Genomic DNA, 57,671 nt, shown 5'->3' on the forward strand with positions numbered 1-57,671 from the left:
GCGATCGTCCTCATCAGTATTATTTTTAACGTAGTAGGCGATTCATTTGCGAGCCTATTATTAATCGTCGGTGCGATTTTAGTCTACGTCGGTATTAGAGGGCGTAAAGTTCCAGCAGCCGATCCACAAGTTTTGCCTTCTTTAACGAGAGAACGAGAAGCCCATTACTTGAAAAGCGGAATGACTGCTCGTGAGATCGAATTGTTCCGTGAAACGATGAATCAGACGAAACACCAAATCGATAAATACCAAAAAAATATCACTAGCAATAACAAGTTAAAAGCCATTGACTTGCGTCACGATGCCTTGCGTGCCTCAAAAGCTCTTTTCAAAGAACTCGTGAAAGAACCGACCAAACTGCCTTTGGCAAGTCATTTCCTTTATACACACTTGCCCAACATGGTCGATTTGACCGATAAGTTCATTGAAATCAATAGCCATGAGATCAAAAGTCGTGAGACCTATGATAAAATCGAGGAAAGCACCCAAATCATCGAGCAAATGGCTTCCTTGATCGCCAAAGACTACTCCCAATTTGTAGCAGACGATCTTGATGACATGGATGTTGAGTTATCCATTGCCAAACAAAGCATAAAACGAGATAATGAATAGGGATAGATTCTGATTGGCAACAAGAAAAGAATCTAAAAAAAATCTAGCCCAGGCTAGATTTTTTTCGAAAGCAGACAATTATTAGGAGGAGTTATTATGAGTGAAACACCAAATCAAGTAAAACCCGTAACGGATACGCTTGACGATTTATTGAACAACCCATTTTCAACCCCTGTCGACACTTTGACCACCACTCAACAAGCGGAAATCAGTCAGCTGAAAGAACAGCAAACGGCACCGCGTTTGATTGATAAATTACCGCCAGAGCGTCAAGCACAGGCCCAAGAATTAGCCAGCAAGATCGATGCGACCGACCAGCAAGCGGTCATCACCTATGGTGCAGCTGCCCAAACCAAACTTGGAGAGTTTTCCCAATCCATGTTGAACCATGTCCAAGCAGCTGATATCGGCCCTGTGGGCGACTCATTAACGGAGTTGATGTATCGCTTGCAAGAAGCCAATCCAGACGAACTGCGTGCAGGGGAAGGCAACTTATTCAAGCGAATGTTTGGTAAAGTAAAACAATCCATTTTTGAAATCACCGCTAAATACCAAAAAATCGGTGCCCAAATCGACAAGATCGCCGTCAAATTGGATAAAGAAAAAGACGGTTTGCTAAAAGACAACATGATGTTGGAACAGTTGTATCAAAAGAACAAAGATTACTTTGATGCATTGAACATCTACATTGCCGCTGGCGAGTTGAAGATGCAAGAATTGCAAACCAAAATCATTCCTGAAGCCATGAAAAAAGCAGAAGAAACGAATGATCAAATGGACGTACAGATCGCCAACGATTACACGCAATTTCTTGATCGTTTAGACAAACGGACTCATGACTTGCGCTTGGCACGTCAAATCACGATCCAACAGGCACCGCAAATTCGCCTGATCCAAAACACGAACCAAGCGTTAGCAGAAAAAATCCAAGCTTCTGTCAATACAGCGATCCCACTATGGAAAAACCAAGTGGTCATTGCCTTGACTTTATTGCGTCAAAAAGATGCAGTTACGGCACAACGCCAAGTTTCTGAGACCACCAATGATCTATTGAAGAAAAACTCAGAAATGTTGAAAGTTTCTGCTATTGAAACAGCGAAAGAAAACGAGCGCGGCATCGTCGATATCGAAACCTTGCAAAAAACACAAAACGACCTTGTGGAAACGATCCAAGAAACATTACGGATCCAAAAAGAAGGAAAAGAAAAACGTCGTGCTGCCGAAGTGGAATTGGGTCATCTAGAAGAAGACTTGAAAGACCGCTTATTGGATTTAACCAGCAACAAGTAAACGAAACGCCACACATGAAAGAAAGCCCCTCTTTGGTGACCTGAATGGTCAGCCAAAGAGGGGCTTTCGATGTTGAAAGTAGGAACTGCATTGAGCGTCTACCTATTTTTTCACCAACTCTAATGGTGAATCGATTTGTTCAGCGACTGTTTTTCCTTGGAAATGGTCAAACGCTGCCTGCAATGCAAGGCGGCCCATTTCTTCTGGTTTTTGAGCGATCGTTGCCGTCATTCTACCTTCTTCGATGGCTTTGAGTCCGTCTTCAGTACCGTCAAACCCGACAATCACTACGCCTTCTCGGTTTCCCATCGCTTCGGCTGCCCCTAAAGCCATTTCATCGTTTTGAGCAAAGACGCCTTGAATGTCATTGTTGGCTTGGAGGATATTTTCCATAACCGTTAATCCTTCTGCTCGATTGAAGTTTGCGGATTGCTTTTCAACAACATCTAGTTTGTCTTTGGCATAATCATCAAAGCCTTTTCCTCGCTCTCTGGTTGCAGAAGCGCCAGGGACGCCTTCAAGTTCTACCACTTTTGCGTTTTCCCCTAATTGTTCGAGAATAAATTCTGCTGCCATTTTTCCACCTTCTTCGTTATTGGAGGCAACCGTCGTCAAAAGCGTTCCTCCATCGCTACTACGGTCGATGGCAATAACTGGGATGTTGGCATTATTAGCGGCTTCAACAGCTGGGACGATAGCAGCAGAATCAACGGGATTGATCAAAAGCACATCCACGCCTTGTTGGATCAAATCATCAATATCATTGCTTTGCTTGGCAGTATCATCTTGGGCATCAACAAAGCGTACATCGGTGTCATTTTCCTCAGCCAATTGATTGATCCCCTCTTGCATGGAAACAAAAAATGGGTTATTGAGGGTGGAGATCGATACACCAACTGTCAATTCTGAAGCTGCTTTTTCCTCACTTTGTGTCTCACTACTGCCGCCGTTGTCCAATGTTGCCGCTCCACATCCAGAAAGTACCAATAAGCCTGCTGCCAATAAAAACATTTTTTTCATAATAGATCCTCCTATTTTTTATTTCCTTTTCCGATCCAGTAACACTGCAATTACGATCACGATCCCTTTAACGATTTGTTGATAAAAACTTGAGACACCCAATAGATTTAGACCATTGTTCAACGTACCAATGATCAATGCCCCGATCAACGTGCCAAAAATTCTGCCTCTTCCACCAGATAAGCTCGTACCACCTAAAACGACTGCTGCAATCGCATCCATCTCATAGGCTTGCCCTGCTGTTGGTTGCGCAGAATTCAGCCTAGAAGTGATGATCATGCCACTGATTGAAGCCATCAATCCAGAGATCGAATAAATGATCAGTTTTATCTTATCGATTTTCACCCCAGCAATAAAAGCGGCCTTTTCATTGCCACCGATGGCATAGGTTTTTCGTCCGAAGGCGGTGCGATGAAGCAACAAGAACAAAAGAAAGAACACGAGAAACATCAATACGACTGGAAAAGGAATCCCGAAAAGATACCCACGACCAATAAAGCTGAATAGAAAGCTGTCACCTAGTCCAGTGATTGGATTTCCATTGGTGTACACTAAGGTAGCGCCCCGATAGATCGTCATCGTTGCTAAGGTTGCGATAAACGGCGCCATTTTTCCTTTTGAAATCAGTAGTCCATTCAACGCACCAAGGATCGCTCCACTTAGTAACCCAATCAAAATAGCGACTAAAGGTGACACCCCATTGGCCATCATTCCTGCTGTCAAGGCACTGGAAAGTGCCAAGGTGGACCCTACAGACAAATCAATGCCCCCAGTCAAAATGACAAAGGTCATTCCAAATGCAATAAAGCCATTCGCTGCGACTTGCCGCAAAAGATTCAACAAATTACTGGGTGATAAAAAGCTTGGATTTAAGGCAGTGACAGCAGCCACTAGAGCAATCAAAGCGAGTAAAGGTCCCAATTTACTAATTGATTCCGAGAGTTGTTTTGTTTTCATACCACTTTTTTCCATATTAGTTTCCTCCTGTCGCATACGTCATGATCTTCTCTTGTGTGGCTTCTTGCCGAGAGAGTTCCCCTGATATTTTTCCTTCGTGTAAAACAATGATGCGATCGCTGACACCTAGCACTTCTGGTAGATCACTAGAAACCATCAAAATCGCAATACCACGTTCCGCTAACTCATTCATCAGCTGATAAATCTCTCGTTTGGCACCTACGTCTACTCCGCGTGTCGGTTCATCTAAAATCAATACTTTTGGTCCGACACCGATCCACTTCGCCAAAACCACTTTTTGCTGATTTCCACCAGAAAGCTCGCTGGCTAAATTCTGGGCACTCATCGTTTTGATGCGTAAGCGCTCGATCATTAACGCAACGAAACTGGCTTCAGTCTTGCTATCGACCATGCCTGTTTTGACAAAATTATCAATGCTGGGCAAACTGATATTATCGGTCAGGGAAAAGTCTAAGACCAAGCCTTCCGTTTTCCGATTTTCTGTTAGAAAGCCAAAGCCATTGGCGATTGCCTTTGAAGGCGAAGAGTTTTTCACTTCTTGCCCTTCGACGATTAAGGTACCGCTTTCAATTTCATCTAAACCAAATATTCCTCGCATGACTTCTGTGCGTCCAGCACCCATTAAACCTGAGAACCCAAGGATCTCACCTGCTCTGACTTGAAAATTGATGCCTTGGTAAACTTTAGAAGCTGCTGTTAAATTTTTTACTTCAAAAACGACTTCACCGATCTGCGCTTGTTTTTCTGGATAATAATCAGCTAACTCTCTACCGACCATTTTCTTCACGACCTCTTCCATCGTCGTATCCTCCGTCTTTTTCGTATCGATCGATAGACCATCCCGCATCACAGTGATCTTGTCACTTATTTTGAAAATCTCCTCCATTCGGTGAGAGATATAAACGATCGCTACGCCGTTTTCTTTCAAGCGACGAATGATTTGAAACAAATTATTAATTTCCTTATCCGACAAGGCAGCAGTCGGTTCATCCATGATCAACACCTTGGCATCAGTCATCAGCGCTTTCGTGATCTCGATCATTTGCTGTTGCCCGACTGAAAGTTCATCCACTTCTTTTTGAAGGGGGATCTGAATCCCTAACTGTTCAAAGACTGCCTGCGCTTTGCTTGCCATTTTCTTCGTATCTAGTAGCCCAAAGGTGGTTTTCAATTCCCGATTCAAGAACAAGTTATCCAACACAGTCATCTGTTCCCAGTTATTCATTTCTTGATGGATAAAGCTCACACCGGCTTGTTCGGCTTCCTTCGGATCGGCGTAGTTCGTTTCTTTGCCATCGATCAAAATCGTCCCTGCATCTTTGGCATGTAACCCAGTTAAAATGTTCATCAACGTTGACTTGCCTGCCCCATTTTCTCCCATTAGGGCATGGATTTCTCCAGGGTACAATGTTAGTGAGACATCTCTTAACACTTGATTCTTCCCAAAGGATTTCTCAATATTGCTCATCTCGACTTGCACATGATTTCCTCCTGTCTCTTTAGAAGATAACGGCTGCTTGTAAAATAATGTTTGAATAGGGTGTCGCTTCCCCTGTTCGAATAATGGCTTTGCTTTCCTTTGTTTCTTCTTTGAATGCCTCATGTGGAACAAAACGAATCGGAACATTCGGGAACGTTTTTTGAATCAATTGCCACTGCTCCGCATTCTCCGTTTTTATTTCCTCTGCTAAAACGATCGCCTCGACTGCCATCTCTTGTTGCATTACTAATAACACCTCTTCAAAACTCGGACTACCTAGTTTTAATGCCAGATCGATTTTTTTCACCCCTGTGGGTACTGGCAACCCCAAGTCCCCGATCGTAAGCTGATCGGTGTGGCCTAAATCCGCCAATAATTTGTCGATCTCACTATTTAATGCCCCATGCTTCTTCATACAATGGACTCTCCTTCATTTCCTTTAATGTAGGCATTCCGCCTTGAGCACCATATCCTTTGACGGAGATTGCTGCTGCTAAGTTGGCAAAGGCAATGGCGTTTTCTAAGGGAACACCTGCTAAAATCCCTACTGCTAATGCACCATTGAAGGTATCACCAGCTCCCGTAGTATCGACCGCAGCAACTGGAAAGGCAGGAACTAAGACCTCGGACTTCCCATTATGGAAAATCGCTCCTTTGGCACCTAGGGTAACGATCAATCGATTAGGGTAGGCTGCTAAAACGTCAGCAAGCTTTTGATTGGGGAAAAGTAACTTAAACTCATGTTCATTAGGGGTCAGATACCCCACCTTAGATAACATACGCGGATTGAGCTTTCTCGCAGGTGCTGGATTATATAAAACAGGGATTTTTGCTTCCCAACACCAGTCGATGATGGCTTCATTGGCTTCTTGGGGAATCTCGTTTTGCAAAATCACTAAATCAGCCTCTGTGATGTTTCCTTTTATTTCGGAAAAGCGAGCTAAATCAAGCGCATTATTGGCGCCAGGTATGACAATGATGCTATTGTCATTTTCATGCAAAATGATATGCGCGGCACCAGATGGAAAATGTGTAACGGGTTCCACATTCTCCGTAGAAACGCCGTTCACGTTTAAGTTTTCGACGATTTCATTTCCGAAGCGATCGGTTCCTACATGGCCTAGCATTGCTACTTCTGCGCCTAAACGGCTAGCGGCGATGGCTTGGTTTGCTCCTTTGCCGCCAAAATTCGTGTCAAATTTTTCCCCAAAAACCGTTTCTCCTTGATTGGGTTTCACCTTCGTAGTGACTACAAAATCTGTTGCCATACTACCAATGACGATGATCTTATTCAATTGGCGTTCCTCCATTTCTTACTGTCTCTCTTTCTTCTAAATGAACAGGAAGGATGATTTTTTTCTGTTCAATAAATTGATCGTTGATCAATGCAAAGAGCATTTCTGCTCCTTTGTAACCTACTTGATAAGCAGGCTGATGGATCGTCGTCAAGCGTGGCACCACCAATTTACTGATGGGAATATCGTCATAGCCGATCACTTGAAGTTGTTCTGGGATCTTTACGCCATGATGATAAGCCTCTTGCATGATGGCAATCGCATGGGTATCACTTGGGGCAATCACACTATCGACAGTGGGATGTTCTAAAAAAACTTGTTTCGCTGTCAAGGTCGCATCCTCTAAGAGAAAGGATGTGGATTTCACTAGTGCATAAGGAACTTGTGCTTTTTTCAATGTGTATTCAACACTCAATAAACGATCCCGAGCACGGGTGACAGATTCAGGCCCAGCAATCACGACTACCTTTTTGGGGTCACCTTTTAAGATCGCTTCAGCAGCAAGTTCGCCGCCTTGAAGGTCATCCGAATAAACCCCATATTCGACATCTTGATCGATCCGATCCAAGACGACCGTCGGAATATTGCTTTGGGTACGATTTTTATTTTCGACAGCGGAAAGAATCCCCGCCACATTGTTTTGCTCAAACGCACGTAAATATTCATTGGCTTTCTCATTGTCTTCTTGAATGTTGCCAAGGATGACTTGATAGCCTTTTTTTTGTAGAAAGTCTTCGACGCCTTTGGCTACTAGCGGAAAAAACGGGTTGGATATATCAGGAAGTAGCAAACCAATCAATTTTGACTTTTTCTGATACAGCGAACGTGCGACTTCATTGGGGGAATAATTCAATTCATTGATCGCCTGATGGATTTTCTCACGGGCTTTTTCGCTCACATAGCCAGTCCCATTCATGGCTCTTGAAACTGTCGCCACGGAAAGTCCAGCTAAATTGGCGACATCTTTAATTGTTGGCATGTTGCTCCCCTCCTGTGTAACCGATTACACACCTATCATAGCCGAACTTTGTGAAAATTGCAAGGAGAAATAAAAAAACTTTTTCCCCTTGGTGTCCCCTTCTCCTAAAAAATGCGTTTTGCTGCATAAATAGCCGCATTTCGAGAAAGCGAGACTTTCTCGAAATGCGGCAAAAGATTTGATGAGCGCAGCGACATATCTTTTATTTCCTAACGGTAAAGCTCATTTTTCAATGAAATGAAACTTCAAAGTGATTGACGCCGTCTTGATCCACCGTCAAACTGATTTGCGCCTGCAGCATTTCTGTGATGGCTTTGGCGATGGCTAAACCTAACCCATAGCCACCGTCTTGATGGTTGCGAGAAGGATCCCCGCGGTAAAAGCGATCAAAGACATAGGGAATTTTTTCTTCAGGGATCGGGCAACCACTGTTAGAGACTTGCAGCACCGTTTTTCGTTGGCGTTCAACGAGTGCCACTGTGACGGTTTCTCCAGTAGGTGTATATTTCAAGGCATTGTCTACCAATATCATGGTCAATTGCCGCAAGGCTTGCTCATTGCTTTCAAGACTCACCTGTTTAGCGATCTGTTCCTGATAGTGGATCCCTTTTTCCAGTGCAATGGCCTCCATGCTTTGATAAACACTTTGCACGACTTGACTGGCATCGATCACCGAACGCACGACTTCTTGCTCGGCACTTTCGAATTTGGTCAGCATCAATAAGCTATTTACTAGCTCATCCATCCGTTCGGAACCTAACTGGATGTTTTCCAGCCATTTCATTTGGCTTTCCAAGGTTTCTTCTGGACTGCCAGCTAATACCTCAGCATTGACTTGAATGATCGCCAGTGGTGTTTTCAACTCATGGGAAGCGTTAGAAACAAACTCTTTTTGTTTGCGCCAAGCCAGCTCAACTGGTCGTAAGGCTCGATTGGCGACATAAAAGCTAGCGATATAAATACTGGCTAAGGCTAAGACCCCGATGAGCAAAAGCGTGGTTCTTAAGTTGCTTAGACTGGTTTTGTAGTCGGTGACATCAAAGAACAGCACTTGATAAAATGGCTCGTAATTATTGATACTGGTGGAATATTCCCCCGTCGAATCATGATTGATCGAATAATGACTAAAGGAAGTCACCAAAAAGAGCGCATACCGCCAGTCTCGGTCATTTACCTTCACTTCATTGGGAATCTCCTCTTGTTTCGTTGCGGCATCGACCAAGGCTTCATAAAGATCACTCTCATCGACACCCTCATCAATACTTTGAATCACGACATCCATTTGATCCACGTCGACTAGAGCGATCTCTCTGAACTCACTGGTACTATTCGTGATGGTCAATATCATTGGATACTCTGGGTCTGTCAGTGACTGTCGGGTCTCCTCCTCATCCAACGGTACCGCAGCTAAGGTGTTGGCTTCTTGCGAGATCAATGATTGGATCTCGTTTTCAATTTGGGTGGCATTCAAAATATAGATAAAGGTAAAGGCACCTAAGACAATGATTGAGATCAACGCCATATTAAACCACAGCATTTTGTTCCGTAATTTTTTTAACATGGCGGCTCCTTGCTCTGCAAAATATACCCCGCATTGCGGATCGTGCGAATGCCGATATCCGCTTCAAGCAGCGTCAGTTTTTTCCGCAGTAAAGACACATAGATCTCAACGCGGTTTTCTTCCACATCGGGATCAAAGCCCCAAATCTTATTGATGATGGTTTCTTTTGATAAAATCACTTTAGGTCTGGATAAAAATAGCTCCATCAGTTTCATTTCTTTGGGTGACAGCACCACTTGATTGGTCGTCGTAGCCAACTGCAGCTCATTACGCGCCAAGACCACGTTGCCAAATGCTAACTGGTCTTCTTGATAATCCAAGTCTTTTCTTCTACTTAATGAACGAATCCGTGCCAGCAGCTCTTTCATTTGAAAGGGTTTCGTCAAGTAATCATCTGCCCCTGCATCCAAGCCGAGCACTTTGTCATCAACTTCGCTTTTGGCCGTCAACATAATGATCGGCGTGCGAATATTTTGCTTGCGTAACGTCTTTAGCAATGTGATCCCATCTATTTTTGGCAGCATGATATCCAAAACGAGAAGGTCATACACCCCACTTGCTGCGTAGTCCAACCCAGTCTCGCCATCATACGCCAAATCAACGGAATAATGCTGTTTTTTCAATAAGCTGGCAACCGCTTCTGCGATCGATGGCTCATCTTCTACGAATAAGATCCGCATCGGTCAGTCCCCCTTTTACACTCATCATTTCTTTTTTTCAATCACTTTTCGGTCAGCACAATCATTCCTGTAGGATCATTCCAATTGTTCTCCAATAAACCGTTCTGTTGAAACGATCCGCACGTGTTCGCTGGATTGATGAATCCACATGTGTAGCAACAATGCTACCATACCGCTTAACAAAAAGACAAACAGCTTTTTCCTAAGGTCTTGAAAATTCTCTTGATGACGCATGGGTTTCCTCCTTTTTGCAGGTCATCGATAAATCCGCTCGGCTATTCTGGATCAGTAGCCGCTGGGGCTGTCTGATTGCCTAAGCTGATATCGAAGGTGATCGTATCTTCTAACGGTAAAAACTGATTGAACTTGCTCATCCCCACGATTGTCCCGTAGGGTTCTGCTGAATTGACATAACGGACTTGATAGCTGATGTTCGCCCCTTTTGAACGGAATTCATCAAAGAAGAGTTTTTGCAGATCCCCTTCAAGGAGCTCGCTTCGACGGTAATCTTTGATATACGGTTGACCTGCCGAATAGACAACTTCAATGCCTTGGTCATCTTTGCTGGTTAAGACGGTCCCGGCGGTCTCACTTTGCGAGATCAATTGTCCGTAGGGCAGACTCTGAGTAAACTGCATCCGCATCCGCACAGTGACCCCCTCAACAGCGGCCTGGGCATCATCTGGTAAAATCGTTGAAAAGTCAGGGACGGTGACCCCTTTCCCTAGGGAAATCGTTACTTGAAACGCATCCCGTTTCGCGATTTTTTCTTTTGGTGCCACGCTTTGTTCAATGACTTTGCCTTCTTCCACAGTATCCGAAGCCTGTTCTTTGATTTCAAGCTCCAGCTCATGGGCTTTCCCCCATGTTTCTACCTCTGCACGGGTTTTATCACGAAAGTCTGGTACTTCAATATCTTTTTCAAAGGTTTCTTCGCCTTTGGAATAAAAGACTCGTCCGACATCTCGACGATGATAGTTTTCTTGCGAGACTTCTTTATTGGTAAATTCTACTCGAATCGGTGCTTTTTCCTCGATCTCATCGTGGTATTCATCGACGATCGTCAAATTGCTGGCTTGATTTTTTTCGATCCACTCTGCTGCCTCGTCCCTCGTCATTTCCATAAAGTCTGGCAATGCCAATTTCTCTTCTGGATCTGGGCCTTGGCTCACCGTTAGATGCAGGGTGCTTCTTTTTCTGACTCGACTTCTGGCGGCTTCTTCTTGGGCGATCACTTGATTGGCTGGGGCTTCATCATAGGCAGGCGTCACATCGATCGCAAGATCATGTTCCGCCGCCCATTCCCTGACTTCTGAGATCTCTTTGTCCACAAAGTTATCCAGTCGGACGTACGCCAATTGGAAAAATAAAAAGCCGCTGAGTAGAAGTAGCCCGAGTAACGCACCAAGCCCCAGCAGTCGTTTTTTCCGCCGTTTCTTTTTGAAGGAGGGATCGTGTTCGATCCCCTCTTCTAAGGAAGCTGAACCTTTTTCTTTGCGGGAAGCACGGGAAGAAGGTGCTTTAGCTGTAGCTGATTCCTTGTCTGGCTCTTTCGGTTCTTCTTCAAACTTCGATAAAAAATCACTCATAGGCCGTCAACGCACCTTTTTTCAAATAAAATGTCTGATCCGACTGCTTGGCAATTTCAGTCGAATGCGTCACTACGATGATGCACTTGTTGTGTAAAGTAGCTAAATCTTTAAAAATATCCACGATTTCTTGCTCCATGCCTTCATCCAAATTTCCCGTCGGCTCATCGGCTAAAATGATATCAACATTGGTCGCTAAGGCGCGAGCGATAGCGACCCGCTGTTGCTCCCCACCGGAGAGCTGATTGACGAAACGATCGGCTTTCGTGGAGGTGATTCCGATATAATCCAGCAAGCGATACGCAATTTGATCGTGTTGATCGGGAAGCTTGTTGTCTGAGATCGCCATCGAAACAAGGACATTTTCTAATGCCGTCAAATAAGGGATCAAGTTGTAACTTTGAAAAATCAAACTGATCTTGTTGCGGCGATACTCTTCATAGCCGATCGTTTTGATATTTTTTCCTTCAAAAAATACTTCCCCATCAGTTGGTTGATCCAATGCGCTGATCAAGGAAAGAAAGGTGGTCTTTCCTGAGCCTGATTTCCCTAAAATCGTGTAAAATTTACCCTTTTCAAAGGAGATATTGGTTTTATCTAAAATCTTCCGACGATTCTCACCATCTTGGTAGTAATACGTCATCTCTTTGGTTTCTAAAATTGCCATGTTCTTCGCTCCTTACAGCATGATTTTTTTCGGATTCAAACGTAATATATATAACAGCGGCACCACTGCCGAAAGCAAGATCGTCACGATCCCGGTCGCTAAAAAGACAATGATATAAGACAGGGTGTATTGAACGCGAAACGCATCATTGATCGTTGCTTGATCGATTTTCGGTACGCCCACAAAGAATTGCTCCACCCCTGCTTGATTTGCTTCTAGCATACTGCTGGATAACAAAGATTCAGAAACCATCTTGCCCAGCATATTCCCTGTGACCAAGGAGATCAGCATTGCACTGACACCAATCAACAGGAGTTCGAGCACGATTTGTGCAAACACGTATTTCCGTCGTTCCCCTAACGAAAGGTAGATGCCTAACTCATATTTACGATCTCGGGTAAACAAGACAATGACCAAGGAGATAATAATCAAGGAAGCAATCACCGCAATCACTACGACATATGAGGAAATCTGTGATAAGCGATTCATGCTGGTTCCCACGCGGTCATACTCATCCGTAGATGCATTGACCTTATAGCCATTTGGCAAGAGCGGTGTCACCTCTTGTTTGAATTGCTCTGCATCTTCTGGTTGATTCAAAATAAATTGCGGGGTGAAGTAATCTTCACCCGAACCGAAATCTGTCGCTGGAAACGCCGCTTGCTGTCCCGCACGTTCCTCTTCAACAATCGTTTTCACGGCATCATTCGGCATATAGATACGATTGAAGGGCCGGTCATCAAATGCAAACGAGCTGGCCATACCATCTTGTCCTTGATTATTTGCTTTTTCTAAGCTGGTATTTTTAAAGATCCCGACGATTTCGATTGGGTAATCATTGCCTTTTTGCTTTTCAGGGTCCATCCCTGACGAATAATCGACAAACTGTCCATCTAAGACCATAGTGTCCCCAACGGTCAAGCCGTTTTCCTGAGCCATCTCTTCCGATATCAAGCCCACACGTTTTCCGGTGCGCTGTTCCTCTTCAGTAAAAAAGCGTCCCTGTGTTAAATCCACCGTATCTTCTTCAAAATCCAACGGCTTTAAGAGATTGGTTCCTGTTAAATAAACCCAAGGAGATATTCCTCCGAAAATCATGACATTGTCGTCGTCCTCTTCAGGACTAAAACGATAAGGTTTGAAGTTTTCAACAGCAATCGTTGCTTCTCGCAAATAATCGTACTGCTTGACCTCGGAGCGCTCACCGATCTGTTTGATCAGCTCCTCTGGCAACGGCTGAATCTCCTCCATACTTGCACTGCCATCACTATTTGCCATCATCGCTTCATGATCGACTTCAATCGTTGCCAGCGAGCCTAATTGATTTTTGATCTGCTTTTCGACATTTTGAGTCGATTGATTGACCGCAATTGCGCCAGCGATCACATTTCCTAATATCAGAATAACAGCAAACAATATCGCAGATTTCCCTCGCTTTCTCGTCACACTCAACCATGCTCGTTTCATATAATTCAATTGCCAACATCCTCTCTTTTTTTCTCTAACAAAAGCATACTGGATGAACCTTTAGTGAATCTGTCATTTGCAATTTTTTTCAAAAAAAGCAGAATCGTAGGGAACGTTTGATAAAAAAGACTGTCGTTTCAATGATCGACTCAAGCATTCATCAGAATGTGAATGACAAAAGAACATACCTCCCAAAAGATTTCTTTGGGAGGCTATGCTATAGTTAACAAAAAAAGACAAAGACCACATCTGGGTCTTTGTCTTTTCGCTATCTTATTCGTCGATTTTCTCATTTAATTCGCTGTTACGATAGCCATATACAAAATAGATTGCGATTCCGATCACTAAAGAGATCCCAAAAACGATCCAGGTCGCCGTTTGCAGACGGGTCATCAAGAAGAGACAGCTGGCAACGGACAACAAAGGCAATAACGGTACTAGGGGTACTTTAAATTCACCTTTAGCAGGTGGCCCCATCATCTTCCGCAGCTTGATGATCCCTAAGGACATTAAGATCATATACGACAATGCCGCAATGTTGGTCAATTCTGCCAAGATATTCAACGGGAAAGCTGCCGCAAAGAAGAAAGCAAAAACACCAGCGATGTAGGTCGCTTTCTTTGGTGTTTTATGCTTAGGATCGATGGCTTGCATGGCTTTTGGCAATAACCCATCTTTACTGATGGCATATAACAGACGCGCCAAAGAGTACATCATAGCGATCGTCACTGTTAATAAGGTCAAGATCGCCCCTACGGAAATGATTGATCCGACCACTCCATGACCGACATAACGCATCGCAAAAGCCACCGGATCATTGACTCCTAATTCAGCAAACGGCACGATTCCCGTCATGATCAGTGTGACAATGATATAAAGGACTGTTGCGATCGCAATGGACCCAATGATCCCCCGAGGGACATTTTTCTTTGCATCTTCAACTTCTTCCGCCGCCATTGCGACGGCATCAAAGCCAAGAAAAGCAAAGAAGACTAACGCTGCACCATTAAAGACGCCTGAAAAACCAAAGGGCATAAAGGGCTGCCAGTTGTCTGGTTCCACGAAAAAGGCACCAAAGACGATAAACAAGAGGATCACGCCGAATTTCACCCATACCATGGCATTATTCAAACGCAACGCTTTTTTCGCTTCTTGGCTGACCCACAAGGTTACGAAAATAATGACTAAACCAGCAATCAGATCAATGTAGGTCCCCTTGCTTGGATCATAACCGCCCGTCAAAGCGGTTGGTAAATGGATATCCGCACTGGCCAAGAAGCCTTGCACATAGCCTGACCAGCCAGATGCCACCGAAGAAACGGCCAATAAGAACTCGCAAATCAAAAACCAGCCTGCCAGCCACGCGGTAAATTCACCAAAAACGACATACAGATACGAATAGGCGCCCCCTAAAACAGGGATCCGAGAAGCAAATTCCGCAAAAGAAAGCCCTGATAACACAACAACGATACCAGCTACAACAAAGGAAAGAATCAATGCCGGTCCGGCATACTCAGCAGAAGCAGTCCCTGTAACAACAAAGATACCTGTGCCGATAATGGCGCCGATCCCCAACATAATCAAATCTTTTAACTTCAACTCTTTTTTTAAATTCGTCACACTTTCCCGTTGTATGACTTTTTTTCGAAATAAATCCATAACTCCTCCTCAAAAATATAAGTTTATGTTGCTTTCATATACCCCAGCAAAACACCACCGATAATCACCAGCAGACAACCAATCACCACATAACGCAGTTCTTTCTTGGTTTTCTTTTCGCCGAGAATAAAAATCCCGCCTAGCGTTGAAATGATGATCCCCATCTGCGACAATGAGAAGCCCACCGCGAGTCCGACTTGCTGAACCGTGATCAGCATGCAGACATTTCCGATGCCCCATAACAACCCTGACAAAGTATTTTTCCCTACAAAACGGTCGACCTTCGTCTTTCTTAAAGCAAATAGGCTGGCACCGATCAGCATGCCGACACTTTGTGGCAAAATAATCGCCAAGGGGTCCAATCCTGCCCAAGTAATCAAAATCGTATAGGCGCCGTAACCGATCGTTGATGAAATCAATGCCCGAAATCCTTTAGGAAAATCAAGCATCTTGCTGCCAGCTTCTACCGGACTTTCGCCATCTTGACGAGCGGTCAGATACGCCCCGATCACCAACAAGATCAATGCGCTAACACCTAGTGCATAATCGCGGGTCTGTGTCCATTCTGCAAAAAACAATGCACCAGCGACTGTATTTAAAATCAGCTGCATGCCGGTTGAAAGCGGCAGTCCAACAGACACACCTAAATATTTCATGCCATGGAATTGACCATTTTGACCGACGGACCAAAAAAGACCAGACAAAAGACCGATCAAAATCACCTTTCCATCAATCACTGGCATCGTCACAAAAAATACGACCAGAGAAAAGAAAAAGGCACCAATCGTCATTCCAAGCGTTTGCTGGTTCGCATCCCCGCCAAGTTTGGCACTTACTAAACCAATGCTGCCCCACGCAAACATTGGTACTAATGCAACGAGTATCTCCATTTCATTCATCCTTACCATTCAATTTTAAACACAGGCTTTAGTGTATCAGTGAAAACGTTCTAGGGACAAGTGATTTTTGTCAAAAAACACAAAAAGATACTCGAAAAAAAGCAGATTAGCGTTTTTCCTCATAATAACTCAACAATGGAAAGAACAGCGTCATGGTGGTTCCTTTTCCAACTGTCGACGAAGCCGTTAGCTCGATGCCTAATTCCTTCGCCAAACTTTTCGCTAAAAAGAGCCCCAATCCCGTCGAGTGGGTGTCCGTTTGGCGCCCATTTTCGCCCGTAAAGCCTTTATCAAAGATGCGCCGCATGTCTTCTTTAGGAATGCCAATCCCACTATCTTGCAAGTGGAGATAGGTCCCTTGGGCATCTTTTTCGATCCGAATCGTCAGCTGCCCATTTTGTGGTGTGTACTTCACGGCATTGCTGACCAGCTGTCGAAAGATAAAGCCGAGCCATTTTTCATCGGTCAACACTTGCTGATCCTCGCCTTCAACGGCATAGTGCAGGTTCTTTTGGATAAAATAATTGGCCTGACTGCGTAAAACTGGCTGGATGACGGCTTTCAATGAAATTTCTTGCACCAGATAATCTTTTGAAAAGCTGTCCAAGCGGGCGACGTATAAGACTTGCTCGACGTATTCGTTCATGCGGTTCAATTCATTTTCTAGTAAGATGAATTTTTCATCGGGAATATCAAATTCGATCGAATGCAAAAGCAATCGTGATGCAGCTAAAGGGACTTTGATCTCATGGACCCACGAATCGATGTATTCCTTTTGTTCTTCTTGATTGCTGACGACTTGCTGCATCAATTCTTGGTGCTCTCGGATCAACTGATTGATGTAGGATTCGATCCGTTCTTCTTCCGCCGAGCGTGCTCCTTGCAAGTAGTTTTGCAGCAAGCTGTCTCCAGGCTTTGGGGTGATTTTTTGCCAAAAACGCCGCTTAGATAAGTAGCTGACTGCTAAAAAGAACACCATCAAGACACTTTGCATCAAAAAGAGATAGCCGACTGTGCCCCAATCCATCGGGGAATGAGGAGTCAGCCAAAAAACTAAGACCGTCAACACGAAAAAGACTAGCCAACCGATAAACAGCAGCCAACGATCTTTCAAAAAACTGCGCAAAACTCGCCACTTTGTCATGGTACGATATACCCTTGACCAACCTTGGTCTCAATGTAGCCGTTCATCCCCGCTTGTTCGATTTTTCGTCGCAAACGATTGATATTGACCGTCAAGGTATTGTCGTCTACAAATCGCTCGTCATCCCATAAGGCCCGCAAGAGTTTTTCCCGACTTAAAATCTTGCCGTGATTTTTCATTAAAATATACAGCAGGCGGTATTCGTTTTTGCTAAGATCGATGCTTTCGCCATTGATATACATGCTGCTGTTGTCGATATTGAGGGTCAAACCGTTATGCACTAACGTTTCACTGCTGCTTTCTACATAGTTGTAGGAACGGCGCAGCAGCGCATTGATTTTTGCAATCAGAACGTCGATCTCAAAAGGTTTTGTCACAAAATCGTCCGCTCCCATATTCATGGCCATGATCATATCCATATTGGTATTGCGGCTAGAAATAAAAATGATTGGTACTTTGGAAGCTTCGCGGATTTTTTGACACCAATAGTAGCCATCAAAAACCGGCAAGTTGATATCCAGTAAAATCAGTTGGGGCTCTTGTTCTTCAAAGTCAGTCAACACTTGATGGAAATCCGTCGTGCCAAAGGTCTCAAACTGCCATTTTTCTAGTTCTTCGATAATCAGTTGGCGAATCACCGCTTCATCTTCTACTACCATTATTTTTGCCATATCCGTGAATTCCCTCACTTTGTGTAATTTTCTCCTCTTTACTTTATCAAATATCAAAAACGAATGCGAACATTAATCGCCGTTTTTAGCAAACCCTAAAAAACCTCGCCACTGACGGTAGAAGCCAGTGGCGAGGCAAAGCAAAAATGTCTATTGGGTTATTCGATGATCTCTACCGTCTCGATCAGTAATTTACCGATAAACAATAAGATTCCATCGAAAAAAAGCACACTCATGTTGACACCTAATAACATCGATAACCGTTCAACGACATCGATTTTTGGTCGTTTGTTCAAGTAACGAAACAAGAAAAAATTCACACCATACGTCACTGCCATGATCAGCAGCATCAAGATCACCATTTTAGTTCCCTGCTTTTCTTCAAATTTTTGGTTGCTGTGCTAAAAACTGTGTCAGTTTGCTTTGATCGATGGCTTCATACTGCGATAGGAAGCGACCGATCGCTTGAACGACTGCCGGTAGATGACCCGCTTCATCATTTTCGATCTGCAGCACCAGCAGTGGTTCGTGCAGACTCATTCGCAGCAAGAACCAGCCTTGGCCATAGGGCGCTGTCAAGTTGATGCGAATGCCTTCCTCATTTTCTGGATCGATCTGCCAGCCTGGAACCAAATGATCGGCTAAATCCGCGATCACTTGGCGACCATAGTCTTGATAGTCGGCTTGTTGGATCGCAAAGCGCAATTCTTGGGTCTCGTCGGGTTGTTGCAACGCCGCGATCAGCTCATCCAGTGTCGTGCCTTGCTGTTGCAATTGTGGCAGCATCATCAAGAGCTTGGCGATCACGTACGCCCCGTCATCTAAAAAGAAATTTTCTTTAAACGCGGCATGCCCGCTGGTTTCGATGGCTAACTGTGTGTCCAGTCCTGCTTCATTCAATTCGATCGCTTTGTTGATCACATTGCGGTAGCCAGAAATATAGCGTACTTGCTGCCCTCCCAGTGCTTCGATAAAGGTTTTTAAATGATTAGAGGTTGGCGAATTGGTGACGATACGCGTGCCAGGGTGTTCCGCTAAGATGATCTTGCTTAATACAGCGATCATATTGTTGCGGTTCAAGGGCTCACCGCTTTTGGTCACGACGGCCGAGCGGTCGACATCGGTATCGAAAATAATGCCTAAATCAGCTTGTTCCCGCAAGACGGCTTCGCGAATACTTGCCATTGCCTCTTTATTGTCTGGATTCGGGATATGATTGGGAAAATGCCCATCCGGTTCTAAAAATTGCGAGCCATTCGTATCTGCTCCCAGCGTCAGCAATACTTTTTCAGCAAAAAAGCCGCCGGCACCATTGCCTGCATCAACAATGATCTTTAATCCAGCCAAAGGTTTTTCCTCATTGGTTCCCATCCCTTGGCGAATTTTTTGCAGTAGATCTTGGGCATAAGGCGTCAGCAAGTCTTTTTGCTGATAGCTTCCTTTTTCCGCTGCCTCATGAACGGTAGTGTGGGTCAAAATATAGTGGATATCCGTTTTTTCGGCACCGCCTTGGCGGCTGAAAATTTTTATTCCATTAAAGTAATAAGGCAAATGACTCGCTGTCAGCATCACACCAGCATCACAGTCGAAATCCGCAAACTGTGTACTCATAAACATGGCAGGTGTCGTTGCCAAGCCGCAATCGATCACTGCCACGCCTTCTTGCTGCAGCTGTGCCATCAACACTTCTTGCAGTGCTTCGCCACTCAAGCGACTGTCACGACCGACTGCCACGCGAAAAGGACCGCTGCCCTTTGTTGCCAACCAGTTGCGCAAGCCCGAAGCAACTTGCCGAACCGCTTGCTCTGTCAGTGTCACCTGCTCTTTTTCTGTTGCGATCGCAATTCCTCGAATATCAGAACCATTTTGCAAATCAACGATGTTCATTTCCTCCACCCCTTCTTGTAACCGGAATCAATTTTATTATACCAGAGAAAAAAGGAAATGATATTGCTTTTTAGTATTTTTTACTATAAATAGTTTGCTTCCCTTACTCTTTAAACGGAATCCCTTCCAGTTGCAGTAGTCGGCGTTTGGTTGCTAACCCGCCCCTGTACCCAGTCAAGCGACCGTTTTTTCCTAACACACGATGACAAGGAACCACGATCATCATCGGGTTACGCCCCACTGCATTTGCGACAGCGCGGACAGCAGTCGGTCGTTGAATGCGCAGCGCCAAGTCACTATACGTAGTGGTTTGTCCATAAGGAATTTGGGTCAGTGCATGCCAAACGGTTTGTTGAAACGGTGTCCCGACAAAATCAAACGCAAAAGTAAATGTCACTGGTTCCCCTGCAAAATAAGCTTGCAGCTGCGCTTCAATTACTGGATCAAGGTCAGCTGTACTACTGATTTCAGCCAATGGAAAGAACTTGAGTAATTCATGATGATCCTGCTGCCGACCAAAATAAACTAGCCCTTTTTCCGATTGGACCACTTCATACCACTCATCATCTAAAACGATCTTTGCCAATGCTAGTTTCATGTTTTCACCTCATGGAATCCATTTTTCGCAGCACAACTGCTGACGTGCTGCCGCCGTTGTGCGGCTGTCTCAGTGACAGTATACCATTTTTTCGAGCTGCGCAAAAAAAACCGACTGGCTTACTGCCAATCGGACGTTGCAAACAAGGGAAAAATAGGTAGATCGCCAGTCGCTGCAGCTTCAAGCCGTAGCCATGGCAGGATCAATCCAATTCGATTTTTCCAGTATAGAGCTGATAATAGGTGCCTTTTTCCGCCAATAGCGTTTCATGAGTCCCCCGCTCAATGATACGGCCATGATCCATCACCATGATGGCATCGGAGTTTTGGATCGTAGACAATCGATGGGCAATCACAAACACGGTCCGTCCAGACATCAAACGGTCCATCCCTGATTGGACGATCCGCTCTGTACGGGTATCGATGCTTGAGGTGGCTTCGTCTAAGATCATCACTGGCGGATCAGCGATCGCTGCCCGCGCAATTGCCAACAGCTGACGTTGCCCTTGGGAAAGCCCTTCGCCATCGCCCGTGATCACGGTGTCGTATTTTTCTGGCAAGTGGTTGATAAACATGTCGGCATTGGCTAATTTCGCAGCTGCCAGCACTTCTTCATCACTAGCATCCAGTTTTCCGAAGCGAATATTCTCGCGAATCGTTCCAGTAAACAAATGGGTGTCTTGCAACACGATCCCTAAGGAGCGGCGCAAGGATTCAAGATGGATTTTTTCAATATTGATGCCATCATAACGAATCTTCCCGTCTTGGATGTTGTAGAACCGATTGATCAAATTGGTGATCGTTGTCTTACCAGCACCTGTGGCACCGACAAAAGCAACTTTTTGCCCAGGCTCTGCATACAGATTGATATCATGTAAGACCAGTTGATTGTCGACATAGCCGAAATCAACATCTTCAAATCGCACGTCTCCCGTCACTTCCGTATAAGTAATGGTTCCATCCTCGTGGGGATGTTTCCACGCCCACGTGCCTGTTCGTTCTTTGGTTTCAACTAGCTGACCTTGCGACCATTTGGCATTGACCAGTGTGACGTAGCCATGATCGATTTCTGGCGTTTCATCTAATAGATGGAAGATCCGCTCGGCACCAGCTAACGCCATGATCACAAAGTTGATTTGTTGTGACACCTGGCTGATAGGACCATTTAATGAACGGCTCAGCTGCAAGAAAGAAGCGATCATCCCGACCGTTAGGCCAGAAACACCATTGATGGCAAACAGGCCCCCAATGATGGCGATCAAGACATATTGGACATTCAGTAAGTTCATCATGATCGGCATCAAGGTATTGGCATTGACATTGGCTTTAGTGGCACTTTCTTGTAGTTGGTCATTTAAGGCATCAAATTCTTCCATGACGATTTTTTCATGATTGAAGATCTTGACGACTTTTTGCCCGTGCATCATTTCTTCGATATACCCGTTGACAGCGCCTAAATCTCGTTGCTGTGCGCCAAAGAAGCGGCCGCTGCGGCGAGAAATGATGCGGATCACATTCAGCATCAAAATAATCGACAGCATCACGAACAAAGTCAATGGGACACTGATGGAGAACATGGCGATAAAGACAGAACAAAAGGTTACCGCCGCCATCATCAAGTTGGGAATACTTTGGGAGATCATTTGGCGCAACGTATCCGTATCGTTGGTAAAGTGACTCATGATGTCGCCATCTGAGCGGGCATCAAAGTAACCGACGGGTAGAGACTGCATATGCGTAAACATTTGGTCACGGATTTTTTTCTGCGTTCCTTCACTGATCTTGACCATCATAAAGTTATAGATCAGTGCGGCCAAGATCCCAATCAGGTAGATGATCGCCATTTGAACGATCGCCCGAAACAAGCCGCCAAAATCAGGATTGGCTTGCCCTAAAAGCGGTGTGATATGATCGTCGATCACGACTTGTAAAAACAACGAACCGCGAACGTTGGCAAAGGCACTTAATAAGATCATAACAACGACGAATAGGAGTTGTCCTTTGTAGTCGCCAAACATCGTCCGCAATAAGCGTTTCAATGTGCGCTTGGGATTTGCTGCTTGTCTATTCTTCACCTTCACCAAATCCTTTCTGCTGCGAATGGTACACTTCTTGATAGATGGCATTGTTTGCCAATAATTCTTCATGGGTACCGATGCCGTTGATTTTGCCATCATCCATTACGATGATCCGATCTGCATCTTCGATCGAATTGATCCGTTGGGAAATAATGATCGTCGTCGTTCCCGGGATTTCTCGTTTCAAGCCTTCACGAATACTGCGGTCGGTTTTGGTATCGACGGCACTGGTAGAATCATCGAGAATCAAGATTTTCGGTTTCTTCAACAAGGCACGAGCAATCGTCAACCGTTGTTTTTGTCCACCAGAAACATTGTTTCCTCCTTGTGAGATCTGCGTTTCATATTTATCAGGAAATTCTTGAATGAAGGGATCGGCTTGTGCGATCGTTGCCACGCGCTGGATCTCTTCATCCGACGCCTCTTCATTGCCCCAACGTAAATTGTCGTTGATGGTGCCGCTGAAAAGGACATTGTTTTGCAAGACCATACTTACTTGGTCCCGCAATGCTTCTAAATCATAGTCGCGAACATCATGACCGCCGACGATGACACGCCCTTCGATCACATCATATAAGCGCGGGATCAGCTGGACGAGGGTGGATTTTCCGCTCCCGGTCCCGCCAATGACTCCAATGACTTCCCCGGATTCGATACGCAGATTTGCATCCGTCAGCGCCAGCTTGTTTTTGTCATTGGCGTAACTAAAGCCGACATTCTCAAAAACGATGGAGCCGTCTTTGATCTCTTTGACAGGATCGGCGGGATTTTTCAAGTCACTTTCTTCATCTAATACTTCTACGACCCGTTCTGCCGACGTTCGTGCGATCAAAATCTGCACGAAAGCCATCGACATCATCATCAAGCTCATCAAAATCTGCATCGTGTAGTTGAACATGCTGACTAACTCCCCAGTGGTCAGGCTGCTTTGTTCCACGATCAGCTGAGCACCAAACCATGACAGGAGCAGCATACACGTATAGACAGAAAATTGCATCAATGGCATGTTGAAAGAGACGATTCGTTGCGCAAGCGTGAAATTCCGATAAACATCGGTGGACACTTCGCCAAACAGTTCTTCTTGCTGTTCTTCCCGGACATACGATTTCACGACGCGAACCCCTTGTAAATTTTCTTGCACCACATTATTCAGGCGGTCATAAATGCGGAATACTTTTAGAAACAGCGGGTGGGCAAAACGTATAACTAAAGCCAGGCCAATCGCTAAGATCGGTAAAACAACCAGATAGATCGTCATAAGTTCTGGACTGATGGTGCTAACCATTGCAAGTGAAAAAATCAGAACTAACGGACTACGGACCAGAATACGAATAATCATTTGGTAAGCATTTTGGACATTGGTCACGTCAGTGGTCAAGCGGGTGATCAAACTGGAGGAAGAAAAGCGGTCAATGTTTGAAAAGGAAAAATCTTGGATTCGGCGAAACAGATTGTGCCGCAGGTTGCGGGCAAAACCAGCCGAAGCGATCGCTGCCGTTCGTCCGCCAAGCGTTCCTAAAAGTAATGCGATCAAGGAACATAAAAAAAGCAAGCCGCCATCTCTTAGAATCACACCGGCGTCTCCTTTTTCGATCCCTTGGTCGATCATCATGGCCATGATCAGGGGCATAATGACATCTAAGGCAACCTCTCCTGCTACATACACAGGGGTCAGCAAGCTGTCCTTCTTATAGCTGCCAACATTCGCGAGTAATTTTTTTATCATTTGTTTCGTCCCTTCTATAGATGGCACTGCGGAGCCATTTTTTATCGTTACCATCAAGTTTACTTTATCGACCCAGCGATTTCAAGCGGCTCGCTTGTGTTTTTTTTACAATTAGTAAGTAAAAAGCACCCTTCCAAAAAGAAGGGTGCTTGCTTTTTTGATGCGGTTTGAAAAAGCACTTAGTAAGGATTATTCGGTAGCGTTTGAACCAGCGGTACTGATCGGTTCATCGACATCGTCACCGCCATCATCTGCCGGCGGTGTTTGGGTACTGCCTTGCAGATTGCCGCGGCTGATCCCGATGGTGATCCACGTTTCTAGGGGAATAAACTCGCCGTAGCGGCTCATTTCAACAACGGTTCCTTTTGGTTCCGCCGAATCGACATAGTAGATTTCATAATAGACATTGGCGCCTTTTGATTTGTATTCATCAAAGAGTAGTTTTGGCAAGTCGCCTTCCGTTGCTTGGAAACGGATGTCTTTTAAATATGGTCGGCCTAATGAGTAGACGACTTTGACGGTTGGCAAAGTATCGCTTTCGCTGTATTCTTTGCCTGCTTCTTCCGACTGGCTCAAGAAACTACCATACGCCACTTGATCGGAATAGACTGTGCTGACTTGCAGCGGGATTTTCGATTCTAGTCCTTGGGCTTCTTCGATCGTGTATTGTGAAAAATCTGGAACGGTCAATGCTTGGCCTTTTGAGACCTTCACCACAAATTCATCTTTTTTCGCGAGTTTGCTGCCTTTGACTGGTTCTTGTGAAACCACCAGATCCAGGGCGACACTGTCAGAAAAGACGGTTTCTTCTTTGTATTTCAAGTCATTCTTTTTCGCCCATTCAGAAGCTTCACTCTTGGCTTTGCCCGTAAAATCAGGTACTTCAATATTTTTTTCAAAGACTTCTTTCCCTTTTGAATAATAGACACTCAAACGGTCTTTGCGTTTGTATTCCGCCAAATCAAGCTCTTTGTTGGCCGCCTCTTGTTTAATAAAGGCTTCTGCTGCTACGCTGTCGTCAAATTGTTCGATCAAAGAGAGGTTCTCGGCTTTATTGCTGGCGATCCATTCTTTTGCTTCGGTCACTTGCATCGCTGAAAAATCTGGCAGCTCTAAGCGTTCTTCAGGATCAGGCCCGAGACTCGCCGTCAGCGTCAATGTGGCACCCTTCTTGATCTTTTTGTCAGGATCAACACTTTGGTCAATCACTTGGTTGACGTCTTTGTCAAAATCATATTCTTGCTCTACTTTGATAGCGACGCCTTCTTCCATGCCCCACGTCCGCGCTTCTGACAGATCTTGGGCAGTGAAATCTGGCACCTTCACATGGGTCATTTGATAGTAGACGATCCCAATCACGGCAACCGCCAAGGCGGTCAGTAGGGCAATCAGCAAGATTTTTTTCTGCTTACGCTTTTTGTAGGTCGGATCAAATTCCGTTTCTTCTTTCCCAAACCGGCTGACTGGTTCCTTTGATGCTACCTTCTCCGTCGAAGAACTCGCCGCTTTTGCTTCAGTCGTCTGTGTTTGTTGACGGGCTGCCGAACGACTCAGTGGCTCACTAGCGGTCGACTCTTCTGATTGGTGAACCGTCGTCGGCTCTGCTGGTTTGCCCGCTTGCTCCGCGCTACTTGCGTTTTGATCTCCGACAGGTTCGCTGGGTTTTTTCTCGTGATCGGGCGTGGGTTTCTTTTTGCCATCATAGTTGTCCGGGCTAAAATTTGATAAAAAATCACTCATGTTTGCTCAACACACCTTTACGTAAATACAATACTTCATCCGCTTGTTGAGCGATCTCGTTGGCGTGGGTCACGACGATCACACATTTGTTGTGGACGTGTGCCAGCTCTTTAAAGATATCGATGATTTCTTGTTCCATTTCTTCATCCAAATTCCCGGTTGGTTCGTCTGCTAAAATGATATCGACATTGGTGGCTAACGCCCGGGCGATCGCTACCCGTTGTTGTTCCCCACCAGATAATTGATTGACGAGACGATCGGCTTTTTCTTTAGTGATGCCTATATAATCCAGCAAATTGTACGCCACTTCTCGTTGATTGTCTGGCAGCTGATTTTTCGTAATCGCCATCGGCACTAAGACATTTTCGACTGCACTCAAATAGGGAATCAGATTATAGCTTTGGAAAATGATACTGATGTCGTCGCGGCGATAATTCTCATGCCCGATTTTTTCGATATCGGTGCCTTCATAAAGTACTTGACCGCTTTTCGGACTATCCAACGCACTGATCAAGGATAAAAACGTCGTTTTTCCCGAACCAGATTGTCCTAAGATGGCATAGAAAGTCCCTTTTTCAAAAGAAACAGAGGTCTCTTTCAGTATATAGCGGCGCTGATCGCCGTCTTGGTAATAGTAATCGACTGCTTTCGTTTCTAATAAAGTCATCGTTGGTTCCTCCTACATCATGATTTTCTTTGGATTCAAGCGTAAAATATACAATAGCGGTAAAATCGCTGAGAGTAAGACAGTTCCTAGACCTAACAGCAGATACGTGATGATGTAGCCGGCTGAGAAGGATACTTGATAAGCATTTTTGATATCCATGTAATCAATATTAGCTGCCATCATACTGCCATAATAAACACCGCCCATCTCATTTTGATTGCTCATCCAATCGTTTTGCATCAAGGTATTTGAAACGGCACCACCTAATAAGTTCCCGGTCACTAAGGACAATAGCAGTGCGGCTAAACTAACCAGCAAGACTTCAATCACGATCTGACCAATGACTTTCCCACGACTTTCCCCCAAGGAAAGATAGATGCCTAATTCTTGTTTCCGATCTCGTAAGAAAAGCAAGACCACTAAGGAAATGATAAAGATGGTAGCGATCGATGCAATGATCACGATGTAATTTGCGATCACTCCTAAACGAGTAAAACCACCGGCGATCTGCTCGTATTGATCCGTATTGGCAACGACGCGGTAGTATTGGGGCAATAACGCACCAGCTTCTTGTTTAAAGGCTTCGACGTCATCCGTTGAATTTAGGACAAAGACCGGTTGATAAAAGTTATCTGCATCTTCATCGATTGTTTCACCCCAAACCTTCTCTGCTTGAATCTTAGTGTAATCGAGGACTAGATTATTACTAGCATAAAACGTATTGATTTGATCCATCACTTGCCATATCGTATCGGAGTTTTGACTACCACTTTGATCCGATGAATCATTTTGATTGCTCTGATCTTTTTTAACTACCGAAAAAATTCCAGCGATCGTCACAGGATAATCAAAGCTGGCACTGTTGCTGTCATCACTAGTTTCTTCTGTGCCATCGTTTTCTTCGTCATCCACGATCTCGCTTCCACCGCCCATCATGATATCTGTCCGGATATCCCAAACCAACTGATCACCAACGCTCAAGTTATTCAGTTCAGCAACTTCTTTACTGATCAATACCGCATTCGTCAGTTCATTTAAATCTTTTTCCGTTAGGCCTTCGCCTTCATCGAGACGAATCAACCCTTCTTGCATATCTATTGGCTGTGTCAAATTGCCGCCTTTCAATGTGAAATATTGACCGCCCATCTGTATTGAACCATCTTCTGGTACATACGCTTTCAGTTCTTTCGTTTCTAAACTGCCCATCATTTGATAGTCATATTGTTTGACATAGCTTAACTGACCGATTTGCTTATAAACATCCAGCGCTGGTGGTTTGGGATAAAAATCCTCTTGCGACCGTTCTTCCTCCGAAACATCCGCATGGTCTTTATCAAAACCTTCCCAATCCATTTCCACCGTAGCTACGTTCCCCATTTTGCGTTTCGTCTCTCGCTCCACGTTGGCAGTGGATTGTTGAATTGCTACAGCACCAGCGATCACATTGCCTAGAATAAATAGAACTAAAAATAAAATAAATGATTTCCCTTTTCTTCTGGTGATACTTTTTAATGCACGCTGCCAAAAGTTCATTGTTTTTTCCTCCAGTGACATTATTTTTTAACAATTATTCCATACTTCTCCCTCAAGAACAATCGCAATAAAGGGGCGTTTTTCGAATTTTAAATATTAAAAAACGAGTACAAACGATATTTCCATTTAAAAACCCTTATAAAAGAACAAGAAAAAGATGTTAAATAACAAATAAAAGAATGGGATTTTTGCTAACAGTTTTGTAAGATTTCCCGATTTCAACTTAAATTTTACTTGGATTCCATCAAAAATGCTTGGCGCTTTCGAGAGTATAAAAAAACGAAGGAATTCTCTCACTCTTTCCCAGCGAGAAAATCCTTCGTTTTGTATCACTTATTTTTCTTTCGTATCGATCACAATCGTCACCGGGCCATCATTGACCAAGGCGACTTGCATATCTGCACCAAATTTTCCAGTAGCAACAGTGATCCCTTCTGCTTTTAAGCCTTCATTAAAAGCTTCATAAAGCGGGATCGCAATACTTGGCGGTGCCGCTTGAATGAAGCTGGGGCGATTGCCTTTCTTGGTCTCCCCATAGAGGGTGAACTGTGAAATACTCAAGACGGCGCCATTTATACTTTCCAGTGACCGATTCATTTTACCTTCTTCGTCTTCAAAAACCCGCAGATTTTTGATTTTTCTTACGAGATAAGCCACATCGTCGCCTGTATCCTCATGGGTGATCCCCAATAAAACCATAAACCCTTGTTGGATCGCACCGACGATAGTCTCCTCAATCGACACACTTGCTTGACTGACTCGCTGAATCACTGCCCGCATTCTTTCTCATCCCTTCGTACGTCTGACGCTGTAAACATCTGGAATCTGCTTGATCTTATCAACGATCGATTTCAAATGAGTCAAATTCTGAATCGCCACCGTGATGCGGATCGTTGCCATTTTGTCTTTGTTGGTTTTGGCTTCGACACTCACTAAGCGCTTCGTGACAGTGTTGACTGTCTGTAAGACATCATTGAGCAACCCAGAACGATCATAGCCGTAGATCTCAAGATCGGCATCGTATTCTTTGTTGATGTCGGTGGCATCTTCCCACTCAACATCGATCAAACGGTTCGCGGCGTCTTTGTTTTGAACATTGGGACAATCGCTACGGTGGATCGAGATTCCTCGGCCTTTGGTAATGTAGCCGACGATCGAATCTCCAGGGACCGGATTGCAGCAGCGGGAGATACGGATCAACAAGTTATCGACCCCTTCAATGACAATGCCGCCTTCGTGACGAACCTTCATTTTTTCTGGTTCTTTTTTCGTCGGTTGATTGATCATCTCTTGGACTTGCTGCTTTTGCTTCTCGATTTGTTTCTCGCGCCGTTCTTCTTCGGTCAAGCGGTTGGCTAGCGTTGTGGGACTAACTTCCCCATAGCCGACAGAGGCAAATAGATCATCTTCTGTTTGGTAGTTGAACCGTTCGCAAGCTTCCGCCATTTTGCTTTTCGTCAAAAATTCTTTTGGCACAAAGCCCATATCTTGTAAGGTACGAACCACTGCCTCATGCCCTTTGATGATGTTTTCATCACGATCTTGGGCTTTAAAAAATCGTTTGATTTTGTTCTTCGCTTTGCTGGTAGCCACTAGTTTGACCCAGTCGCGGCTTGGACCAAAGGAATTTGGTGAGGTCAAGATCTCGATAATGTCCCCATTTTTTAGCTTGTAGTCCAATTGGACCATCTTGCCGTTGACCTTGGCGCCGGTGGTTTTGTTACCGATGTCGGTATGGATGCTATAGGCAAAATCCAGGGGACTGGAGCCTTGAGGCAACTCCGTCACATCACCTTTTGGCGTAAATACATAGACTTTGTCGCTGAAAATATCGCCTTTGACACCTTCCATAAATTCAGAAGCATCATAGCTTTCATCTTGTAGTTCCAAGATTTCTCGGAACCAGCCAACTTGTTGGGTCATCTTGTCGGCTCTGACTTTTTCGGTCTTGCCTTCTTTATAGGCCCAGTGCGCAGCAACCCCAAATTCAGCGATCTCATGCATTTCATGGGTCCGAATTTGGATCTCGACAGGATTGCCTTTGGGACCAATGACCGTCGTATGCAGCGATTGGTACATGTTGGCTTTTGGCATCGCGATATAATCCTTGAACCGCCCAGGCATTGGTTTCCATTTTGTATGGATCGTTCCCAAAACCGCATAACAATCTTTGATGGAGTCAACGATCACTCGGATCGCCAACAAATCATAGATTTCATTGAACTGTTTCTTTTGGTCTTTCATCTTGCGATAGATTGAGTAAATATGCTTTGGTCGGCCATAGATCTCAGCATAGATATCTAGTTCCTCGGTGGCGATTCGAATCTCTTCTACGGTTTCAGAAACGTAGGATTCCCGTTCTTCTCGCTTTGTCTGCATCAAATGCACGATTCGGTAATATTGCTGTGGATTCAAATAACGCAAAGAAATATCTTCTAATTCCCATTTGATGCGGCTGATCCCTAAACGATGAGCCAATGGGGCATAGATTTCCATCGTTTCTTGGGCGATGCGGCGCTGTTTGTCTTCCCGCAGATGTTTCAACGTACGCATATTATGTAAACGGTCAGCCAGTTTGACCATGATGACCCGTAAATCTTGCGCCATGGCGATCAACATTTTCCGATGATTTTCTGCTAATTGTTCTTCATGAGATTTATACTTGATCTTACCCAGCTTGGTCACGCCATCCACTAGCATCGCTACATCGGCACCGAATTCTTCTTTCAGATCGGCTAACGTCACATCGGTATCTTCGACGACATCATGCAAAAAACCAGTTGCAACGGTATGAGGATCCATCTGCAATTCTGCCAAGATCCCCGCAACTTGGATTGGATGAATAATGTAAGGCTCGCCGGATTTACGGAATTGTTCTTTATGGGCTTCTGTCGCGTAATCTAATGCTTTTTGGACAAAGGCAACATGCTCTTCACTCATATAATGAGCGACCAATTTGATGACATTGGGCCCGGTCAATATAACTTCTTTTGCCATTCATTCCGCCTCCTGCTTTTCTTTTTTGTGCTATCAAAAAGGCAGACAGAAGTCGCTGTTAACGTTTCGTCACGCACCCAAAGCCTTGCGGACAAACGTTCTAAGCATGGGACTCCTGTCTAACCTGCAGTTCTTATATAGTAGTATTATTATACAAATTTTTCAGCTATTTTTCAATCGCTGTTGTTCAAAGCACATCGGGCGACGGCTGGTCCTTAAGCAATTCTTCAAAAACATGATACGAAAGCCCGATTTTCTCAGCGCCAGCAGCCTTTAGTGATTGCAGCGCTTGTTCATCTACTGTGTCAGGATTGATCTGGATCGACAGTTGACTGCCGCCATCTAAGGAAAACAAGCTCACGTCATGCAATGCTTCTGCTAGTGGTTGTTTTTGCCCTAACACAATCTTTGGCCAAGCTTCTTCTTTCAAGCGTTGTGCTACTTGGATCTTCGTCAATTCATTCATGATCTCGGTTTGCACAGCTAAGCGGATCTCTCCTCCTGTCAAGGTCAAGGAGCGGATCGTTTCAGTCAGCTCCGCAAAGCCACGATCATTTTCCATGAAGGAAGAAGCTGGCAGCCAGACTTCCAAAAAATCGGCGCCTTCCATAAACGCCCGACCAATTTCAAACGCCACCTTTGCCAGTGTTCCTTGGGCAAGGGGGTAATCGATCACTGCGCCGATTTGTAGGGAAGAGCCTTGTGCCAAGATTTTCGCTCGCCGAATGGCACTAGGCAAAACGACGACTTCCTTTAAGGTCGTCTTATATTGATTGATAAAATCCTTCAAGACCCAGTCGGTCAGATCGGCCGTCAACAAACGGACACTGATTGCTTCTTGGTTCTTATTCATCAACTCACATCCTCTTTAATTCCGTTAGCACACTGACAGCACTTAAAAAATAAAACGGTGCTGTTTCTGTTCGTAAAATTCGAGGGCCTAACCCGCATAATTTGGCGTTGTTTTGCTGGGCTTCTTCGATTTCGGAGGGGGTCAGACCGCCTTCTGGACCAAAGATCGCTAAAATTTTGCTGCCAACAGGCAATGCGGTGATCACTTGCAGCAGCATCGCTGCTTCTCCTTGTTTGGCTGATTCTTCATAAGCCACTAGGACCGCATCATACTGACTGAGGCTTTGCCAAAATGCTTTGGCGTTATCCAGCAGCGTGATGGCTGGCGCGATCTGCCGTTGGGATTGCTCCGCCGCTTCTTGGGCGATTTTTTGCAGCCGTTGCTGCTTTTTCTGTAATTTCTTTTGATCCCATTTCACGACCGAAGTTTGTGCAGGAAAACCGATAAAGGCTGCCGCCCCCAGCTCCGTTCCTTTTTGAACGATCAAGTCCAGCTTGTCGCCTTTCGGGTAGCCGCTAGCGATCGTGACCTGCAGCGGCAATTCCTTGTCCTGCTGTTCTTTTTCGACTTCCTCTAAGTACACCGTTTCTTCATCGGCTTCTTTGATCTTGGCAATGATCGCCAAATGATCCTCAAACACTAAACCGACTTTTGCCCCGGGAGTCATGCGCATCACTCGGATCATATGGTGGAAGGGTTCTCCCGAAACGGCAAACACCGCTTTTGCTTCATAAGGCTCCTGTAAAAAATATCGCTGCATCTTACTCTACCTCTGGTTTTTTAAAGGCGATCGCATACCAGTCTTTTTGATTGAACAATTGATCGATCTCAAAGCCTTGTGCGATCATGGCATCGATCACTAATTGTTTTTTCGTCTCAATGATCCCAGAAACGATCAAGGTCCCTTCTTGCTTCAATAGACGCCACGCATCAGGGATCATCAATAAAATGATGTCCGCTAAAATATTGGCAACGATAAGATCAGCAGGGACCGTCACTCCTTGCAAGAGATCATTGGCCTGCACGGTCACATCGTGAGCAATGGGGTTCATCGCCATATTTTCTTGGGCGGACCTCACAGCGACTTCATCTAGATCATAAGCGAACACGTCTTTGGCACCTAAATATTTACTGGCGATACTCAACACGCCTGAGCCCGTCCCGACATCTAAGACGGTTTCACCGCCTCGCAAGTAGACTTCTAGGGCTTGTAATGTCAAGCGTGTCGTAGGATGCGTGCCGGTTCCAAAAGCCATCCCCGGATCAAGGGTGATGATCTTTTCCTCTTCTTGCAGCGGTTGATAGTTTTCCCAGCTCGGCACGATCGTCAGATAGCGGGAGATACGGACTGGATGGTAATATTTTTTCCAGGCCGTCGCCCATGCTTCTTCCACGACCTCGCTCGTTGTGATGGTGTTTTTGCCGATCGCCAAACCATATTCTGGCAGACGGTCGATGGCTGCTTTGATCGTCGGCAGCACTTCTGGTAAAAAGATCGTCTCTGGGAAATAGGCACTGACTTGGGCGCCTTCTTCTAAGGTCGTATAGGTTTCTTTATCCAAAATTTCGCCATACGCATCGCTTTTAAAATTTTCGATATCTAAAACGTCCTCGATCGCTACCCCACTTGCTCCGTGTTCCATTAAAATATTGGCGACTGCTTCCACTGCTTCGCTAGCTGTCGCTACGGTTACTTCATTCCATTTCATGTTCGTTCTCCTTAGTAACTAGGGTACGGGATCATGGTTTCCCCAGCTCCCGCTTGATAGTTCGTCATTTTCTCCACAAATTCTTCTTCGTTGAATCGCAATTCAAAGATCGCTTCTTCACTGTCATCGTTCAAGAAATCAAGTAGATCGCTTTGGCCTTCTTCTAAAATTTCTTGAATGTAATCAACCAATCCGTCTAACAAGGCTTTTTGGATCCCTTTTTTCCCTGCATAAGGGATCGTCGCTAAATAATCTTCTTCATCAAACGTTGATTTTTGTGGATCATACAGCAAAATCACATCTTCAAATTCAATGATCGCTTCTTCTGATGCCACACCTTGCGCATCGTCGATCTGCACGTGGTGAGGATTTTCGGCAAACAAGCGCAGCACCAATTCGATCGTATGATTTTTGGCATCCCAATCGATCGCCACATCATAGTCGGTGATTTTTTTCGTTAATCGCTGATCTAAGTAAGTCAATATCGTTTCTTTCGCCATCACTATTCCTTCTTTCTTAACACCATCCATGGTCTTGCTGAACAGCGGTTTTTCGTATATTTGTCAAATACGGATTGCCAGCCACCGCAAAACGAAGCGGCATCTGGGTCCATTCCCCTTTATTTGGGATACCGATCCGAGGCAATGCCAAAATTTCTTTTGGGGTACGTCGGCGCTCAGGAACCAAATGCAGTGGGCTTGTAAAAATCGATTCTCCATAAAGCTCAGCGGGGATCTGCAGTGCCTGTACCAGTTTCCCGGGGCCGTTGGCTACATCCGGTCCTGTTTTTTGTCGTTGTTGTTCCATCAAGGCGATCCCATCCACCGGTTCTAGCCCGCGAATCATGATTCCTTGCGGGATGCCTTTTGGCTGCGTAATAAAGTTGACGATTCGATGCGTATGCATCGTATATAAATAAATCGTACCTGGTTCCTGATACATCGCCCGAACCCTTGGTGTGTTTCGCATGCCCACACTATGAGCCGCCAAATCATCGGGACCTAGATACGCTTCACAATCCACGATATACCCACCTACTGTTCCTTCTGGGGTCTCATGTTCCAAATACATTCCTAATAAGGCACGTGCGATGGTCGTTGTCGGCTGTGTCGCAAAAAGTGCCATTAATTCATCCATTCTCATCACCCTCTTTATTCTACACAATTCTCGGCGAACTTACTATCTTTGACTACAGAGTTACGACGATCTCAACGATTTCTTTTCAACGAACCTGATTTTTGCTGACTGAGTGGAAAATAAGCGCCCTTTTGTTTCTGTAAAGACGCAAATCAGCTTGTTTATGAGAATATACGTTCTTATGTTATACTTACAGGAAAAGGAGAGGATCGTTTTATGCAGCAGCCACTTGCTTATCGAATGCGGCCACGGAACTTAGATGAAGTCGTCGGACAGCAGCATTTGGTTGGCCCGGGGAAAATCATTCGCCGAATGGTCGAAGCCAAAATGCTTTCTTCGATGATCCTATACGGACCGCCGGGAACCGGAAAAACCAGCATTGCCAGTGCAATCGCCGGCTCGACACGCTATGCGTTTCGCATGCTGAACGCCGCCACAGATACAAAAAAAGACCTGCAGATCGTGGCAGAGGAAGCCAAAATGAGCGGTACTGTCATTTTACTGCTTGATGAAGTCCATCGACTAGACAAGACAAAACAAGACTTTTTACTGCCCCATTTAGAAAGCGGCAAGATCATTATGATCGGTGCCACGACGGAAAATCCCTACATTACGATCAATCCAGCGATTCGCAGTCGGACACAGATTTTTGAAGTCAAACCGCTCCAAGAAGAAGACATTTTGACCGCCATTGATCAAGCCTTAGCAGATGAAACTCGCGGACTTGGATCAGAAACCATCGTATTGACCGATGATGCCCGCTTGCATCTCTCGCGAGCGACCAACGGCGATTTACGAAGTGCGCTAAACGGCTTAGAGCTCGCTGCTCGTTCCACCCCAAAAGGACCAGATGGCATTATTCATTTGACCTTAGCGATCATCGAAGAGTGCGTCCAGCGTAAAGCATTGACCCACGATAAAGATGGGGATGCACACTATGATGTGATCTCTGCTTTTCAAAAATCGATTCGCGGCAGTGATGTGGATGGTGCGCTGCATTACTTGGGTCGTTTAGTAGAGGCAGGCGATCTGGCGATCATTTGTCGGCGCTTGATGGTCATCGGCTATGAAGACATTGGTTTAGCTAACCCAGCAGCCGCTGCTCGAACCGTCAATGCTGTGTTAGCCGCTGAACGCTTGGGCTTGCCAGAAGCTCGGATTCCGTTAGCCGATACAGTGGTCGATCTATGTCTGTCACCAAAATCCAACTCTGCCTACATGGCATTGGATGCAGCGATCGCAGATATTCGCAGCGGTAAAGCTGGCGATGTCCCGGATCATTTACGAGACAGTCATTACAAGGGTGCCCAAAGCTTGAATCGGGGTGTCGGCTATCAATACCCACATAATTTTGATGATGCCTGGGTCGATCAGCAATACTTACCTGATAAGCTGAAAAATACTCATTATTACCAACCAAAAGCCACTGGTAAATATGAGCAAGCCTTAGGTCAACGGTACCAACAATTGCAGCAGCGAAAGAAAAAAAACTAGGTGCTTAGAAAAAATAGTAACTTTTTGGTATCGTTTTCAAACAACTTTATTGCACCTTCGTCATTCCTATGCTACTATAAGGGTGGGAATTCTGTGATGTACGAGTTGTCCCTTTTGTGTGTTGACCGAACATTTTTATTGATATCTTGGGATCCGTCTTGTGTCAATGCTGGTAACATGCCTTTTCCTTTGGTAGTTCGAAGCTTAGACCGTGGAACCCACCTGCTAGAATTTGCGGGATCAATACTATGGGAAAAAGAACGGCATCAACGGATATTACCCATTCTTTTTAGAATGTGCCATCTGTTTTTAACAGATGGCTTTTTTGCGTTTTCTAACTGATAGCAACAGTGAAACGTCCTTGCCTGACATCAGAGTAAGGGTGGCTTTTGCTATTCTTTCTAGGGTTCGCTATACTAAACTTATCAACTTAGGACAGGATGGCGTATGTTTATGATTCTTCTATTATTTACGATCGTGGCACTCGTATTATTCGGCACCAGTTATTTGCTTTATGCCAAACAAGCGATTTTTTTCACTTTGATCCCTACCACCGAGGCGAATAAGGTCTTCTTAAAAACCTATAGTCTCATTCATTTCCTTTTAGGCGTGGTGGCATTGGTTGTGGGCTTTGTCGATAAGGAGCTGATTGCCTTGTTTTATTTGGCTTTATTGCTGCTCTCTTCCGCATCTTTCAGCATCTTGCTGGCACAAAAAATGAAAAAAAAGAAAGATTAGGTTTTCTTTTTCCAGAAAAAAGCATTACAATAAAAGTAGAAGATAACAGATGGGAGTGTTTCTTATGTTACAACAATATCAACGAATCATGGTAGCCGTCGATGGGTCTAGCGAGTCAGAATTAGCCTTCAAAAAAGCCGTGAACGTGGCACAGCGGAATGATTCTGAATTGGTTCTAGCACATGTGATCGACACTCGTGCCTTTCAAACCGTTTCTTCTTTTGACGGCATGCTTGCTGAACAAGCAACCGAAATGGCCAAACAAACCTTGAAAGACTATGAGGATTATGCCCGCAAGCATCAAGTAACTGCGGTCAAAACGGTGATCGAATACGGCTCGCCAAAACCGATCATTGCCAAACAATTGCCCGAAGATCACGACATCGATTTGATTATGATCGGTGCCACTGGTTTAAATGCCGTGGAACGAATCTTTATCGGTTCCGTTTCTGAATATGTCATTCGCCATGCCGGCTGTGATGTGTTAGTTGTACGGACAGACCTAGAAAACAAAGTCCCAGCAAAAGACCACACGAAAGCTTAATAGTGAGACGACCTGCCGCTGCTTGGCAGGTTTTTTTGTACAAAAAAAACCGTGACAAAAGCAAAAGAGGCAACGAGCGCTCAGGTCTCATTGGTCTTTTTGACTTTGGTCACAGCTCTTTGACAAGTCGGTTATCCAAACTTGTACAGCAAAAAATGAAAGCAAAGTAATAGGTACTCCTATCTAACCATGTTTCCGCTTGATTGTAAATAGTTTTTCTGAATTTTCTGAATAAATAGTTAATTTGCCCATCCTTAAATAAAAAAAGCAAAGCGTCGCTTCCCTTAGGAAAAACGACGCCAAAATCTATGGTGATAATGGGCTATCCAAAGGAAGCTGGTCAAGAGGATCACAAAGAAAACCGGACCATTCAATAACCAAAAATCAACCGAAGTCGCAGCAAAGCCGTAAAGGATGATAACAATGATGGAAAGAAACAGCGTTGCGATCGTTCCAATGGCTAACCCAAGACTCCCCGCCCCTCTCGTAAACAATTGACTGATGTTGGTCCAATCCAAAAGCAGCAGCCGATAATCACGAGCAAAATATTTCAAGCACAAAAGAAAACTGCTCCAAAGTGCCCCGATTAGAAAAGAGACAGCCAAAATCAGCGGCATTCTGAATAGAAGGACTGCTGCCAGCACGATGACTGCCGTTAAGCTCAGCTGCAAAACGACGCCAAAGCGGAATTTTTCCCGCAAGTAGCGCTTCATCGATAGCGGCAAGGAGCGGACAAACAAGAAATTCTCCTGATCCAGTGAGATCAAATTACTGATAAAAGAAGTCGGGTTGACCATCAATGCTGCCAAGGCGATCCCCGCCACAAAAACGACACCGATAAACCGCTCATCCAATTCACTTAACTGAATCGCTCCTGTAAACACAAAGGACACTAAGAAAATGATGGGCATCAGCAACGAAGAAGAAAAGACTTGCATGATCAAATTCGGATCTCGGATCAACTGCGAATTGTAATTAAACAACAGCTGTCCCAAGCCTTGATTGGGTTTATGCTTCCGACGAACACTCCCTTGGTTGGGCGCCGCGGCTGCCACTTGCTCATAAAACTTCGGCAAGATCAATCGATAGAGGGCAAAAAGCAGCACGCCTGCTGTGGCGATGATCCCTAGCAAGCTAAGCAAACCATTCGTTTGAAACGGTGCCACCATCACATAATAAAAGGGCAATAAAAAGCTGATCGCTCCCCGATCTACCACGTCTGTCTCATAAGTATTCACCTGATTCATCATTAAGACCCCGATCACAACAACCAGCATCGTCACGCCTAGCAATAAACTAGTGACCAATTTTTTATGCTTCAAGAAAAACTTCGTTCGTGTCAGACTGAAGACGATCAAGCTACAAATGCTGAAGATCAAGACTAAAAATAAGCCGAACAGCAAGAATGCCCATAAGATCGTCAGCAAGAAAAAGACATTTGCCCGAATCCCTGTCAGGAGAAATAAGACCAACAGAGGAAAAATAAACGGCGCAACGGTGAGAAATACCACCACGATCTTTGCCAGAAAAATTTCACTCTGTCGAAAGGGCAGCGGCAAATACGCTGGCAGATCTTGACTCTCGAAAAAGACATTGTAAATGGACGAAATCCCTTGGGAAAAGCCTAAGATCCCGAACAAAGCGACATAAGCGGTAAAAAAGCCTGGCATCTGACTAAAATCCAATGTGATCATCGTCAACCCATAGACTAGCAGAAACACTACCCCAGAAAACGCATATTGAAACAACAAATAACTGGTCAAGGTCGAACCAGCCTTGCCTTTTTTGCGAGCTTTGTCTGTCAGTTGGGGATTGGCATACCGCAAATTAACGGAGGTCAGAGTCAGAAATTGTTGTTTTCGCATCTACGCTTCCTCCGCTTCTGCAAGAATCGCTTCTTCTTGACTTCTCCCAGTCATTTGCAGATAGATCGTTTCCAAAGAAAGCGACGGATGCTGTGCCAGCAAATCTGCCACTGAGCCATTGTACAGCAGCTCGCCTTTTTTCAAAATCGCCAATTGATCACACAACTGCTGGGCGGTGTCTAAAACGTGGGTGGAAAAAATCACGGTCTTGCCCTTGGCAGCATGCTGTTTCATCATTTCTTTTAAATCATACGCCGCTTGAGGATCTAAGCCTTGCAACGGTTCGTCCAAGATCCAAATGTCTGGATCGGGGATCAATGCCCCAATCAGCAGCGTTTTTTGCCGCATTCCATGGGAAAAGCTGGCGATGGTCTCTTCTTCATGAGACAGCATATCAAACAAGCGCCCTAATTTTTGCAAACGCTCGGCCTTTTCCGCTGCTGGCACCTCATACGCGGCGGCAATCAAGTCCCAATACTCCCCTGCCGTTAGCTGTAAAAACAAATCTGGCGTGTCCGGCACATAAGCAATTTGTTTTTTTATCGCTTCGCGATGTTCCACGAGGGATTGGTCATCAAAATAGATTTCCCCACTCGTCGGTTGCAAAATACTCACTAAGCTTTTGATCGTGGTAGACTTCCCTGCTCCATTGTGTCCCAGAAAGCCAAAGATCTCCCCTTGACGGATCGTCAGGGAAAGATCAGACAACGCTTTTTTTGGTCCATACTGTTTCGTCAGATTTTTGATCTCAATCATTTTCCTGCCTCCTTATTCCATACCTATTGTTATCTTACGCTGAAAAGCAGGAAATGAAAAATGTTTATTGCCATTTTTAACAAATCAATTGACAGGAGCTGTAAAAACAAAGATAATAAGAGCACTTTAGGGGAGTAGCACATGGATCGTTCCATGATCTTAGATCAACAGCAAGCGGGAATCCGCTGGTTTAAGATGTTTCTTGCAAGACCTAAGTGGCAAGGGGCCGCTTAGGTCTTTTTGCAGTTTAAAATGGAGGGAAAACAGTCAATGAGTTCAAGTAAAATGAAAAAAGTGACCGCCGGCGGACTTTTAGTCGCCATGGGGGTGGTCTACGGTGATATCGGTACGAGCCCGCTTTACGTAATGAAAGCCTTGGTGGAGGACAATGGCGGACTACGCACCTTAACACCCGATTTTATCTTAGGCAGCGTCTCGCTCGTCTTTTGGACGCTAACGCTGTTAACGACGATCAAGTACGTCTTGATCGCATTAAACGCGGATAATCATGGAGAAGGCGGGATTTTCTCCCTTTATACTCTCGTTCGTAAAAACAGCCGCTATTTGATTATTCCAGCAATCATCGGGGGCGCAGCCCTGCTAGCAGATGGCGTGTTGACGCCAGCCGTGACGGTGACCACTGCCATCGAAGGATTACGGGGGATTCCAGTCTTTTTTGATCGCTTCGGCAATGATCAATCGATCATCGTCGGCATCACCTTAGCAATCTTATTGGTCCTCTTTGCCCTGCAGCGTTTTGGGACTGAGTTTGTCGGCAAAGCCTTCGGACCGATCATGCTAGGCTGGTTCACCTTCTTAGGCATCGTCGGTGTGATGAACTTTGCTGGTGACCTTTCGGTGATTCGCGCCCTTGATCCCCGTTATGCAATCAATCTGCTCTTTAGTCCCGATAACAGTGCCGGTCTCTTTATTCTCGGCAATATCTTTTTGGCAACGACTGGTGCGGAAGCCCTCTACTCAGACTTAGGTCACGTGGGCAAGAAAAACATTTATGCCAGCTGGCCCTATATCAAAATCTGCTTGATGCTGAATTACTTTGGTCAAGCTGCGTGGTTGCTGCAAGTCTATCAAAACCCGACTTATCAAGAAATCGAAAACTTGAATCCATTCTTCCAAGCGTTGCCGCAAGGGTGGACAGTCTTTGGCGTCAGCTTTGCCACACTCGCTGCCATCATTGCTTCGCAAGCCCTGCTGTCTGGCTCCTTTACCTTGGTTTCTGAAGCCATCAAGTTGAAACTATTGCCGCGGATGCAAATCATCTATCCGGGGGCGTCTATCGGGCAAATGTACATTCCTGCCTTGAACACCTTGCTGTGGATCGCCTGTTCTGGCGTGGTCTTGTTCTTCCAGACCTCTACTCGGATGGAAGCTGCTTATGGATTGGCCATTACGGTAACGATGTTGATGACCACTATTTTGCTGTATTTCTACTTGCATCAAAACAAGAAGACCCGTTTCTTGGCACCATTCATCACGCTCTTTTTTGCAGCGATCGAGGGGATTTTCTTTATCTCCAGTGCGACCAAATTTTTCCATGGCGGTTACGTTGCCATCTTGTTAGCCAGCGTGATCATCGGCGTGATGCTGATTTGGGAATGGGGCAATCGTATTCAAGAAAATGCTGCCGAAGAAGTTGCGCTTTCTACCTACATCCCTCAATTGAAACAGTTGCGGGAAGATGATTCTTTGCCCTTATCTCAGACGAACGTCGTCTTCATGGTTCCTAAACTGCAAGACGATCAGATCGGTCAGCAGTTCATCTATTCCATTTTAGACAAACGGCCAAAACGTGCCAAAGTGTATTGGTTCGTCAATGTGGAAGTCACCGATGAACCCTATACGAAAAAATATGAAGTTTCGATGGCAGATACCGATTTTATCGTTAAACTAAAGCTTTATCTCGGCTTTCGGGTGCCGCAAGAAGTCAATCTCTACATTCGCCAAATCATTCAAGAATTAATGAAAGATGGTCGCTTGCCGCTGCAGCCGCAACGCTACTCCTTAACGCCTGGACGCAATGTGGGCGATTTCCAATTCGTGATGATCGAAGAAGAGCTGTCGAATGCAACTGCATTAAGCAAATGGCAGAAGCAAGTCATGCAGACGAAGCTTTTTATCAAACGCCATACCATTTCACCTGAACGCTGGTTCGGCTTAGAATACAGCGATGTGGTTCATGAGACCGTTCCATTAGTCATCGGACAGATGAAAGAAAGCTCCCTGACAGAATTACGCATCGAGGAACGCTAAGAAACCGCCAGTACTGGTTGAACTTTCTGATACTTTCAGGTACACTGAAAAGACAAAGACACAAAGGAGGGAAAACTACCATGATGCGCATGACTAAAATAACAAGTAATGAAAATTACCAACGATACCATATCGCATTTAGCCATGCAATTGGTTTTACAGTTGCTGTTGACGGGACGAGTCTGTCCAAAACAGTGAAATTCACGTAAAATCAATGGCCATCTCAAGGTATTTTTCTCAAGAAAATCTGAGTTTAAATAACGATGGCCATGGGTATCCATGGCCTTTTTGAGTGGTCTCAAGGAGAGAGATCATGATTATACAAGCAATTGCTATTAAAAAAACCATCGGCGGGAATCCGTTATTTGAGGAGTTAGCCTGCCAAATCGAAGCTGGGGAAAAAATTGCCCTAGTCGGCATCAACGGAACGGGCAAATCAACCTTTTTACAAATCTTGACTGGCAGTGAAGGCGTCGATAGCGGCGTTATCAGCCGCCAAAAAGGCTTGAGGATCGGGACGGTCGAGCAAGAGCTGACAGTTTCTGAAGCAACCGTTACCCACTACCTGCTCCATTCTGCTGCTACCATTCAAGAACTCAAACAGCAAATGAGCCATTACGAAGCCTTGATGGCAGAACCCGATACTGATTTAGAGAAGTGTCTGATCCGTTATGGCGAGCTGCAGCAGCGCTTTGAAGAGCTGGGCGGCTATGGATTGGAAGACAGAATTTCCGCGATCTTACAAGGCTTAGGAATTCCCCATCGACAGAACGCACGCTTAACAGAGCTTAGCGGCGGTGAACGGGTCAAAGTCGCTTTAGCCAAAGTGTTAGTTGCCGATGCTGACCTGCTGTTACTGGATGAACCAACCAATCACTTGGATCTTTCCAGTATTCGCTGGTTGGAAAATTATTTACAGAATACGAAAAAAGCGGTTCTAGTCGTTTCGCACGATCGGCACTTTCTCGATCAAGTCACCACCAAAACCTGGGAACTGGAAGAAGGCGCCTTGGTTGAGTATCCTGGAAATTACAGCCGATTTCGTGTCTTAAAAGAAGCTCGCTTGGCGGAGCTGACCAAAAATTACGAACTGCAGCAAAAAGAAGTCCAGCGGCTGAAAGTCATGATTCGTCGGTTTCGTCAGTGGGGCCATGAAGGAGACAATGAATCCTTCTTCAAAAAAGCCAAAGAATTGGAACGCCGCCTAGCGAAACTTACACTGGTCAAACCGCCAGCGCCCCCGAAAAATCGGCTGCAAGGCTTGGCAAATGGCGGAAAATCAGGCAAAGAGGTGTTCATCGTTCGCGACTTGCACCAGCAATATGCCGATCAGCTCCTATTCAAAGACAGTAGTTTTGCAATCTACCGTGGGGAGCATCTAGCCATCATCGGCGACAATGGTACCGGAAAATCAACCTTACTCAAATTACTTCTCGGTGAGGAGCTTCCTAGCGGCGGCACTATCAAGCGCGGCAGCAGCTTACAAATCGGCTATTTGCCCCAACAGCTGCAGTTTGCCGATCCTGAGAGTCGCTTGTTGGCCTACGTACAGACGTTGACAGGAAACGAAGAGGCTGCTCGTCGGCAATTGGCCAAAAGTGGGTTTTATCAAAGTGATGTGGCCAAACGAATCAAAGATTTATCTGGTGGTGAAAAAATCCGTTTGGCGTTACTGAAACTCTTCTTAGAAAAAATCAACGTCCTGATTTTGGATGAACCAACCAATCACCTCGACAGCTATGCCCGAGAAGAAATTGAAGAAATGCTGCAAGATTATCAAGGGACCCTGTTGGCGGTCAGCCATGACCGCTACTTTTTACAGCAGCACTTCCAAGAAGCCCTGGTCATTGCACAGCAGCAGATCACGCGCCAGTCCCTGAGCCCCTTGATTGACTAAGAGATTGATTCGCAACAAAAAAACTTGATTTTCCTACCGTATGCATGGGTTATTCAATCCATGCATAGGCGGAAAATCAAGTTTTTATTTTTTGATCAATGAATGTTGCCGATCAAGTTGCGGATCGGTTTTCTAGCTAAATACAAGATGATGCCGACAACAACGGCTACTCCGCCGACGATGCCATAGTACATCCCTTCTGTTTGCGGTGTATAGAACCGAGCGATTTGCGCATTGATGGCTTGTGAAGAAGCGTCTGCTAACAACCAAATCGCCAAGGTTTGTGCTTCGAAGGCTTTCGGCGCTAGTTTGGTCGTCACCGACAAGCCCACCGGTGAAAGACACATTTCCCCTGCAATCATGATGAAGAAGCTCAATACCAACCATAATGGGCTGACCCGTTCTTCTACTCCAAACAAGAGGCTTGGCAGCATTAGCAATAGAAAGGACAAACCGGCTAAGACTAAACCGATGGCAAACTTCACTTCTGTCCGTGGCTGACGAGAGCCTAGTTTGGTCCACAACCAGACAAAGACAGGTGTCAGTAAGACGACAAAAAGTGGATTTAAGGTTTGATACAAACTTGCTGGAATATTGATGCCGAATAACGTTGATTGCGTACGGTCAGCGGCAAACAGTGCCAAGATCGATGAGCCTTGTTCTTCCAATGACCAAAAGACGATCGCTGACAAAAACAGCGGAATGTAGGCCAACACTTTTTTCTTTTCATCTGGTGTGACATCTTTCGAACGCAGCATTTTGGTAAAGTAGTAGATCGGTAAGAAAATACCTAGAACACTGATAAAGTTGATGAAGAAATCAACCGTCAGATGGCCAGTTGCAGCTGCTGCACCAAACAACACTGCCAATGCGAGAAGAACCAGAACGACTGCTCGGAAGAAGGTTTTCTTTTCGGCTGCCGATAAGGGATTCGTTGGCGCGATCGCTACACTTTTCAACGTGGTTTTTCCTTGCACATAATACTGCACCAAACCGATGAACATTCCGATAGCAGCAATCGAAAAGCCTAAGTGGTAGTTGACCTCTTGTCCTAAGATCCCGACGATGATCGGTGCTAACAAGCCGCCAATATTGATCCCCATGTAGAAAATCGAGAAACCAGCATCCCGACGGATATCGTCTTTGCTGTATAAATGCCCCACCATACCCGACACGTTGGATTTCAAGAGTCCGGTTCCGATGACGATCAGCATCATGGACACAAACAACGCTGGAATCCCTAAAGGTGTTGACAAAACGATGTGTCCTAACATGATCAAGATCCCACCGTAAAAGACGGATTTATTTGATCCTAACAGACGGTCCGAGATCCAGCCGCCAACAATACTTGACATATACACTAAGGAACCGTAAATCGACATGATCGATACAGCCGTTCCTTTTGGCAACCCTAAGCCGCCGTTGGCAACTGCATCGTACATGAAGTACACCAAAATCGCCCGCATACCATAATAACTGAATCGTTCCCACATTTCCGTGAAGAATAAAGTCGACAGCCCTCGCGGCTGACCTAAGAATGTTTTTTCTTTTTCCATATGTAATGGCCCCTTATAAAAATTAATGAAAATAAAATAGCGGAATTTTTCTGAAAATTCACAAATGCCAGTTTATTCCCATTTGGCAACTTTTACAAGGGTATTTCCCTGAGAACATCTTGTAAAAAAGGAGGGAAATTTAAATTAAAATGAAAACATGATGAGAAACGTTCCAAATAAGTCTAGTATAAAACAATTCCTGTATTTATAATTATTAAATATTTTGTTATAAAAATTAGAAAATGGTCTTCACCAATTTTTCTCTCTAGCCCCATTTTGCGGACTTTCCTACAAAAAAACACATGCAAGCATTTCTCTTGCATGTGTTTCAGCTTCTATTCTAAGGAAGGTTTTCGCTTAGCCGCGTAAACGTTCCACATCGCGAGCGATCATTAATTCTTCATCTGTTGGGATCAAAAGTACTTTGACTTTTGACTCTTCAGTTGAGATCACTAATTCTTCGCCGCGTTTTGCATTTTGATCGGCATCTAATTCGCAACCAAACCAAGTCATGCCTTTGATAACTTCGCTGCGGACGTGGGCATCATTTTCACCAATACCGGCAGTAAAGACGATCGCATCAACACCGTTCATAGTTGTGACATAGCCACCGATGTATTTACGGATGCGGTCAGTAAAGACGTCATAAGCAACTTTGACTTCTTCTTTGTCGTAGTTTGCTTCTAGATCGCGCATGTCGCTGGAAATACCAGTTAAACCTAATAAACCAGATTTTTTGTTTAAAACATCCACCATTTCATCGATATTCAAATCTAATTTTTCCATTAAGTAAGGCAAAACAGCAGGATCGATGTCACCTGAACGTGTGCCCATCGTTACACCAGCTAATGGCGTGAAGCCCATTGATGTATCTACTGATTTTCCGCCGTCAACCGCAGTGATCGACGCACCGTTCCCTAGATGGCAAGTGATGATTTTTAATTCTTCGATTGGTTTACCTAACATTTCTGCTGCACGCTCAGAAACATAACGGTGGCTTGTACCGTGGAAGCCGTATTTACGTACTTTAAATTCGTTATAGTACTCTAATGGCAAGCTGTATAGATAATTGTGTTTTGGCATCGTTGCATGGAAAGAAGTATCAAAAACAGCGACACTGATGATTTCTGGCAAGATTTTTTTGAAAGCAGTGATCCCCATCAAGTTTGCTGGGTTGTGTAATGGCGCAAATTCAGCCAATGCTTGGATGCGTTCCATCACTTCGTCTGTGATCACAACTGAATCAGGGAAATCTTCTCCGCCGTGAACGACGCGGTGACCGACGCCAGTGATTTCATCATAGGCACCTAAAATGTTTAATTCGATCAGTTGATCCAATAACATTTTTACAGCTACTTCGTGATCGTTGATGTCGATGATTTGTTCGAATTTTTGATCTTCCCCATATTTGATGGTAAAGATAGAATCTTTCAAACCGATTCGTTCAACGATTCCTTTAGCGACAACTGTTTCCTCTGGCATTTGATATAATTGCCATTTTAAACTTGAACTTCCAGCATTGATTGCGATTGTTTTTGACATGATGATCTCCTTATCCGAATTATATTACAGATTTGCTGCTTTCCAAGCCGCAAATTGTTCAAAAAGTTTTGTGATGTTCTTTGGTTCTTTCAGTGAGGCTAGCTTGACCAGCAAGACTTCGTCTGCTTGTTTGCTTGTCCCTCCATGGTTTTGTAAAAGCAAAATACTTTTACGTGAATGTTCATTTTTAAAGAGTTCTTCAGGAAGCTGAATCATTCCTTGCAAATAAACCTTTTCTTTCAGCCATTTTTTCAAAAATTCACTCTGTTCCGTTTCCAAGAAGTTGCTTGGTACTAAGAACAAACCGTAACCGCCAGCTTTGACATAGTTCATCGCTTGTTCCATCAACAAATGATGGGCGTAACTGTGCCCTTCTGGAGCCGCCGTAATGAAGCTGCGGGCTTTGTCATCTTGTGGGTAATAGCCCACCGGTAGATCGCTGATCGCCAGATCCATCGGTTCGATCAAAAGCTCTTGCAAGCCATCTTGGTGGAACAAATGCAAGGGCGCTTTGGTCCATTCGCCAGTTGCAGCTGCGATCGCCAACAAGGTTTCGTCAATATCCACACCGGTTCCTTCTACTGGACGCTTCGCTAATTGCAGATTCAGCAAGACTGTCAATAAGAGATTCCCCATGCCTACCGATAAATCAAGAAGTTTCACTGGTTGGTCGGCACTACTCAACTGCTCGATCAAATAGACGAATAAAAACCCAAGACTATCTGGTGTCAGTTGGTGATTGGCCTGCAGGCGCTCCGTTTGGCTGCCTTTCAACAAAACCAACTGCGCAAGCTTGCGTTTTTCTTCTGCCGATAGTTCCATTGCTCGAATTTCTTGATAGATGGTTTCTAAACGAGCAGCAGTTGCTTCATCTGGTACCCCATCGATCACGCGAACTTGGTATTGATCAACAAAATTTTCGATCGTCTCTACGTAAGCATCAAAAAAAGACGTTTCCAATGCGTTTTGAAGCAGTTGGATCGCTTCAACGGTCAAATGAAAAGACGTTTCCATTTTTTCTGCGGACATCTTGCACCTCTTTTCAAAACTATAACAACATATATACCTGTTTAATTTTAGCCGATTCATCCAAAATAATCAATCGCTTTCGTTTAGAATAATTTGTGAAGCTGTAAACATTCTTTTTCTATTTCTGTATGAAAAAGGATGGTCGAAACAACCATCCTTTTCCTGTACTATTCTTCTTGGTCATCTGTGTCTATTTCAGGCTCTTCTTCGGGTAACAAAAAGGTAAATGTAAAGCGGCGGCTTTTGACATGGCACTCGATCTGTAAGAGTTGTCCTTGCCGTTCATAGGTCAACTTTCCTACATTATAAAGTCGTGACCCTTGATCTGCCAATTCGTTTTGCAAGAATTCCGCATGAAACAGTTCGCTCATGATGCGAGCTTCATAGGTTTCAATGGTTTTTGTATAAAAAAGGGCTGTTGTGCGGCTGTTTTCTAACACTAGCAATAACATCAAGCTCAACAGCTGCACAAACAACAATGCTGTGAGTAAAATACCGCCTTTATGCCGCCTCTTGTGTGTGAATTTTCCATTGTCCAATTTTCTGCTCTCCATTCTCAAAGGAAACGGTAAAGCGGATCGCTGCGCCAATTTTCTCAAAAGACACATCCGTTACTTCTGTCAATAGTGGTTGATACCCATTGTTGTCCCGCTTTCGCAGCACGCGATTGATGCGATCGATGGTGACCGAATTATTTTGACTGCTTCTCAAATACAGTGTGGTCTCACTGACCGATAGATAGGTACAGGTACTTAATTCCCGTTCCAGCTGAAACAAAAACACATGCCATTCTTGATCTTTGCGAGCCATGATCTGCTGATTGACGGGTGCGAGGTGCTTAACGATCCCGCTGATCAGCAATAAGCAGATCGCCAATACCCATAAAGACAACAGACACTCCAACAAAGTAAAGCCTTTACTCTTCATACACGATCTCCCAGAGCTGCTCGCAGCTTTGGATGCGTGCTTGTTGATGCTGCGCTGCTTGCCAAAAGCGAACTTGATAGACTGCCTGACGCTGCGTCGTGTAGGTAATGGTTGACGCATCAAAGGAGTGGTTCTGGACTTCTTCATACAGCACCCGCAGCATTTGGGCTTTTTCTTGCAATGCCGCACTTTGCGTCAGTGAAGCGGTCTGCATTGCTAAAAACAGTAACACACAAGTTGCCAAGACCCCAAAGCCAATCAGGCTTTCTGCTAAGATGAACCCACTATTCAACGATTTTTTCATAACGGCCACTCCCAAATAAAAACTTATAGCTGATGGTTTGCTTTTTCTCCTGCCAATAGAAAATGATCCTTCGCAGACTGCTGTTGTTGCCGGATTGACTACTAAAAAGAATATCGGGAAACGCCTGCATCGCTAGTTGAGGAGGAACGTCGATCTTGGTGACTGGCTCAGTTGCAGCGCCGTAAAATGAAACAGTTGGTGTTGGCTCTGCTTGATAGATTGCTCGGGTTTGTGTGTTATCGATGATGGCCGATTGCTGCAAGGTATAGAGTCCTTTTTCTAAGCGAGCACAAAAGCCGAAAACTTCCGCAGATCGTTGATAGTACTCGATAGCCACGACGGGGAAAAAGAGAAAGAGACTACTGACCAAGAGTACCAAGAGACTTTCCATCAAGGTAAACCCAGAAAATCCCCTAGTGCCATTGTTCTCACTTTCTCTGCTCATAAATCGCATATTGTTCCTCAGATACATACCCTTCTGCAATCAATTCTTCTTTCGAAGGCACCCGATCTTCATTTAGACGAAAGAGTTCGATCTGGGTTTCCACTACTTTCACGATCGCCGCATTTCCTTTCTCATCAATGATTCCTCTTTGATTGGCAAGATTTGGGACAAACAACAAAACCAAAATACTGATCACTAATAAAACGACTAGCATTTCAACCAATGTAAAGCCTTTTTTGACACGCCAAATCCCCTGCTTGCGAGGAGATGCTACTTTCTTTTCTATCATTCGATCACTCCTTGGATATTTCCATAGATTGGTAAAAACATAGCGGCATAGATCCCAACGATCATTAAAGCAACCAACAAAAAAATCAGAGGCTGAACCCAGTGAATGGCTTTTTCGATTCGTTGAAACAAGCGTTCCATCAATAATTGACTGTATAAAAAAAGCTCTTCTCCTAACTTTCCTCGTACTTCTCCTTGAAAGACGATCAAAGAAAATTCGGGTGTGAGAAACGAGAAATGACGAAGTTTTTCTGGGAGTTCGCCCCCAAGTGTCAATGTCACTCGCAGTTCTCGTGCTAATTCTTGGATCAAGGTAGCTTTATTGGTGTGCTCCATACACTCGATGATCTGTTGGATATCTAACCCTTGCTGAAACAACTTGCCCCATTCCAATGCGAAAAAACTCGTGTGATAACTCGTGTACAATGCTCCGAACAATGGCAGGTGGCTGAAAAACACAGCTTTTTGCAAGGCAGTGCGGCCGGCAAAGACCCAGCGGCTGATCACAAAAAGCAGCACACTTAACAACAAGAAGAGGATAAGTACTGTTGGTGCCCAAGTGATGGCGCGAATGCCCCAATGACCTTCGTCGATCATGCCAGAGGCTAGCAATTGGGGCAATAAAAAGCGGTGCATCCCAAAAAGCGCAGCTATTAAAAAGACCAGTAACAAAAGCGGATAGGCAGCTACTTTGTACAGCAGCTGTTTTTGCTTGTTGACCAATTTATGGTAGTCGACCATCCGCCGCAAGGTCGCCGTGAGATCCCCATGATTTTCTGCTAAATGAAGCTGACTTTTTTCAGTAGCCGATAACGACAACGGCGCTACCGCTGCTGCAAAGCTTTGCCCTTGGGCGAGATGGACAATTAGCTGTTCGATCACAGGTTCAGAAAACTGGCGGCTGCGCAGCAGCACTTGGAGGCTTTCTTGTAGGGAAAAGCCACTCTCCAATAACACCGTGAAGGTGACTAAGAGGGCTTCAGTCGCACGGCGTGGTAGCTGGGGCTTCTTTTTCATAAACTTCATCGCTGATCCACCCACTTTCTTTCACTTGTTTTAATACCTGCTGCCACTGTTTTTCCACTTGCCCCTCATAAAAGTGATATGCCAGCAATCCATGAGGTTCATTCGCTTCATTTGGCAACAATCGCTGATAAATGATCCCTTGCAGCGCATGTGCCAGACGATCGTCTGTCCCGAGCAATTCCAGCAGCCGCGTCTTGGTTTCTGCTACACCTCGGGCATGGATCGTGGCAAATACTCGGTGACCTGTCAGAGCGGCTCGTACAGCGGCTTGCGCCGTTTCTTTGTTACGAATCTCGCCGATCAAAAGCAGGTCTGGACGATGCCGCAAGGACAAGCGAATCAATTCATCATAGTCTTGTTCGATCTTCAAATTGGTTTGCAGCTGTAAAAAGCGCGGCTCCTCGATCTCCACAGGATCTTCGATGGTAATGATTTGCCCCTTGGTTGCCCGAGCTAATTGATACATGAGGGTCGATTTCCCTGAGCCAGTGGGGCCAGAAAACAAATACAGCCCTCTTTGTTTGGTTGCCTGTTGGATCTGCTGGACGTCTTCTGCAAAAAAATAGCGCAGGTGCTCCTGAGTCAAAGGATAAAGAAACCGCATCACGAGACTTTCACGCCCTTGGTAATCACCGACTGTGGAGATGCGCAGCCGCTGCAGCTGATCGCCTAACGGATAACTGACTGCTCCTAACTGAGCTTTGCGTCGTTCTCCCACCTCCATTCCTCCTAAAAATTTGAAGCGAGTGATCAGCTGCTGGGCTTCTTCGTTGGTCAGTACTTGATAGGTCTTTCTGAGATAGCTTTTACTGAAAAACACCTCCATCTGTGTACCGCTCGGCAAAATGGCCAGATCCTGCATGCGTTCTTGTCTGCCATAGTGAATCAACTCATCTGAGAATGCTTGAATATCCACGACTTATCCCTCCTAAAAAGAAATACGCAAGCCTTTTGAGAATAGAAAAAAAAGACGAAGCAAATTTGCTTCGTCTTTCGTCTCTTCTTTATTCCTGCGGGTCTTTTGCCACAAATTGGGCTTCCACCCGATAGATTCGCTGCCCGCGGCTTGAGAATTTTTCTTCATATTCCGTCATGATATTGTTCTCAAAGGTACTGTTATGCAGGTCCAACCAAACTTGTTTGATGATCATGCCATATTGAGAAAAGCTCGCTAAGGAATACTCAAACAATCCTTGGTTGTCCGTTTTGAAATGGATTTCGCCATTAGGTCGTAAAATTTGCTCGTCCACCGCTAAAAAGGCTTTAGAAGTCAAACGGCGCTTCTCATGCTTCTTCTTAGGCCATGGATCAGAAAAATTCAAATAGATCTGGTCTACTTCATTGTCTTCAAAATAGTTGGTCAAAGCCGAACCATCCACATGCAGCAGCTGCAAGTTTGGGATCTCCTGCTCGATCATTTTATCCAGTGCGATCGAAACGACACTGATCTGCATCTCTACCCCAATATAATTGATTTCGGGATGAGCTTTCGCCATTTCCGTAATAAATTGACCTTTTCCCATGCCGATCTCGATGTGTAGCGGATGATCATTGCCAAAGCGTTCATGCCAACGCCCTTTCCATTCGGTAGGCTCTGCAACGACGTATTGTGGATGAGCTTCAATCAGCTCTTTTGCACCTGCACGTTTTCTTACTCTCATGTTTCTTCCTTTCCGAAAAAACAAGATGGAACCAAATTGCCTCGCTCCATCTTCTCTTCATTCACTATAAATTCGTTTTAATTGTAAAATCTCTGCATTCATGGCTTTGTAATCGCCCCGCAGATAATATTTTTTGACCTCTTGCAGCATACTCAACAATGCATACCAATAAATTTTTTCGATCACTTCGCTGCTGCTATGGATACCGTATCGCACCAGCCAATGGGACCAGCTGGATAGCGGCACATAGTGACCTAAAATAGTCCCGATATCGATTGCTGGATCTGCAAACATCACGGAATCCCAATCGACTAAATACAAATAGTTTTGACAAACCAGCCAATTTCGATAATTGACATCGCCATGGACGACCGCGGCTTTTTGCTCGTCAAAAGCTGGAATATTGGCTTTTAAATACTCGGTAACCAAATGAATAAAACGGTTTTGAGCCACCGCAGAAGGCAGCTGATCTTGATAATCCATCAGCATTTGTTCAGGCGATCTGACTTGTCCGCCGATTTTGCTTAGCATCTGTGCCAGCGTTTTTGAATGATGCAAGTGATACAACACATCAATGACGTCATTTCTTTGGCCGATCTCATCGGGATCTAAGACCCGTCCATCCAGCCATTCTTGTGCGGAGAGCGTATCCCCATTCCCCGTCCGTTTCGTCCAGACGAGTTTGGGTGCAATGCCCTCTTTAGAGAGTGCCGCAAGCATCGGGGTCGTATTTCGTTTGATAAAGACTTTGTCGTTGTCCTTGAGCCCGATATAGGCTTTCCCGGTGTCGCCTTTGATCGGCCGCATACGCCAATCTTGATCCAAGCGAATATCCATCCTAGCTTCTCTCCTTATTTCGCAGTACCTCTTATTCTAGCTTCCTAAAGGGTTGCCGTCAAGCGCATATGCGTTCGCTTTTTGTAAGAGAGGTTTCCTGAGGATCAGGCGTGCATTTTCTTTAATCGCCCTGGCAAGTAGATGCCTAAAAAAAGACCCGCAAAGAGGAAGAAGCCCACAAAAGCGATGCCCCCTTGCCAAACAACGGGCAAGCGCAAGCAACAGATCACGCCGAAAAAAACAGTCGTCACAAGCAAAAGTGACCCGATAATTTTTTTGATTGCTGCGGCTTTTTGTTTTTCTGGCACGGGATACAAATGGGTCAAAACCATGTATTGAAATTCATTGATCAAAGGGATCAGTTGGAAACCGATCAGATAAAGAAACAAGCAGCCGATCAGCAGACTGATCCAAAGCTCATCGACAAAGAATAAGACGAAGCCACCAATCAAGGATAATCGGACATAAAGACCGCCGTATTGCCCACCACGAATCACTCGGCGCAAGTAAAGATAAAGATACGTATTGCTTTGGGCTGGTTTGATCTTTGCCAGCAACCAGTCGAGGTATTTGCGTCGTTTGGCTTCCGTCGTGATTTGGGGAACATCTGTAAACAAGTTGATAAATCGATAGATCCGTAATAAGCGCAATTGCTCGGCTTGGATCATATAGTCCCAATCCAAGAGCTGACGATTAGATTTCACGCCAAAGAGGAACCAGATTGCTTGGAGGATACTGATCACCAACCCTAGCCAAGGTGCTACATAAATACTGGCAAGTGTGGCAGCTAACGCACTGGCGAACCAGATTCCTCGCTGCTGTTTGACTTGCTGCTGTGTTTCTTGATACAACCGAATCCGCTGCAGTGAAAGATCACCCAGTTTTAACAGCCACATCATTCCTAAAAAGAAGGGAAAGGAAGCAAATGTACTGTTTGCTGTGACCACGACTAAAGGCATCGTTGCTCCTACGGCTAAAAATAAGACCCCAAAGGGCAGCCAGAGGGAATAACGCAGGGCTTGACTGAGGTAACTTCTCATTTGCCCTTCTTTGGCTAACAGAAAAATCAAATCTGCCGGTTTCGTCAGTGTCGCTAAGCGTCCCAGCGGTAAAACGAAGAGCCAAACAGCGACCACGATGATGCCGCCTAATGGAAACGGCCGCGGCAATGTTTTTAGCAATTCTGAATAATACAGCCCCAGACCTCCCACTAAGAAGGTGCTGATCAAAGCAAAATGATCATTGAAGACATAGCGCAAATAGCGTGTCATCTGTTTTTGATGCCGCTGTAAGCGTTGCGAGAAAAACTGCTTCATGCTTGACTCTCCTTTGTCAGTGCGAGGTACAGATCATCAAGGGAGGCTTCTGGTGCTTGAAATTGGCTTCTTAGCTGCGCCAATGTCCCTTGTGCGCGGATCTCACCGTTATGCAGTAGGATGAATTTGTCACAATACTTCTCTGCGGTTGCTAAAATATGGGTGGACATCAAAATTGATGCCCCGGTTTGTTTCATCTCATTCATCAGTTCCAATAACGCATTGATCGCTAAAGGATCTAATCCTAGAAAAGGTTCATCAATGATGTAGACGCTTGGCTCAATCAAAAAGGCACACAGCACCATGACTTTTTGTTTCATCCCTTTTGAGAAGTTTGCTGGGAACCAATCGAGTTTGTTTTCTAAACGAAAGGTTTTTAATAAACGCTCCGCTCGCTTCATGGCTTCTTCTTGCGGAAGATCATAGGCCATCGCTGTCACTTCAATGTGCTCTCTTAAGGTCAATTCTTCATATAAAGATGGGGTTTCGGGAATATACCCGATTTGTTTGCGGTATTGCTCTGGGTTCTCCTTCAAGGTCAAGCCATCGATCGTGATCGTCCCGCTGTGAGGTTGCAGTAACCCTATGATTTCTTTGATCGTCGTGCTCTTCCCTGCCCCATTCAAGCCAATCAGACCAACGAGATCACCATCGCCGATCGTAAAATCAATATTTTTTAAGACTGGCAGCTGGTTATAACCGCCTGTCACATTCGCTACTTGTAAAGTCATTCTTTTCCTCCGATTCGCCTAATTACGGCTTTCTGTCAACGTAGGCTCTTTTTTCAATCCGCTAGCAAAACCGTTGCTTATTTTTCTTTATTCGTGACTTGTAAGATAAATTCGTTTTCTCCCACTGTAATGGTTTCTTGCGGCAATTCTTGGCTGCCAAAGCGTTCTTGCCACAGTTGTGCATCACTCGCTGGAAAAATGACCATTTGGATCGCACCGGCGGCAAGACGGGTGGTAAAGGCTTGAACAGCAGCAGGTTCAGCATAGGAAACCAGACTGATCCTCAGCTCTTCTTTTTGATACCCTTGGTCGATCGCCCAGGTCTCAACGGCTGTCTCCAATTCACTCTGCACCGTAGGGTCCATCGCTGTTTCAGTGACGATGGCGGCATTGACTACTTCTTCTTTTGGACGCGTTAGCGAATAGGTGATCGAACCTGCGAACACCATAAACAGCGTGATCGCAATCAACCATTCTTTATAGGCATAAGCCAAGTAGCGGAGCTTCGCTGAAGTCGTTGTTTTTTTCTGTAAGGTTTCTTTGATGATCGGTTTCATAGGTTCCTTCTTTCCAATTGATTTCTGATATTAAGTCTAGGGTTGTTGGAATCTAAATGCAAGCGTTTCTCGCTCGCTTTTCGCATTTCTTTAAAAAAGCGCCTTTGTTGAAGGAACAGTTGCCTTGTTCCGACTTTTTCAAAGAGGAAACCAGACGAAAAAAAGCAAAATATGGTAAAGTAGAGGTAATAGATCAAGGAGGTTTTTTTACAATGGAAAATTGTATTTTTTGTAAAATCAACAATCGTGAGATCCCTAGCTACAAAGTCTACGAGGATGAGCAAGTTTATGCCTTTTTAGATATTTCCCAAGTCACCCCTGGTCATACATTGGTGATTCCCAAAACCCATGTGACGGATATTTTTGAGTACGATGAAACGTTGGCAGCAGCGGTTTTTGCCCGCATCCCTAAGATTGCTCGGGCGATCGAAAAAGCATTCCCTGAGATCGAAGGCTTAAATATCATCAACAACAATAAAGAATTGGCGTACCAATCGGTCTTCCATTCCCATGTCCATTTGATTCCTCGTTACAGCAAAGACGATGATTTCAAGATCCATTTTGGCAATCACGCAGACAATTACACGGGGGAAGAACTAGCGGCAATCGCCGAAAAAATTGGAAAGCAGGTGGACTAAATGATCGGCAATTTTCTTAAAGGACTATTATTCGGGTCCATCGCCGGCGCCTTAGGCGGTTTGCTTTTTGCACCGAAAAGCGGCAATGAAACCCGTGAAGAATTGATTCGCTATTTAGATGACACGACAGAAGCGACCTTAGAATTCAATGACAGCGTCAAACAGCTAAAAGATGCCGTAATGGTGACCCGCAAAACGATCGACGAAACGATCCCTGTTGTTACGGAGTCTTTCACGAAAGATTTGGAAGCCTTCAAATTCCAAGCCCAACCGCGCCTTGCTCGGATCAAGACCCAAATGGAGCAATTGAATCAACACATTACGACGATTCAAG

The 57,671-nt window shown here is 44.9% G+C and carries 58 protein-coding genes and 1 other RNA gene (2 of these 59 cut by a window edge); 11 read left to right on the forward strand and 48 right to left on the reverse strand.

Annotation, left to right across the window (positions count from 1 at the left end; genetic code table 11):
* Both ACTW1R_RS14730 and ACTW1R_RS14735 read left to right on the forward strand, forming a co-directional pair.
* Positions 1-612, forward strand: the 3' portion of a protein-coding gene (locus ACTW1R_RS14730; protein ID WP_010749055.1) for a 5-bromo-4-chloroindolyl phosphate hydrolysis family protein. 30 nt of this gene lie to the left of the window's left edge; 612 of the gene's 642 nt are visible here — the last part of the coding sequence; its start codon lies beyond the left edge, outside the window; its stop codon occupies positions 610-612.
* Between the two features lie 96 nt (positions 613-708).
* Positions 709-1,902: a toxic anion resistance protein gene (locus ACTW1R_RS14735; protein ID WP_005227814.1), complete on the forward strand. Its 1,194-nt coding sequence runs from the start codon at positions 709-711 to the stop codon at positions 1,900-1,902.
* A 102-nt stretch (positions 1,903-2,004) separates the two neighbouring features.
* Here ACTW1R_RS14735 and ACTW1R_RS14740 read toward each other — a convergent pair whose 3' ends face one another.
* From ACTW1R_RS14740 to ACTW1R_RS14890, 31 genes are all read right to left on the reverse strand, one after another.
* The gene (locus ACTW1R_RS14740; RefSeq protein WP_016609995.1) at positions 2,005-2,922 is read right to left on the reverse strand and encodes a D-ribose ABC transporter substrate-binding protein; all 918 of its coding nucleotides are present in this window, start codon (positions 2,920-2,922) and stop codon (positions 2,005-2,007) included.
* A gap of 18 nt (positions 2,923-2,940) precedes the next feature.
* The gene (locus ACTW1R_RS14745; RefSeq protein ID WP_086337773.1) at positions 2,941-3,894 is read right to left on the reverse strand and encodes an ABC transporter permease; all 954 of its coding nucleotides are present in this window, start codon (positions 3,892-3,894) and stop codon (positions 2,941-2,943) included.
* A gap of 1 nt (position 3,895) precedes the next feature.
* Positions 3,896-5,380: a sugar ABC transporter ATP-binding protein gene (locus ACTW1R_RS14750; protein WP_034857601.1), complete on the reverse strand. Its 1,485-nt coding sequence runs from the start codon at positions 5,378-5,380 to the stop codon at positions 3,896-3,898.
* Positions 5,381-5,399: 19 nt separating this feature from the next.
* A complete protein-coding gene (rbsD, locus tag ACTW1R_RS14755; protein WP_074934048.1) occupies positions 5,400-5,795 on the reverse strand; it encodes a D-ribose pyranase in 396 nt (131 codons plus the stop codon).
* On the reverse strand, positions 5,770-6,675 hold the full coding sequence (rbsK, locus tag ACTW1R_RS14760; RefSeq protein WP_034857599.1) for a ribokinase: 906 nt from the start codon (positions 6,673-6,675) through the stop codon (positions 5,770-5,772). Before rbsK ends, rbsD begins: the two co-directional genes overlap by 26 nt.
* Complete coding sequence (locus ACTW1R_RS14765; protein WP_060792557.1) at positions 6,668-7,654, reverse strand: LacI family DNA-binding transcriptional regulator; 987 nt, start codon at positions 7,652-7,654, stop codon at positions 6,668-6,670. Before ACTW1R_RS14765 ends, rbsK begins: the two co-directional genes overlap by 8 nt.
* Positions 7,655-7,883: 229 nt before the next feature.
* Positions 7,884-9,215: a sensor histidine kinase gene (locus ACTW1R_RS14770; RefSeq protein WP_087628069.1), complete on the reverse strand. Its 1,332-nt coding sequence runs from the start codon at positions 9,213-9,215 to the stop codon at positions 7,884-7,886.
* On the reverse strand, positions 9,209-9,895 hold the full coding sequence (locus tag ACTW1R_RS14775) for a response regulator transcription factor (protein WP_015510460.1): 687 nt from the start codon (positions 9,893-9,895) through the stop codon (positions 9,209-9,211). The genes ACTW1R_RS14770 and ACTW1R_RS14775 overlap by 7 nt, the downstream gene beginning before the upstream one ends.
* Before the next feature lie 75 nt (positions 9,896-9,970).
* Positions 9,971-10,129 carry a hypothetical protein gene (locus tag ACTW1R_RS14780; protein WP_005233508.1) on the reverse strand — a complete coding sequence of 53 codons (159 nt, stop codon included), beginning with the start codon at positions 10,127-10,129 and terminating at the stop codon, positions 9,971-9,973.
* Between the two features lie 41 nt (positions 10,130-10,170).
* Entirely contained in the window at positions 10,171-11,484 is a 1,314-nt protein-coding gene (locus ACTW1R_RS14785) for a PASTA domain-containing protein (protein ID WP_005227808.1), read from the reverse strand.
* Complete coding sequence (locus ACTW1R_RS14790; protein ID WP_087628070.1) at positions 11,477-12,151, reverse strand: ABC transporter ATP-binding protein; 675 nt, start codon at positions 12,149-12,151, stop codon at positions 11,477-11,479. The genes ACTW1R_RS14785 and ACTW1R_RS14790 overlap by 8 nt, the downstream gene beginning before the upstream one ends.
* A 12-nt stretch (positions 12,152-12,163) precedes the next feature.
* Complete coding sequence (locus ACTW1R_RS14795; RefSeq protein ID WP_087628197.1) at positions 12,164-13,618, reverse strand: ABC transporter permease; 1,455 nt, start codon at positions 13,616-13,618, stop codon at positions 12,164-12,166.
* Between the two features lie 273 nt (positions 13,619-13,891).
* Positions 13,892-15,277, reverse strand: coding sequence for an APC family permease (locus tag ACTW1R_RS14800; protein ID WP_081116932.1), 1,386 nt, complete (start codon positions 15,275-15,277; stop codon positions 13,892-13,894).
* Positions 15,278-15,300: 23 nt separating this feature from the next.
* A complete protein-coding gene (locus ACTW1R_RS14805) occupies positions 15,301-16,167 on the reverse strand; it encodes a GRP family sugar transporter (protein ID WP_015510464.1) in 867 nt (288 codons plus the stop codon).
* Between the two features lie 115 nt (positions 16,168-16,282).
* Positions 16,283-17,320 carry a two-component system sensor histidine kinase SapS gene (gene sapS, locus ACTW1R_RS14810; protein WP_010749047.1) on the reverse strand — a complete coding sequence of 346 codons (1,038 nt, stop codon included), beginning with the start codon at positions 17,318-17,320 and terminating at the stop codon, positions 16,283-16,285.
* Complete coding sequence (gene sapR / locus ACTW1R_RS14815; RefSeq protein ID WP_005227794.1) at positions 17,317-17,991, reverse strand: two-component system response regulator SapR; 675 nt, start codon at positions 17,989-17,991, stop codon at positions 17,317-17,319. Before sapR ends, sapS begins: the two co-directional genes overlap by 4 nt.
* Positions 17,992-18,149: 158 nt before the next feature.
* A complete protein-coding gene (locus ACTW1R_RS14820) occupies positions 18,150-18,353 on the reverse strand; it encodes a hypothetical protein (RefSeq protein WP_005227790.1) in 204 nt (67 codons plus the stop codon).
* A 19-nt stretch (positions 18,354-18,372) separates the two neighbouring features.
* Positions 18,373-19,878: a phosphohexomutase domain-containing protein gene (locus ACTW1R_RS14825; protein ID WP_167821406.1), complete on the reverse strand. Its 1,506-nt coding sequence runs from the start codon at positions 19,876-19,878 to the stop codon at positions 18,373-18,375.
* Positions 19,879-19,981: 103 nt separating this feature from the next.
* Positions 19,982-20,476 (reverse strand): methylated-DNA--[protein]-cysteine S-methyltransferase, encoded by a 495-nt coding sequence (locus ACTW1R_RS14830; RefSeq protein WP_016609979.1) that lies wholly within the window; start codon positions 20,474-20,476, stop codon positions 19,982-19,984.
* 202 nt (positions 20,477-20,678) lie between these two features.
* The gene (locus tag ACTW1R_RS14835; RefSeq protein WP_005227782.1) at positions 20,679-22,601 is read right to left on the reverse strand and encodes an ABC transporter ATP-binding protein; all 1,923 of its coding nucleotides are present in this window, start codon (positions 22,599-22,601) and stop codon (positions 20,679-20,681) included.
* Positions 22,540-24,279, reverse strand: a complete 1,740-nt coding sequence (locus tag ACTW1R_RS14840) for an ABC transporter ATP-binding protein (RefSeq protein WP_010749042.1) — start codon at positions 24,277-24,279, stop codon at positions 22,540-22,542. Before ACTW1R_RS14840 ends, ACTW1R_RS14835 begins: the two co-directional genes overlap by 62 nt.
* 189 nt (positions 24,280-24,468) lie before the next feature.
* On the reverse strand, positions 24,469-26,019 hold the full coding sequence (locus tag ACTW1R_RS14845) for a PASTA domain-containing protein (protein WP_271813694.1): 1,551 nt from the start codon (positions 26,017-26,019) through the stop codon (positions 24,469-24,471).
* A complete protein-coding gene (locus ACTW1R_RS14850; RefSeq protein ID WP_005227776.1) occupies positions 26,012-26,686 on the reverse strand; it encodes an ABC transporter ATP-binding protein in 675 nt (224 codons plus the stop codon). The genes ACTW1R_RS14845 and ACTW1R_RS14850 overlap by 8 nt, the downstream gene beginning before the upstream one ends.
* 12 nt (positions 26,687-26,698) lie before the next feature.
* On the reverse strand, positions 26,699-28,240 hold the full coding sequence (locus ACTW1R_RS14855) for an FtsX-like permease family protein (RefSeq protein ID WP_489927310.1): 1,542 nt from the start codon (positions 28,238-28,240) through the stop codon (positions 26,699-26,701).
* Positions 28,241-28,552: 312 nt separating this feature from the next.
* Positions 28,553-28,999 (reverse strand): D-aminoacyl-tRNA deacylase, encoded by a 447-nt coding sequence (gene dtd / locus ACTW1R_RS14860; protein WP_153883733.1) that lies wholly within the window; start codon positions 28,997-28,999, stop codon positions 28,553-28,555.
* A gap of 6 nt (positions 29,000-29,005) precedes the next feature.
* Positions 29,006-31,216 carry a RelA/SpoT family protein gene (locus ACTW1R_RS14865; RefSeq protein WP_005227770.1) on the reverse strand — a complete coding sequence of 737 codons (2,211 nt, stop codon included), beginning with the start codon at positions 31,214-31,216 and terminating at the stop codon, positions 29,006-29,008.
* Between the two features lie 187 nt (positions 31,217-31,403).
* On the reverse strand, positions 31,404-32,069 hold the full coding sequence (locus ACTW1R_RS14870) for a beta/alpha barrel domain-containing protein (RefSeq protein WP_167821404.1): 666 nt from the start codon (positions 32,067-32,069) through the stop codon (positions 31,404-31,406).
* A 4-nt stretch (positions 32,070-32,073) separates the two neighbouring features.
* Positions 32,074-32,829: a 16S rRNA (uracil(1498)-N(3))-methyltransferase gene (locus ACTW1R_RS14875; protein ID WP_167821403.1), complete on the reverse strand. Its 756-nt coding sequence runs from the start codon at positions 32,827-32,829 to the stop codon at positions 32,074-32,076.
* A 1-nt stretch (position 32,830) separates the two neighbouring features.
* The gene (prmA, locus tag ACTW1R_RS14880) at positions 32,831-33,778 is read right to left on the reverse strand and encodes a 50S ribosomal protein L11 methyltransferase (protein ID WP_081116938.1); all 948 of its coding nucleotides are present in this window, start codon (positions 33,776-33,778) and stop codon (positions 32,831-32,833) included.
* A gap of 11 nt (positions 33,779-33,789) precedes the next feature.
* On the reverse strand, positions 33,790-34,278 hold the full coding sequence (locus ACTW1R_RS14885) for a DUF3013 family protein (RefSeq protein ID WP_489927311.1): 489 nt from the start codon (positions 34,276-34,278) through the stop codon (positions 33,790-33,792).
* A 16-nt stretch (positions 34,279-34,294) separates the two neighbouring features.
* Complete coding sequence (locus ACTW1R_RS14890; RefSeq protein ID WP_010749036.1) at positions 34,295-34,915, reverse strand: DNA-3-methyladenine glycosylase; 621 nt, start codon at positions 34,913-34,915, stop codon at positions 34,295-34,297.
* 216 nt (positions 34,916-35,131) lie between these two features.
* Between ACTW1R_RS14890 and ACTW1R_RS14895 the strand changes: the two genes are divergently transcribed.
* From ACTW1R_RS14895 to ACTW1R_RS14910, 4 genes are all read left to right on the forward strand, one after another.
* Positions 35,132-36,409 carry a replication-associated recombination protein A gene (locus ACTW1R_RS14895; protein ID WP_015510472.1) on the forward strand — a complete coding sequence of 426 codons (1,278 nt, stop codon included), beginning with the start codon at positions 35,132-35,134 and terminating at the stop codon, positions 36,407-36,409.
* A gap of 85 nt (positions 36,410-36,494) precedes the next feature.
* Positions 36,495-36,689, forward strand: a non-coding RNA gene (gene ssrS, locus ACTW1R_RS14900) — 6S RNA.
* A gap of 167 nt (positions 36,690-36,856) precedes the next feature.
* A complete protein-coding gene (locus tag ACTW1R_RS14905) occupies positions 36,857-37,147 on the forward strand; it encodes a hypothetical protein (protein WP_010749034.1) in 291 nt (96 codons plus the stop codon).
* A 64-nt stretch (positions 37,148-37,211) separates the two neighbouring features.
* Entirely contained in the window at positions 37,212-37,691 is a 480-nt protein-coding gene (locus tag ACTW1R_RS14910; RefSeq protein ID WP_010749033.1) for a universal stress protein, read from the forward strand.
* A 284-nt stretch (positions 37,692-37,975) separates the two neighbouring features.
* On the opposite strand, the gene ACTW1R_RS14915 is transcribed toward ACTW1R_RS14910, so the two are convergent.
* On the reverse strand, positions 37,976-39,556 hold the full coding sequence (locus tag ACTW1R_RS14915; protein WP_167821402.1) for an ABC transporter: 1,581 nt from the start codon (positions 39,554-39,556) through the stop codon (positions 37,976-37,978).
* A complete protein-coding gene (locus tag ACTW1R_RS14920; protein WP_153883738.1) occupies positions 39,557-40,312 on the reverse strand; it encodes an ABC transporter ATP-binding protein in 756 nt (251 codons plus the stop codon).
* 270 nt (positions 40,313-40,582) lie between these two features.
* Here ACTW1R_RS14920 and ACTW1R_RS14925 point away from each other — a divergent pair, with 270 nt between their 5' ends.
* From ACTW1R_RS14925 to abc-f, 3 genes are all read left to right on the forward strand, one after another.
* Entirely contained in the window at positions 40,583-42,583 is a 2,001-nt protein-coding gene (locus tag ACTW1R_RS14925; protein ID WP_005227748.1) for a KUP/HAK/KT family potassium transporter, read from the forward strand.
* Positions 42,584-42,663: 80 nt separating this feature from the next.
* Positions 42,664-42,792 (forward strand): hypothetical protein, encoded by a 129-nt coding sequence (locus ACTW1R_RS14930; RefSeq protein WP_005233423.1) that lies wholly within the window; start codon positions 42,664-42,666, stop codon positions 42,790-42,792.
* Positions 42,793-42,896: 104 nt separating this feature from the next.
* Positions 42,897-44,480 carry a ribosomal protection-like ABC-F family protein gene (abc-f, locus tag ACTW1R_RS14935; protein ID WP_156236271.1) on the forward strand — a complete coding sequence of 528 codons (1,584 nt, stop codon included), beginning with the start codon at positions 42,897-42,899 and terminating at the stop codon, positions 44,478-44,480.
* A gap of 95 nt (positions 44,481-44,575) precedes the next feature.
* Here the strand turns inward: abc-f and ACTW1R_RS14940 are convergent, their stop codons facing one another.
* The 15 genes from ACTW1R_RS14940 to ACTW1R_RS15010 all read right to left on the reverse strand — a co-directional run bounded on the left by ACTW1R_RS14940 (position 44,576) and on the right by ACTW1R_RS15010 (position 56,699).
* A complete protein-coding gene (locus tag ACTW1R_RS14940; protein WP_167821401.1) occupies positions 44,576-46,036 on the reverse strand; it encodes a peptide MFS transporter in 1,461 nt (486 codons plus the stop codon).
* Positions 46,037-46,393: 357 nt separating this feature from the next.
* The gene (locus ACTW1R_RS14945) at positions 46,394-47,578 is read right to left on the reverse strand and encodes an acetate/propionate family kinase (RefSeq protein WP_005233419.1); all 1,185 of its coding nucleotides are present in this window, start codon (positions 47,576-47,578) and stop codon (positions 46,394-46,396) included.
* 24 nt (positions 47,579-47,602) lie between these two features.
* A complete protein-coding gene (locus ACTW1R_RS14950) occupies positions 47,603-48,607 on the reverse strand; it encodes a class I SAM-dependent methyltransferase (protein ID WP_008382040.1) in 1,005 nt (334 codons plus the stop codon).
* Between the two features lie 167 nt (positions 48,608-48,774).
* A complete protein-coding gene (gene comGG, locus ACTW1R_RS14955) occupies positions 48,775-49,146 on the reverse strand; it encodes a competence type IV pilus minor pilin ComGG (protein ID WP_015510479.1) in 372 nt (123 codons plus the stop codon).
* On the reverse strand, positions 49,109-49,534 hold the full coding sequence (gene comGF / locus ACTW1R_RS14960) for a competence type IV pilus minor pilin ComGF (RefSeq protein WP_005227741.1): 426 nt from the start codon (positions 49,532-49,534) through the stop codon (positions 49,109-49,111). Before comGF ends, comGG begins: the two co-directional genes overlap by 38 nt.
* Entirely contained in the window at positions 49,524-49,838 is a 315-nt protein-coding gene (locus tag ACTW1R_RS14965) for a PilV family protein (RefSeq protein WP_015510481.1), read from the reverse strand. Before ACTW1R_RS14965 ends, comGF begins: the two co-directional genes overlap by 11 nt.
* Positions 49,819-50,283, reverse strand: a complete 465-nt coding sequence (comGD, locus tag ACTW1R_RS14970) for a competence type IV pilus minor pilin ComGD (RefSeq protein WP_016609962.1) — start codon at positions 50,281-50,283, stop codon at positions 49,819-49,821. The genes ACTW1R_RS14965 and comGD overlap by 20 nt, the downstream gene beginning before the upstream one ends.
* Positions 50,267-50,572 carry a competence type IV pilus major pilin ComGC gene (gene comGC, locus ACTW1R_RS14975; RefSeq protein ID WP_015510483.1) on the reverse strand — a complete coding sequence of 102 codons (306 nt, stop codon included), beginning with the start codon at positions 50,570-50,572 and terminating at the stop codon, positions 50,267-50,269. Before comGC ends, comGD begins: the two co-directional genes overlap by 17 nt.
* Positions 50,569-51,597, reverse strand: a complete 1,029-nt coding sequence (gene comGB / locus ACTW1R_RS14980) for a competence type IV pilus assembly protein ComGB (RefSeq protein ID WP_167821400.1) — start codon at positions 51,595-51,597, stop codon at positions 50,569-50,571. The genes comGC and comGB overlap by 4 nt, the downstream gene beginning before the upstream one ends.
* A complete protein-coding gene (gene comGA, locus ACTW1R_RS14985) occupies positions 51,551-52,513 on the reverse strand; it encodes a competence type IV pilus ATPase ComGA (protein ID WP_167821399.1) in 963 nt (320 codons plus the stop codon). Before comGA ends, comGB begins: the two co-directional genes overlap by 47 nt.
* Before the next feature lie 88 nt (positions 52,514-52,601).
* On the reverse strand, positions 52,602-53,258 hold the full coding sequence (gene trmB / locus ACTW1R_RS14990; RefSeq protein WP_015510485.1) for a tRNA (guanosine(46)-N7)-methyltransferase TrmB: 657 nt from the start codon (positions 53,256-53,258) through the stop codon (positions 52,602-52,604).
* Between the two features lie 57 nt (positions 53,259-53,315).
* Positions 53,316-54,095, reverse strand: a complete 780-nt coding sequence (locus ACTW1R_RS14995; protein WP_005227730.1) for a phosphotransferase family protein — start codon at positions 54,093-54,095, stop codon at positions 53,316-53,318.
* Between the two features lie 104 nt (positions 54,096-54,199).
* On the reverse strand, positions 54,200-55,411 hold the full coding sequence (locus ACTW1R_RS15000) for an ABC transporter permease (protein WP_167821397.1): 1,212 nt from the start codon (positions 55,409-55,411) through the stop codon (positions 54,200-54,202).
* Entirely contained in the window at positions 55,408-56,142 is a 735-nt protein-coding gene (locus ACTW1R_RS15005) for an ABC transporter ATP-binding protein (RefSeq protein ID WP_271813696.1), read from the reverse strand. Before ACTW1R_RS15005 ends, ACTW1R_RS15000 begins: the two co-directional genes overlap by 4 nt.
* 77 nt (positions 56,143-56,219) lie before the next feature.
* Positions 56,220-56,699 (reverse strand): hypothetical protein, encoded by a 480-nt coding sequence (locus tag ACTW1R_RS15010; protein ID WP_271813697.1) that lies wholly within the window; start codon positions 56,697-56,699, stop codon positions 56,220-56,222.
* A gap of 212 nt (positions 56,700-56,911) precedes the next feature.
* On the opposite strand from ACTW1R_RS15010, the gene ACTW1R_RS15015 reads away from it, so the two are divergent.
* On the forward strand, positions 56,912-57,337 hold the full coding sequence (locus ACTW1R_RS15015; RefSeq protein ID WP_005227719.1) for an HIT family protein: 426 nt from the start codon (positions 56,912-56,914) through the stop codon (positions 57,335-57,337).
* Positions 57,338-57,671: the 5' portion of a YtxH domain-containing protein gene (locus ACTW1R_RS15020; RefSeq protein ID WP_167821396.1), read on the forward strand. 41 nt of this gene lie beyond the right edge of the window; only the first 334 of its 375 coding nucleotides appear in the window; the start codon lies at positions 57,338-57,340; its stop codon lies beyond the right edge, outside the window.

The sequence above is a fragment of the Enterococcus sp. R12 genome (assembly GCF_058135755.1).

Coding starts and splice junctions, on each gene's coding strand:
- ACTW1R_RS14775 (WP_015510460.1), bottom strand. CDS start 9,895: ATGCGGATCTTATTCGTAGAAGATGAGCCATCGATCGCAGAAGCGGTT.
- ACTW1R_RS14800 (WP_081116932.1), bottom strand. CDS start 15,277: ATGGATTTATTTCGAAAAAAAGTCATACAACGGGAAAGTGTGACGAAT.
- ACTW1R_RS14790 (WP_087628070.1), bottom strand. CDS start 12,151: ATGGCAATTTTAGAAACCAAAGAGATGACGTATTACTACCAAGATGGT.
- ACTW1R_RS14795 (WP_087628197.1), bottom strand. CDS start 13,618: ATGAAACGAGCATGGTTGAGTGTGACGAGAAAGCGAGGGAAATCTGCG.
- ACTW1R_RS15000 (WP_167821397.1), bottom strand. CDS start 55,411: ATGAAGCAGTTTTTCTCGCAACGCTTACAGCGGCATCAAAAACAGATG.
- ACTW1R_RS14825 (WP_167821406.1), bottom strand. CDS start 19,878: ATGAACATCGTTGATTTGCAAAATGGTTCTGATATTCGAGGAATTGCG.
- comGF (WP_005227741.1), bottom strand. CDS start 49,534: ATGAAGAGTAAAGGCTTTACTTTGTTGGAGTGTCTGTTGTCTTTATGG.
- prmA (WP_081116938.1), bottom strand. CDS start 33,778: ATGAAATGGAATGAAGTAACCGTAGCGACAGCTAGCGAAGCAGTGGAA.
- ACTW1R_RS15015 (WP_005227719.1), top strand. CDS start 56,912: ATGGAAAATTGTATTTTTTGTAAAATCAACAATCGTGAGATCCCTAGC.
- ACTW1R_RS15010 (WP_271813697.1), bottom strand. CDS start 56,699: ATGAAACCGATCATCAAAGAAACCTTACAGAAAAAAACAACGACTTCA.
- ACTW1R_RS14805 (WP_015510464.1), bottom strand. CDS start 16,167: ATGGAGATACTCGTTGCATTAGTACCAATGTTTGCGTGGGGCAGCATT.
- ACTW1R_RS14875 (WP_167821403.1), bottom strand. CDS start 32,829: ATGCAGCGATATTTTTTACAGGAGCCTTATGAAGCAAAAGCGGTGTTT.
- ACTW1R_RS14940 (WP_167821401.1), bottom strand. CDS start 46,036: ATGGAAAAAGAAAAAACATTCTTAGGTCAGCCGCGAGGGCTGTCGACT.
- ACTW1R_RS14785 (WP_005227808.1), bottom strand. CDS start 11,484: ATGAGTGATTTTTTATCGAAGTTTGAAGAAGAACCGAAAGAGCCAGAC.
- ACTW1R_RS14770 (WP_087628069.1), bottom strand. CDS start 9,215: ATGTTAAAAAAATTACGGAACAAAATGCTGTGGTTTAATATGGCGTTG.
- ACTW1R_RS14870 (WP_167821404.1), bottom strand. CDS start 32,069: ATGAATAAGAACCAAGAAGCAATCAGTGTCCGTTTGTTGACGGCCGAT.
- ACTW1R_RS14855 (WP_489927310.1), bottom strand. CDS start 28,240: ATGTCACTGGAGGAAAAAACAATGAACTTTTGGCAGCGTGCATTAAAA.
- ACTW1R_RS14740 (WP_016609995.1), bottom strand. CDS start 2,922: ATGAAAAAAATGTTTTTATTGGCAGCAGGCTTATTGGTACTTTCTGGA.
- trmB (WP_015510485.1), bottom strand. CDS start 53,258: ATGAGAGTAAGAAAACGTGCAGGTGCAAAAGAGCTGATTGAAGCTCAT.
- ACTW1R_RS14835 (WP_005227782.1), bottom strand. CDS start 22,601: ATGCCATCTATCAAGAAGTGTACCATTCGCAGCAGAAAGGATTTGGTG.
- sapS (WP_010749047.1), bottom strand. CDS start 17,320: ATGACAAAGTGGCGAGTTTTGCGCAGTTTTTTGAAAGATCGTTGGCTG.
- ACTW1R_RS14920 (WP_153883738.1), bottom strand. CDS start 40,312: ATGATTGAGATCAAAAATCTGACGAAACAGTATGGACCAAAAAAAGCG.
- abc-f (WP_156236271.1), top strand. CDS start 42,897: ATGATTATACAAGCAATTGCTATTAAAAAAACCATCGGCGGGAATCCG.
- comGD (WP_016609962.1), bottom strand. CDS start 50,283: ATGAGCAGAGAAAGTGAGAACAATGGCACTAGGGGATTTTCTGGGTTT.
- dtd (WP_153883733.1), bottom strand. CDS start 28,999: ATGCGGGCAGTGATTCAGCGAGTCAGTCAAGCAAGTGTGTCGATTGAG.
- comGC (WP_015510483.1), bottom strand. CDS start 50,572: ATGATAGAAAAGAAAGTAGCATCTCCTCGCAAGCAGGGGATTTGGCGT.
- ACTW1R_RS14915 (WP_167821402.1), bottom strand. CDS start 39,556: ATGCGAAAACAACAATTTCTGACTCTGACCTCCGTTAATTTGCGGTAT.
- ACTW1R_RS14865 (WP_005227770.1), bottom strand. CDS start 31,216: ATGGCAAAAGAAGTTATATTGACCGGGCCCAATGTCATCAAATTGGTC.
- ACTW1R_RS14965 (WP_015510481.1), bottom strand. CDS start 49,838: ATGAAAAAATCGTTGAATAGTGGGTTCATCTTAGCAGAAAGCCTGATT.
- comGB (WP_167821400.1), bottom strand. CDS start 51,597: ATGAAGTTTATGAAAAAGAAGCCCCAGCTACCACGCCGTGCGACTGAA.
- ACTW1R_RS14930 (WP_005233423.1), top strand. CDS start 42,664: ATGATGCGCATGACTAAAATAACAAGTAATGAAAATTACCAACGATAC.
- ACTW1R_RS14950 (WP_008382040.1), bottom strand. CDS start 48,607: ATGTCCGCAGAAAAAATGGAAACGTCTTTTCATTTGACCGTTGAAGCG.
- ACTW1R_RS14910 (WP_010749033.1), top strand. CDS start 37,212: ATGTTACAACAATATCAACGAATCATGGTAGCCGTCGATGGGTCTAGC.
- ACTW1R_RS14780 (WP_005233508.1), bottom strand. CDS start 10,129: ATGCGTCATCAAGAGAATTTTCAAGACCTTAGGAAAAAGCTGTTTGTC.
- ACTW1R_RS14845 (WP_271813694.1), bottom strand. CDS start 26,019: ATGAGTGATTTTTTATCAAATTTTAGCCCGGACAACTATGATGGCAAA.
- ACTW1R_RS14850 (WP_005227776.1), bottom strand. CDS start 26,686: ATGACTTTATTAGAAACGAAAGCAGTCGATTACTATTACCAAGACGGC.
- sapR (WP_005227794.1), bottom strand. CDS start 17,991: ATGGCAAAAATAATGGTAGTAGAAGATGAAGCGGTGATTCGCCAACTG.
- ACTW1R_RS14840 (WP_010749042.1), bottom strand. CDS start 24,279: ATGATAAAAAAATTACTCGCGAATGTTGGCAGCTATAAGAAGGACAGC.
- ACTW1R_RS14735 (WP_005227814.1), top strand. CDS start 709: ATGAGTGAAACACCAAATCAAGTAAAACCCGTAACGGATACGCTTGAC.
- ACTW1R_RS14925 (WP_005227748.1), top strand. CDS start 40,583: ATGAGTTCAAGTAAAATGAAAAAAGTGACCGCCGGCGGACTTTTAGTC.
- ACTW1R_RS14765 (WP_060792557.1), bottom strand. CDS start 7,654: ATGCCAACAATTAAAGATGTCGCCAATTTAGCTGGACTTTCCGTGGCG.
- ACTW1R_RS15005 (WP_271813696.1), bottom strand. CDS start 56,142: ATGACTTTACAAGTAGCGAATGTGACAGGCGGTTATAACCAGCTGCCA.
- ACTW1R_RS14905 (WP_010749034.1), top strand. CDS start 36,857: ATGTTTATGATTCTTCTATTATTTACGATCGTGGCACTCGTATTATTC.
- ACTW1R_RS14995 (WP_005227730.1), bottom strand. CDS start 54,095: ATGGATATTCGCTTGGATCAAGATTGGCGTATGCGGCCGATCAAAGGC.
- ACTW1R_RS14820 (WP_005227790.1), bottom strand. CDS start 18,353: ATGGTGATCTTGATGCTGCTGATCATGGCAGTGACGTATGGTGTGAAT.
- ACTW1R_RS14895 (WP_015510472.1), top strand. CDS start 35,132: ATGCAGCAGCCACTTGCTTATCGAATGCGGCCACGGAACTTAGATGAA.
- ACTW1R_RS14745 (WP_086337773.1), bottom strand. CDS start 3,894: ATGGAAAAAAGTGGTATGAAAACAAAACAACTCTCGGAATCAATTAGT.
- ACTW1R_RS14945 (WP_005233419.1), bottom strand. CDS start 47,578: ATGTCAAAAACAATCGCAATCAATGCTGGAAGTTCAAGTTTAAAATGG.
- ACTW1R_RS14890 (WP_010749036.1), bottom strand. CDS start 34,915: ATGGATGAATTAATGGCACTTTTTGCGACACAGCCGACAACGACCATC.
- rbsD (WP_074934048.1), bottom strand. CDS start 5,795: ATGAAGAAGCATGGGGCATTAAATAGTGAGATCGACAAATTATTGGCG.
- ACTW1R_RS14830 (WP_016609979.1), bottom strand. CDS start 20,476: ATGAAACTAGCATTGGCAAAGATCGTTTTAGATGATGAGTGGTATGAA.
- ACTW1R_RS14885 (WP_489927311.1), bottom strand. CDS start 34,278: ATGGCGAAAGAAACGATATTGACTTACTTAGATCAGCGATTAACGAAA.